At 58.2% G+C, this 43,325-nt stretch carries 30 protein-coding genes, 1 tRNA gene, 1 pseudogene and 1 riboswitch; of the genes and pseudogenes, 24 read left to right on the forward strand and 8 right to left on the reverse strand.

What is annotated here, in order from left to right:
- From VEH04_06975 to VEH04_06985, 3 genes are all read left to right on the forward strand, one after another.
- On the forward strand, window positions 1-636 hold a 636-nt coding region (locus tag VEH04_06975), incomplete at its 5' end, for a hypothetical protein (protein ID HYG22510.1).
- Window positions 637-658: 22 nt separating this feature from the next.
- Complete coding sequence (locus VEH04_06980; protein HYG22511.1) at window positions 659-2,746, forward strand: HAMP domain-containing sensor histidine kinase; 2,088 nt, start codon at window positions 659-661, stop codon at window positions 2,744-2,746.
- Window positions 2,721-3,416 carry a response regulator transcription factor gene (locus tag VEH04_06985; GenBank protein HYG22512.1) on the forward strand — a complete coding sequence of 232 codons (696 nt, stop codon included), beginning with the start codon at window positions 2,721-2,723 and terminating at the stop codon, window positions 3,414-3,416. Before VEH04_06980 ends, VEH04_06985 begins: the two co-directional genes overlap by 26 nt.
- Before the next feature lie 51 nt (window positions 3,417-3,467).
- On the opposite strand, the gene VEH04_06990 is transcribed toward VEH04_06985, so the two are convergent.
- Window positions 3,468-5,252: a GAF domain-containing sensor histidine kinase gene (locus tag VEH04_06990; protein ID HYG22513.1), complete on the reverse strand. Its 1,785-nt coding sequence runs from the start codon at window positions 5,250-5,252 to the stop codon at window positions 3,468-3,470.
- Between the two features lies 1 nt (window position 5,253).
- Window positions 5,254-6,045: a CheR family methyltransferase gene (locus VEH04_06995; protein ID HYG22514.1), complete on the reverse strand. Its 792-nt coding sequence runs from the start codon at window positions 6,043-6,045 to the stop codon at window positions 5,254-5,256.
- Between the two features lie 203 nt (window positions 6,046-6,248).
- On the opposite strand from VEH04_06995, the gene VEH04_07000 reads away from it, so the two are divergent.
- On the forward strand, window positions 6,249-7,808 hold the full coding sequence (locus tag VEH04_07000; GenBank protein ID HYG22515.1) for an MFS transporter: 1,560 nt from the start codon (window positions 6,249-6,251) through the stop codon (window positions 7,806-7,808).
- On the opposite strand, the gene VEH04_07005 is transcribed toward VEH04_07000, so the two are convergent.
- The 3 genes from VEH04_07005 to VEH04_07015 all read right to left on the reverse strand — a co-directional run bounded on the left by VEH04_07005 (window position 7,799) and on the right by VEH04_07015 (window position 10,000).
- Window positions 7,799-8,395 carry an HAD-IIB family hydrolase gene (locus VEH04_07005; GenBank protein HYG22516.1) on the reverse strand — a complete coding sequence of 199 codons (597 nt, stop codon included), beginning with the start codon at window positions 8,393-8,395 and terminating at the stop codon, window positions 7,799-7,801. The two genes, VEH04_07000 and VEH04_07005, sit on opposite strands and share 10 nt — an antisense overlap.
- A gap of 139 nt (window positions 8,396-8,534) precedes the next feature.
- On the reverse strand, window positions 8,535-9,512 hold the full coding sequence (locus tag VEH04_07010) for an ROK family protein (protein ID HYG22517.1): 978 nt from the start codon (window positions 9,510-9,512) through the stop codon (window positions 8,535-8,537).
- Between the two features lie 62 nt (window positions 9,513-9,574).
- Complete coding sequence (locus tag VEH04_07015; protein ID HYG22518.1) at window positions 9,575-10,000, reverse strand: DUF5069 domain-containing protein; 426 nt, start codon at window positions 9,998-10,000, stop codon at window positions 9,575-9,577.
- A gap of 294 nt (window positions 10,001-10,294) precedes the next feature.
- Here VEH04_07015 and VEH04_07020 point away from each other — a divergent pair, with 294 nt between their 5' ends.
- From VEH04_07020 to VEH04_07035, 4 genes are all read left to right on the forward strand, one after another.
- The gene (locus tag VEH04_07020; GenBank protein ID HYG22519.1) at window positions 10,295-13,420 is read left to right on the forward strand and encodes a hypothetical protein; all 3,126 of its coding nucleotides are present in this window, start codon (window positions 10,295-10,297) and stop codon (window positions 13,418-13,420) included.
- Window positions 13,421-13,752: 332 nt separating this feature from the next.
- Window positions 13,753-13,869, forward strand: a riboswitch (SAM riboswitch).
- Window positions 13,870-13,958: 89 nt separating this feature from the next.
- Entirely contained in the window at window positions 13,959-15,215 is a 1,257-nt protein-coding gene (thrC, locus tag VEH04_07025; protein HYG22520.1) for a threonine synthase, read from the forward strand.
- A gap of 4 nt (window positions 15,216-15,219) precedes the next feature.
- Complete coding sequence (locus VEH04_07030; protein ID HYG22521.1) at window positions 15,220-15,495, forward strand: ubiquitin-like small modifier protein 1; 276 nt, start codon at window positions 15,220-15,222, stop codon at window positions 15,493-15,495.
- Between the two features lie 13 nt (window positions 15,496-15,508).
- A complete protein-coding gene (locus VEH04_07035) occupies window positions 15,509-15,802 on the forward strand; it encodes an NIL domain-containing protein (protein ID HYG22522.1) in 294 nt (97 codons plus the stop codon).
- A 15-nt stretch (window positions 15,803-15,817) separates the two neighbouring features.
- Here VEH04_07035 and ilvA read toward each other — a convergent pair whose 3' ends face one another.
- On the reverse strand, window positions 15,818-17,044 hold the full coding sequence (ilvA, locus tag VEH04_07040; GenBank protein HYG22523.1) for a threonine ammonia-lyase: 1,227 nt from the start codon (window positions 17,042-17,044) through the stop codon (window positions 15,818-15,820).
- Window positions 17,045-17,272: 228 nt separating this feature from the next.
- Here ilvA and rsgA point away from each other — a divergent pair, with 228 nt between their 5' ends.
- Window positions 17,273-18,349 (forward strand): ribosome small subunit-dependent GTPase A, encoded by a 1,077-nt coding sequence (gene rsgA / locus VEH04_07045; protein ID HYG22524.1) that lies wholly within the window; start codon window positions 17,273-17,275, stop codon window positions 18,347-18,349.
- Between the two features lie 13 nt (window positions 18,350-18,362).
- Here the strand turns inward: rsgA and VEH04_07050 are convergent, their stop codons facing one another.
- Complete coding sequence (locus VEH04_07050) at window positions 18,363-19,073, reverse strand: metal-dependent hydrolase (GenBank protein HYG22525.1); 711 nt, start codon at window positions 19,071-19,073, stop codon at window positions 18,363-18,365.
- A gap of 415 nt (window positions 19,074-19,488) precedes the next feature.
- Window positions 19,489-21,447, reverse strand: a complete 1,959-nt coding sequence (gene rpoD, locus VEH04_07055) for an RNA polymerase sigma factor RpoD (GenBank protein ID HYG22526.1) — start codon at window positions 21,445-21,447, stop codon at window positions 19,489-19,491.
- 382 nt (window positions 21,448-21,829) lie between these two features.
- Between rpoD and VEH04_07060 the strand changes: the two genes are divergently transcribed.
- From VEH04_07060 to VEH04_07130, 15 genes and pseudogenes are all read left to right on the forward strand, one after another.
- Window positions 21,830-22,132, forward strand: a complete 303-nt coding sequence (locus VEH04_07060) for a DUF5069 domain-containing protein (GenBank protein HYG22527.1) — start codon at window positions 21,830-21,832, stop codon at window positions 22,130-22,132.
- A 23-nt stretch (window positions 22,133-22,155) separates the two neighbouring features.
- Window positions 22,156-22,653: a hypothetical protein gene (locus tag VEH04_07065; GenBank protein ID HYG22528.1), complete on the forward strand. Its 498-nt coding sequence runs from the start codon at window positions 22,156-22,158 to the stop codon at window positions 22,651-22,653.
- Window positions 22,654-22,947: 294 nt separating this feature from the next.
- Window positions 22,948-26,160: an excinuclease ABC subunit UvrA gene (locus VEH04_07070; GenBank protein ID HYG22529.1), complete on the forward strand. Its 3,213-nt coding sequence runs from the start codon at window positions 22,948-22,950 to the stop codon at window positions 26,158-26,160.
- Window positions 26,161-26,195: 35 nt separating this feature from the next.
- Window positions 26,196-28,931 carry an excinuclease ABC subunit A gene (locus VEH04_07075; GenBank protein HYG22530.1) on the forward strand — a complete coding sequence of 912 codons (2,736 nt, stop codon included), beginning with the start codon at window positions 26,196-26,198 and terminating at the stop codon, window positions 28,929-28,931.
- A 180-nt stretch (window positions 28,932-29,111) separates the two neighbouring features.
- Window positions 29,112-31,841 carry a LamG-like jellyroll fold domain-containing protein gene (locus VEH04_07080; protein ID HYG22531.1) on the forward strand — a complete coding sequence of 910 codons (2,730 nt, stop codon included), beginning with the start codon at window positions 29,112-29,114 and terminating at the stop codon, window positions 31,839-31,841.
- Window positions 31,842-32,021: 180 nt separating this feature from the next.
- A tRNA-Ser gene (locus VEH04_07085) sits at window positions 32,022-32,111 on the forward strand.
- Window positions 32,112-32,792: 681 nt separating this feature from the next.
- A complete protein-coding gene (locus tag VEH04_07090) occupies window positions 32,793-33,410 on the forward strand; it encodes a transposase (protein ID HYG22532.1) in 618 nt (205 codons plus the stop codon).
- Window positions 33,411-34,615: 1,205 nt separating this feature from the next.
- Complete coding sequence (locus VEH04_07095) at window positions 34,616-36,364, forward strand: class I SAM-dependent DNA methyltransferase (protein HYG22533.1); 1,749 nt, start codon at window positions 34,616-34,618, stop codon at window positions 36,362-36,364.
- Window positions 36,361-36,771, forward strand: coding sequence for a hypothetical protein (locus VEH04_07100; protein HYG22534.1), 411 nt, complete (start codon window positions 36,361-36,363; stop codon window positions 36,769-36,771). Before VEH04_07095 ends, VEH04_07100 begins: the two co-directional genes overlap by 4 nt.
- 86 nt (window positions 36,772-36,857) lie before the next feature.
- Complete coding sequence (locus tag VEH04_07105) at window positions 36,858-38,036, forward strand: restriction endonuclease subunit S (protein ID HYG22535.1); 1,179 nt, start codon at window positions 36,858-36,860, stop codon at window positions 38,034-38,036.
- Between the two features lie 3 nt (window positions 38,037-38,039).
- The gene (locus tag VEH04_07110; GenBank protein ID HYG22536.1) at window positions 38,040-40,577 is read left to right on the forward strand and encodes an AAA family ATPase; all 2,538 of its coding nucleotides are present in this window, start codon (window positions 38,040-38,042) and stop codon (window positions 40,575-40,577) included.
- Window positions 40,578-40,597: 20 nt separating this feature from the next.
- Window positions 40,598-41,410 carry a hypothetical protein gene (locus VEH04_07115; protein ID HYG22537.1) on the forward strand — a complete coding sequence of 271 codons (813 nt, stop codon included), beginning with the start codon at window positions 40,598-40,600 and terminating at the stop codon, window positions 41,408-41,410.
- Between the two features lie 126 nt (window positions 41,411-41,536).
- Window positions 41,537-41,689 (forward strand): annotated as a pseudogene (locus tag VEH04_07120) (four helix bundle protein).
- 138 nt (window positions 41,690-41,827) lie between these two features.
- Window positions 41,828-42,196, forward strand: a complete 369-nt coding sequence (locus VEH04_07125) for a four helix bundle protein (GenBank protein HYG22538.1) — start codon at window positions 41,828-41,830, stop codon at window positions 42,194-42,196.
- A gap of 25 nt (window positions 42,197-42,221) precedes the next feature.
- The coding region (locus VEH04_07130; protein HYG22539.1) for a type I restriction endonuclease at window positions 42,222-43,325 on the forward strand (1,104 nt) is incomplete at its 3' end.

The raw sequence follows: 43,325 nt of genomic DNA on the forward strand, positions 1-43,325 counted from the left end.
ACCGAGAGCCTGCCGCAGATTTTCGCCAAGGAGCTGGGGGAACTGCTGACGATCGCTGCGCGTGATGTGCAGCTGGAGATCATCTGCCCCCGCGGCGTCAAACCGCTGGGATTCATCGGACGCACTGAGACGTTCGAGAACCAGCGGTCCGTTGTGAAGCTGAGCCACCTCACGAGCGGCCAGACGCGGACACTCTTCCTGCGCTGCCGCGTGGTCGAAGAAACCCCCGAGATCGCCCAGGTCAACGTGGCCTATGCGGATGAAATCGAAGGCGGATCTCAAAACTCGCAGGCAACGCTGCGCGTGCGCTTCACTGAAGATCGCGAGGTGGCGAGCCGCTCTGTGAACAAGGCCGTGATTGCCGAAAAGGAACTGTTCTACACCGGCGTTCTGAAAGATGAAGCCCTTGCAGATGCGGATGCAGGCAACCTGGCGGCGGCCGCAAGCAAACTGAAGAAGCAGTCGATCATTCTGCAGAACAACGTGCAATACGCCCCCGCGCCGGCGCAGGCCGCGATGGAACGCGAACTCAAGAATCTGGAGGACCGCAGCCAGCAACTCGAATCCGGCCGCTACGATGCGCCCACCCGCAAAGCGTTATCGTCCGAATCGTTCTCCACGCGCAACTCGAAATGAGATCCGCCGCGCCGTAGCGCAGATGTCCAAACCTGCTGTGTCGCCGCGTCCAGGCCTGGCTGGCTATCACCGCCTGGCGGGTTGGATACCGCGATACAGCAGACTGAAACTTCTGCAGCTACGGGTTTGCCTTCTGCGCAGCGCCACGCTTGCCCCGCCCATGCGCCTTGCAAATCCTGAACCTTCCTTGAATGCTGCTCCGATGCGGAAAGTCGCGGTTCTGTTCGTGCTCGCGGTATTCATTCCCAGCCTCGTGCTGGCATGGCTCGCATTGCGCTCGCTCCGTGACCAGCAGATCGTCATTGAACGCCAGCAGTCAGTACTCTACCAGGGCGTGACTGATCGAGCGGCAAAACGCGTGCAGGACCTGATGGCGCAACACCAACAGGATTTCAGCCGAAGGATCGAGGCGATGCTCGCGCGAAATTCCGCCCGCGAGATCGCCGCCTCGTTTGATGAACGCCTGAAAACAAACTGGCCGCCTGCCAAGGTCGGATTTGTGGTGACGACGGGCGGCGACATTCTTTCGCCCGGAACCAACAGCCGCAAGGATGCGCAACTGTTCCGCGAGTTGAACGAATCATTCCTGGAGAACCGGGAACCGGCTGAGGTGTACGTTAACAATTCCCTTTCTGATCAGCCCCTCGCCCAGAACACCAGCTCGGCTGGCATCCAGAGTTCCGAACGCACCCAACTCGCCGCTCCCCGCCAGACCGCATCCCGCGCCGCGCCGCCGCCTTCGTCCTCTCAAAACATGGTGCAACTGAAGTCGGCGCCAACTCGCGCCATACAGCCGCAGAAAAAACTCGAGCCGCTTCGGAAGGAACAACCCTTGCAGGATGCCATGCACGAGCAGGAACTCTCGAAAATCGCCCCGGCCGAAGCCGAATTCAAGCAGCTGATCGGCAACGCCAGCCAGGGCACGCTCGCGCGCTTCGTCGACAATCAACTCAGCATCCTGTTCTGGTATCGCCCGGCCGAACAGCCCCGCTACATCTTCGGAGCGCAACTGGATCTCGCTTCCCTCGTTCATGAACTCGCGCCGATCGTGGCGGCAGTGGATCGCCAGCTCCGCACAGAATTATGCATTGCCTTGCTCAATGACGCTGCCAAGCCCGTGGCTCTTTCAGACAAATCGTTCCAGGGCGATTGGAAACGTCCGTTTGTGGCGACTGAGATAGGCGAAACGCTGCCGCATTGGGAGGTGGCGGCTTACCTCTTGAATCCTGGCCAGCTTACGGCGTCTGCGCGAACCGTTCGATTCACCGTCAGCCTGCTGGTCGCGTTGCTGATCGTTGCAATTGGAACTGGCAGCTGGTTGATCGTTCGTGATCTCAACCGGCACCTGCAGCTCGCGCGTCAAAAAACAGATTTTGTCAGCAACGTGTCGCACGAGCTCAAGACGCCGCTCACCGCCATTCGCATGTTTTCGGAAATGCTCGCGGAAGGCCGGGTGACGGATCCAGGGAGGCAGCGCTCCTACTTGAACATCATCACGGCGGAAACGTCGCGCCTCACCCGCCTCATCAACAACGTCCTCGATTTCTCGCGCATGGATCGAGGCGAGAAGAAATATGATTTTCGAGATTGTGATCTCAACCAACTGGTCCGCGAGACCACGGAGTCGTATCGACCGCACCTGGAAAACCATCAATTCACGTTAAACACCGAGTTCGAGGCAGATGCGATCAAGATCCATGCGGATTGCGATGCCATTTCCCAAGTGATCCTCAACTTGCTTTCCAACGCGGAAAAATATTCGGGTGAGCAGAAGGATGTATGCGTAACGGTCTCGCATTCGAAGGGCTCCCCACCCTTTGCTGAAGTGCGGATAGCAGATCGCGGCCTCGGCGTTCCCGCTGGCGCCGAGGAGCGCATCTTCGAACAATTTTATCGCGCCCATGATTCCCTCAGCAGCGGCATCCAGGGATCCGGACTGGGACTCACGCTCGCGCGGCAGATCGCCCGGGCACACGGGGGCGATGTTACCTGCGAGCGGCGCGAAGGCGGCGGCAGTGTGTTCTGCCTGAGGCTTCCTTGGAGCGCAGACACAAGCCGCCAGCGCGCAACTCTGAATTCGCATTATGAAAACGAGAATCCTGGTGGTTGAGGATGATCCGCACATTCTGCTCGGACTCGAGGAGTTGCTGCGCACCGAAGGATTCGAAGTCGCTTCCTGCGCGCGCGGCGATCAGGCCCTAGCCGCGGTGGAACAGCATCGGCCCGGTTTGATTCTTCTCGACGTCATGCTGCCGGGCGCGAGCGGTTATGACATTTGCAAGCGGCTGCGCGCCAGGAATGTCGCCACGCCCATCCTGATGCTGACGGCTAAAGGCCAGGAGATCGACAAGGTGGTCGGACTGGAACTCGGGGCCGATGATTACGTGACGAAACCCTTTGGCGTTCGCGAACTGCTGGCCCGAATTCATGCCTTGCTGCGGCGAGCCTCTCCCGCCGTCGCCGAAAACGAAAACGGAAGCGAGGTGTTCTGGATTGGTGATGCAGAGGTGAACGCCCGCACGTTTCAACTGCGGCGCAACGGCGTGGTCGAGGAATTGACCGCGCGCGAACTCAAGCTGCTGCAACTGTTTCAGGCGCGAAAAGGCGAGGTGCTATCGCGCGATGAGCTGCTGAATCAGGTCTGGGGGGTGAATTATTATGGAACGACGCGGACACTCGACCAGGTGATTGTGCAGCTGCGGCGCAAGCTCGGCGACCAGGGAAGCGAACCCAGACATTTGCTCACGGTTCACGGAGTTGGATATCGGTTGCGCGGTTGACGGCGGATCTTCACCGCGGCAACAAGGGCACATCACATGACGGCAGCGAACTCAGCGGCTGTCGACGATTTCGTTGCAGGCTTTCAGTTCCACCCAGAAGCGGCTGCCCTTTCCAGGCTCGGATTCGACCCCGACTTTACCACCCATTCTTTCCGTGACCTTGCGAACGAGCGCCAGCCCAATTCCATTGCCCTCGTATTGACGGCTCCCGCGCTGGAACATGCCGAACATGCGCGGCGCCAACTCCCGCGGAATCCCAATTCCATTATCCTCAAACCAGATACGCGCCACGCCATCCAGGTATTCACCGCGCACTCTCACGTGCGGTTGCTGGCGCTGTTCCACGAACTTCACCGCGTTGTTCAAGAGGTTCGAGAAGCACTGCGTCAATCCTGCTTCATTTGCAAACACCGTCGGCAAATCGTCCGCGACTTCGATGCGCGCGCCGGGCGGCTGAAACTCCGGGTACGATTCGATCATTCCCTTGAGGAGCTTTCGCGTGTCGACGGGTCGCAAGGGCAGTTCCTGCCGCACGCTTCGGCTGTAGCTGAGGGCGTCCGTGATCAGGCGATCCATGCGCCCCGCGGCGGTGATGATGCGATTGAGAAAATCCCGGCGCGACGCTTCATCCAGCTGGTTCGCCACGAGCAGCTCGCAAAAGCCCTGCATCGCCCGCAACGGCGCGCGCATGTCGTGCGTGATGCTGTAGGAAAAATGTTCCAGTTCATCCACCATCTCGCGCAATTGCGCCGTCCGGTCTTCAACCAGCCTTTCTAGATTATTGTTTGTTTCCGCCAGGGCTTCGTGCAGGCGGCGCACCTCGAGAATGAGCGAGCATTGCGCGGCAACCCATTCGATGATGCGGAAATCCGCGGTCGTCCAGAGGCGGGGACGGTTTGAATACACTTCCACGGCGCCAACGGGTTCGTCATCCAGCCGAACAGGCGATGACAATACGGATCGAAACGGAAACGAACCATCGGACGCGAGAACCGCAAGATCGCGGCGCGCATCGAGATCCTCGACGAAGGCCGTGCGATTTTGCCGCATGACAATCCCGGCAAAGGAACCGTTCAGCGGGAGCAGCCGTTGCGAACGCCCAATGCTGCCGATGGATGCCGTCACTGCGACCTGCTCGTCCAAAGCTTGCACCACGGCAGCGGCGCTCCCCGAGCCGCCGAGCAGTTCGAGCGCGCAGCGGCAGATATCTTGAAGCACGGAATCATCGGAAGTGGTGACCCGCAGGGATTGCAACAGCGTCTGCAGCATTTTTTCCCGCTGAGTCAATTCATCATTGGTCGCGTGGAGTTCTTCGGACTGAGCCTGCAACTCTTCCGCCTGTTGCTGCAGTTCCTCGGATTGCTGCTGCAATTCTTCATTCTGCTGCGCCATTTCCTCAGCCTGCGCCTGCAGTTCCTCGTTCTGATGGCTTATCTCCTCATCGCGGGCGGCGAGTTCGTCGTTGGTCTGCTGCAACTGCTGATTTTGAATCTCAAGCCGGCCCAGGAGGCGCACAATCATGTCGACCGCCAGCGCCACGACAACCGTGTTCACAACCTGCATCTGCCAATGCAACGTTGTCCAAAGATCCCGCGGCGCAAGAAGATAAAGCGCTTTGTAAGCCGACATCGCGATGAAGACACCTGTCATCGCCCAGAGCAGTTTGCGGTCGCGATGCCACAGGCAAAGCAATAACGGCAGGCCGTAGGTCAGCGTGATGAACCGATCGGGGAACAAGTAGAGGCGCACGTATGCCATCAGGCCGACAGAAACGGCAAAAATAGCGACCGATACGGCGGCAGAATAGGTTCGTCCGACTGCACCTCCGGAATTCATTTCAAGCCGCCTCCTTTCTAAAGATGCACGGCGCGATTCGCGTCATCGGCAGCTGACCAGGCGGTCGTTCAGCTTTTCCGGTGACCAGCAATCCGCCCACCGAGAGTCGCGAGACAATGGTCTCCCAGATCAACACGGACTGCGCTGGCTCCAGGTAAATCGCCACGTTGCGGAACAGGATAACGTCCCACTCGTTGATAGATCGATAGGTAAGAACATTTTCCACGGACCAATGAAGATGGCGCGAAATCTCGGGTCGCAGAACAAACATCCCTCCCTCCCGTTCAAACCAACGCTCGCGCCAATCCAATTCCAGCGTGGATACCGCTCCGGCACTGTAGCATCCTGATCGGGCGCGATGAATGGCCTCAGGCCGGCAGTCCGCTCCCAGCAGATAACTGCCCGCCAGCGCGCCGGCTTCCGCCAGCAGCATTGCCATCGAACAAAGTTCCTGCCCATCCGACACCCCCGCGCTGTACACGCGCAAACGGCCGCGTCCGGCAAGCAGCTCGGGAATCGAAACGCGGCGCAGATGTTCGAACACGGCGCGATCACGAAAGAATTCAGTGACGCCAATGAGGAGCACGTTAAGCGTTCGCGGAACAAGGTGAGGCTGCCGTTCCAGCAGCTCACGCGCGGCTTTTCCGGAATCGACACGCAGAAGGCGAAAACACGCCGCGACACGGCGCTGCACCGCGATCGCCCGGTACGCTGCGGGATCGAGACCCGCCTGCTGCAGCAGCCATACGGCGAACGGTTCCGGATGAATCGCGGAGGGTGGATTTCTCCGCACCGCCCGGGCTCTTGAGGGCGCCGCAGAACGCGGCCGCGAGCATGGCCCCGGAAGCTCCCGAACCAGATGTTTCGGCGCTGCGCCCTCGAAATGGATGTAGGCCAACGAGTTCAAAATGGACTCGAGTGTTTGACCATAATCGCGCCGATTTTCAAAGTGTTTTTTTGCTTTCCGGCCGCCCTTCATTACTCTGCGCGCGTTCTGTGAATTTAAAGAGTCTCGTCGACAGGCATTCCGTGGCGTTCTGGTTTGGAACGCTCTACATCCTCATCGGATTTACACTGCACCTTCCCGACTACATTGCGCAGCGTGACTCGGCCTTCATCATGCATGGAAACCCCATGTCGCACCTGATGCATTTCGGGATGGTGTTGATCATCATTGGCATCGCCCTCACCGCCTACGGCCTCTTTCCTGTCCACACTGGCGCTCCTGATGCCAGCCGCGATTTCCAGCTGCATGCGATGGATGACGTGCGGCTGAATCGCAAGCATTGGCAACTCATCAGCGTGCTTGGAATTGCGCTGGTTGTGGACGTCATGAAACCCGCCACACTCGGCTTTGTGGTTCCCGGCATTCGCCATGAATATGCCATTTCCGCGCGGCAGGCATCGCTGCTCCCGTTCTTCGCGATGATCGGCACAACGCTGGGCTCGATCATCTGGGGCGTGCTTGCCGACCGCATGGGACGCCGCGGATCCATCCTGCTGGCTTCGCTCGTGTTTGTTGCAACAGGGATTTGCGGATGCATGCCCGAGTTCAAATGGAATCTGTTGATGTGCCTGCTCATGGGAATGTCGGCGGGAGGCATGTTGCCGATCGTGTTCGCCTTGCTGGCCGAAATCATTCCGTCCCGGCATCGCGGCTGGTTGTCGGTGCTCGTGGGCGGGCTGGGCACCGCGGGCGGTTACCTTGCGGCGAGCGGCGCCGCGGCGTGGCTGGAACCGATCTTCAGCTGGCGCATGCTGTGGCTCCTCAACGTGCCCACCGGATTCCTGGTGATTCTTCTCAGCCGCTTCATTCCGGAGTCGCCACGATTCCTCCTGCACGAAGGACGTGTGGAGGAAGCCCGGCGAACCCTTGCGAAATTCGACATCGATCTGGTGCCCGTTACAGGAACCGCGGCCGCACCGCCAGCGCGGCCTTCTGCGGCACAACTCTTTCGAAAACCCTACGCCGTCCTGACCTTCACCGTGTGCCTTTATGGTGTTGCGTGGGGCCTCGTGAACTGGGGATTTCTGACCTGGCTGCCAACGATCTTGCAGGATTACCTGAAGCTGGATGGGAAGATTGCGAATCGACTGCTGGCGAAGTCTGCGTTGTTCGCCGTCCCCGGCTGTGCGCTCGTGGCGCTGCTGTACGGTTTCTGGAGCAGCCGCAAAACGATGATCCTGTTTGCCCTCGCAACGGCGACGACCCTTGTGGGATTCGCATTATTCAAGCCTGGCGACAGCACAGCCTGGTTCACGGCACTTACGGTTTCTTTGCTGATCGGATTGAGCGGCATGATTGCAATGCTCTCGCCCTACAGCGTCGAGCTCTATCCCACGCGCTTGCGTGCGACAGGCGGAGGTGTCACTGCCGGCAGCAGCAAGGTGGGCGGCGTGGTTGGGCCCGCAGGCGTGGCATTCATCCTTTCGGCCTTTCCTGGCCTTGCGGTTCCAGCCTTGTCGTTATGTGTGCCGCTGCTGGCCGCCGCAACTGCATTGGCCTGGAAAGGACGCGAGACTTCGGGCGTTAAGCTCGAGGATATTCACCGTTGAGAAGAGAATCCGGGCTGCGCGAATTCCTGTTGCACGACATGCTCGGAACAATCGGGCGCACACGACTCCAGCAGCTTGTCGATTAATTCCTCCACGCCAGCGCCGTGGCTGGCCGTGGTCACGTAGTGCACCTGTTTCTTCAGGAAATCCAGCGCATTGGCGACAGCCGCCGAGTAACCGCAGAACGCGAGGAACGCATGATCGTTCTCGGCATCGCCAACGGCCACGGTGTCCGCTGCCGAGATGTTCAATTCCTTCAGCGCCGCAGTCAGCCCGGTAGTCTTGTCCACATCGTGCGGCAGTACCATCAGCGCCCCCTTGTTGAGGACCACCTTCCACTTGATCCCGAGCTTCTCGATGGCTTCCAATACAACGGTGTGAAATATCTCCTGCGTTGCCACGATCGTGCCTCCAACTGAGAGCGGGCTGACAGCCTTCAAGCGGAGGTAATCGACAAAGTCCTTGGGCGGTTCGGGGGCGAGAAGGCGTTTTTCACGCGTCACGGGGTTGTAAAGGAGCGCTCCGTTCTCCACGACCAGCAGGTCGAAAATCCCCGTGAACGGACAAACGTTGAAGAGATCCGGCAATTCACGGCCTGTGACAGCAACAGTTTGCGGCCCGAATCCTTCCAGCGGCTCAGCGCGCGGAAGGTTGAAGGCGCCACTTCACCATGACGCGCAATCGTGCCGTCGTAATCCGTTGCCAATGCCGCAAACTTTGCCGGGTTCATAAATCCACCGTCTTTAATGCCTTGTGCGCGGCGCCCAATGCCACGGCCAGGCCCTTCAGTTTTGCCGGCTTGACCTTCAAGGCGGCGCCGACCTCGGGCACCAGGTACTCTCGCAATCCTTTTTCCAGCTCAGGCACAATCACCTTGGGCATCTCATCAATCAAGCCCCCGCCTAACACCACCATCTCTGGATTCAAAAAATTGACCACGTTGGAGAGCGCGATGCCAACCACGCGCATCCGCGCCCCAAGCATTTCCTCGATGCGACTGTCGCCATGCTCAATCGCGCGCCGCAGCACCCCCCATCCCACCTTTGACATGTCGCTGCCGACCTTCTTGCGAAGAAAAGGCGCCCACTCTTTGGAAGCCATCGCCAGGGCTTCACTCGCGATGGCTGCCTTGCTGGCGATGCGATCGATGATCCCATGGCTCAGCGCCGCTTCGCGCCCTCCCACGGGTTGCGCCAGCAGGCAGCCGATCTGGCCGCCCAGGCCGCTTGCCCCCAGATGCAGGCGATCCCCGATAATGGCGGCACCCCCGACCCCTGTTCCAAAGAAAACTCCGATCACATGAGCGCATCCGACTGCCGCGCCGAGGCGATGTTCACCATACACGCCCAACTGCACATCGTTGCCGATGATGATCTTCGCCCCGGGAATCGCTTCCTTCAGGTGTTTGCCGACGGGGTAATTCTCAAGGCAAACGAGATTCGGCGACTGCTTCACCTTCAGCTTTTCCTCATCGACAAGTCCCGCGAAACCGACGCCGATGGCAGCGATTTCGCGCTTGTGCTTTCCGGCCGCGCGCTCCAGCCGTTTCACTGATTTCAGCAACGTTTCAGTGAATTGATCACGGCCTTCATCCGGGGACGTCTTGAATTTGATCTCTTCAAGAACGCCGCATTTTTCATCGACGAGAATGCATAGCGTCTTGGTGCCTCCGACGTCGATTCCGACCGCAGCGGGTTTCTTCATTAAGGTGTGCGCGCAACCTAACGCAGGGTTGCACACCGGAAATGGGGCGAGTTGCCCAAACCTCAACCGCGCTTTTCGTCGGCGTCAATGTAATCGACGAAACAGCGGATATCCTCGCGATGCGACAACCCGCTCTGTTCCTTGCGCTGCTTCAAGCGGTCCTGTCCCGTGACGTCGTCAGCCGTGGGATAATCCATCATGCGGCGGCGATGCTCGTCCTTCACTGAGTCGGGTTTCTTCACGTTTTTCAAAACCCAGTCGCAGACCTCTCCGTCAGTGATGCTGCGCCGCACAACTTCCTTGAACTGTTCGGCATCGACGCCTGCAAGCTCGAGCCACAAGCCGTCGAATCCCTTGCAAAGGTTCGGCTGGTAATCTGGGTGCAGCCTCCCGGCGAAGTGCAGGCGCAATTTGTCGATGAAGCGCGGCAGATGCATCCAGCCACACATCGTTTCACGCGGGCTGCGGGGATAAATGATTTCGTTCATAGTCATTCTACAGATTCCAACACGCCTGCGAACGCGGCGATGCCCATCATATGAAGGCGCGTTGAACCCGTGTCAATGTCACCCAATTTGGAATCTCAGCATCTTGAGGCGCAATCCTAGGACGACGGCTCGGAATTGTAGATTGCCGAACCGAACACGAGACAAATTATCGACACGAGACAAATTCGTGGTGCGCCCACGGAGAGTTCGTCTCTTGACGCCACCTCGCCGAGTTCTCCATAATCCGATTGCTTGAATATTGCCTCGATCGGTTTTAGAGGAGGTCGGATCGTCATGGGTCGGAACCTCCTGGTATGCGTTGTTGCGGTTCTTTCCGGATTCCCCCTTAAAGCCGCGCCTCTCCTTATCTCGGAACGGAACGCTTCGTTCCCAGGGGGCGAAACGGGCGATTCTGATTCCGCAGCGCCAATTATTAGTCACGACGGGCGATATGTCCTTTTTGCCAGCGCGGCATCTGATCTTCTTGCCACTCGTCTGACGGACCTCAAACCCGACGTCAATGTGTTCCTGAAAGATCGGGTTGAGAATTCGATCAGCCTCATCAGCGTGAGCGCTTCGGGTGGCGGCGGGAATGGCTGCTCGTATCCCTGTGGTATTTCCGAGGATGGCCGATACGTCGTATTCGGAAGCGAGGCCGATAACCTTGTGCCGGGTGACACCAACCGGGCCGGCGATGTTTTCATGCGCGATCGACTTGCAAATGCAACGCACTTAATCAGCTGCAACGGCGCGGTTCAGGGAAACTTTGAATCCCGCGATCCTGTGATGTCGCGCGACGCGCATTATGTTGCGTTTTGCAGCGATGCGGACAATCTCGCGCCGGGTGACACCAACCGGGAGCCGGATATTTTTCTGGCCGATACGCAGTCGGGAACCCTTTCATTGGTCAGTACAGGACAGATCTACCAGCCGTTTTTAATGTTTCCCCGCGGAAGCGCCACGCCGGCGATCTCGCCTGATGGCCGCTACGTGGCATTTTTCAGCGGGTCTACGAACCTGGTCCCTGCCGCGCGTCACGCAGGGGAACTCTACATTCGAGACCGAATTGCAAATCAAACGTTATGGGCCAGCACGAATGCTCGCGCGCTGTATCAAGAATGTTTTGGGGGATCCAATGGCCTTTCGGGCAATCCGTCATTCAGTGGCGATGGAACGCATGTTGTCTTCCAAACCTATCCACACCGATCGCAACCGGGACCCGGCCTCGTTCTGCGCTTCGACATTATCACAGGATCGACAACCATTATTGCGACAAACGCGCTGGTGGATTCCTTTCACATGTCTGGTATCGACATGAATCCAGTGAGCAGCAACGCTCAGTTTGTTGCGTATTTGCAGCAGGATGCTGTTGGAGCGAGTTCGCTGTGGATTTGGGATGAGCAAACGGGGAGCGCAAGATTGGCGACGCCGGAATTTGGCGGGGAAGATTCAGCCTCGGGAGATGTGCGCCAGCCCATCCTGAGCGCGTCGGGAAGCCACGTCGCATTTATCAGCACTTCGACGAATCTTACGGCTGAGGCTTTGCAGCCCGGAACGCGCCTGTATGTGAGAAACCTTGTGAACAACACGACCCGCAGGGTTGATCAAGGCGATTCCATAACGCAACAGCCTGCGCTGGTCGAAACGTGGTCGATGGATTCAGAAGGCCGTGTGCTTGTTTTCGATTCCACGAAGGATGATTTGGCAGCACAGGATTTCAACGATAGCACCGATATTTTCATCGCCGACCTGCAAAGCGAAACGATTGGGTTGATCTCATCAAGGTCAACCCCGGCGCCTAGCATGGGTGGGAATGGCCACAGTTGGATCTCGACGGGCGCGGCGAACCACGATGGATCCCGGATTGTTTTCTGCAGCAACGCTGACGACCTCGTCCCTGGGGATACGAACGGTGTGCAGGACGTGTTTGTTCGTGACATGGATTCCGGCACTACGAGTCTGATCAGCGTATCGATCACAGGCGGCGCCGCGTTGGGAGCATCTTCGGAACCGGCGATCAGCGGCGATGGCCGTTATGTGGTATTCAGCAGCGCTGCCGACAATCTTGTTCCAGCGGATTTCAACCGGGCGCAGGACATTTTTCTGCGAGACCTTGTGTTGAACACGACATCGCTGGTGAGCGTTGGAAGCAATGGAGTCAGTTTCGGTTCTCATTATTCTTTCGACCCAAGAATCAGCAGCGACGGCCGTTTTGTTCTTTTTGCCAGCTACGCCACGAATTTGGCACGCGGCTCGGACCCGGCGGTATATCGATCGGAACGCCTTTATGTGCGCGACCTGTCCACGGGAGTCACCCGTGCCCTGCTGGAGCACCCATGGAATACCGGGTTCGGGACGATGACCCCGGATGGACGCCATATTGCATTTTTTGCGTATCCTTCCGGGTTTGGGGCTGCGCGCGTTCATATCTGGGACACGCAAGCGGGGGCGCGCGTCTACACGAATATTTCGAACGTTCGTGAACTATCGATCAGTCCTGACGGCAGCAAGCTTGCCATGCTGGTGGGATTCCGGCTCAACGTTGAGCACTTGAATTCCCACACCCTTACGGTTGTGGCGACGAATGCGGGGCGGGTCGGAAGCTTTAGCGAAGAGGGCGACGTGCTGGCTTATCTGTCCTCTCCCCCATTTCGCGGCGACGTTTATCAGTTCGATGAAGCATCGGGATTGAGCCGGCTGGTCTCGCGCCGTCATGGCGCGCCCGAAGTGGGAACTGCCGGAGCTCGAAGTGTGATCGTAAGCCCCCATGGGCGATTCATCGTGTACCGGACCATTTCGGCGCTCGACGTTCCGAACGATGCGAATGGAAGAGCGGATCTTGTCCTGTTTGATCGGCACACGGATACAACCTTCCTGGTGAGCGCGAGTGTTGTGGAGGATCGCGCCGCAGGCGGCAGCTCACAAATGCCTGTGTTTAGCGGCGATGGCCAATACCTGTTTTTCCAAAGTACCGCGAGGGATTTGTCGACTTCCCATCCAGGTTCATTCCTGAATGTCTACAGGCTTCGCCTTCCGTCGGCTCAGGAGATTGTCGATCTGGACGGGGACAAGATGGATGACCAATGGGAAACGATGTTTTTCGACACAGCGGATCGAGATGGAACGGATGACTTCGATCTGGATGGCTCTGCGGACTTCGATGAATTCAAGGCAGGAACGAATCCGACCAACGCTCTTTCGGTATTGAGGCTAACCATCGCCATCACGAACGCAGCGATCTCCGTCCGATGGCCCGCCACCTCGAGCCGCACGTATCTGGTGCAGCAGCGGGACGAAGCAAGCTCGCACGCGTGGGAGGCAACCGCGTCAGGGAAGAGCATCGTCGGCCAGTCGGGCTTCATGACGGAGGCGGTTTCGACAAACGGCCAGCGGATGTATCGAGTCCTTCTGCAGGACTAGCGAGAGCTGGATCGGCACATCCCCTTCTTTGGCATTTATTGCAACAGCTTGTGGGCGCGAAACACGGATGAAAAATCGATCCATGGATGCAGTCGAGGCTCAATCTGTTGCAACCAACGCGCCTGCAACAGCTTGATGTGGCGACATCAGAAAAATTACATAGAATTCGTGCCAATCAGTGTAATCCGTGTCCTGCAGCCCGCAACCCGCGCCTGATTAACGGAGATTCGCGCCCCATTTCCAATCACAGCCTTCGGCTGACCAAAAAACAAAAATGCGTTTGACACTGCGGCAGGTTCCAATCAATTTATCCGCATTCGTTGATAGCAACGAACTCATAAAGAGTGGTCGAGGGACTGGCCCGAAGACGCCACGGCAACCGGTTGCAGCGCGATTTGCAATGTCCAGGTGCCAATTCCAGCTCCGAAAAAACCGGAGGAAAATGAGAAGAGCGCGCGCACTTTGAAACCTCTTCTCACGCGAGAAGGGGTTTTTTTATTACCCTCCTCGAGTTTGGCAGGCGCCAGAGAACGATTTTATGGACAAGACTGACAGCTTCATGAGAGCGCTGAAATGCCGCGAGTGCGGCCGCGAATACCCGCTCACCGCAACGCACGTTTGCGAATTCGACTTCGGACCGCTCGAGGTCGTGTATGACTACGATCACATCAAAAAGTCACTGACGCGCGAAAGCATCGCGTCCCGTCCCAAGAGCATGTGGCGCTACCGCGAATTGCTTCCCGTTGCATCCAGCCCCACGGTCGGACTGCAGGTGGGATTCACCCCCCTCGTGAAAGCCGATCGCCTCGCCAAACGCCTCGGCATCCGCGAACTCTGGATCAAGAACGACACCGTCAATTATCCCACGCTCTCCTTCAAGGACCGCGTTGTGAGCGTCGCACTCAGCCGCGCCCGCGAACTCGGGTTCACCACGGTCGCCTGTGCTTCCACGGGCAACCTCGCCAACTCCGTCGCTGCCAATGCCGCATCCGCAGGCCTCAAGGCGTACGTGTTTATTCCACACGACCTGGAGCAGGGAAAGATCCTCAACTCGCTCATCTATGGCGCCAACGTGATCGGCATCAAAGGCCATTACGACGAAGTCAACCGGCTTTGTGCCGAGATCGCAGGCAAGTTCGGCTGGGCGTTTGTGAACGTGAACATGCGACCTTATTACGCTGAAGGTTCCAAAAGCATGGCCTACGAAATCGTCGAGCAACTCGGATGGCAGATTCCACAACACACCGTCGTCCCCATGGCTTCGGGCTCATTGCTCACGAAGATTCACAAGGGTTACCAGGAGCTCATCAAGCTCGGCCTTGCGAAGGAATCTGAAACCCATGTTCACGGCGCGCAGGCGACGGGTTGTTCCCCGATTTCCGCTGCGCAAAAGAACGGCCTCGATTTCTTCAAACCGGTCAAGCCGAACACGATCGCGAAGTCGCTGGCCATTGGCACGCCCGCCGACGGCTTTTACGCGTTGAAAGTCATGAAGGAAACCGACGCCGCGGCAGACGATGTCACGGACGATGAGATTCGCGACGCGATTCGCTTGCTGGCCGAGACCGAAGGCATTTTCGCGGAAACCGCGGGAGGTGTTACAGTGGGTGTCGCGAAGAAGCTGATTGCCGCGGGAAAAATTCCCGCGAACGATTCCGCCGTCCTCTGCATCACAGGAAATGGCCTCAAGACGCTCGACGCGGTCGATGGTCATTGCGGCAAGCCGCGCGAGATCAAGCCGAGCCTTCGCGAGTTTGAAGCGCTTGTCGAAAATGAAGTGAAGTTAACCGCATAGATTTATGGCAAAGAAAGTCCGCATCCCCACCCCGCTCCGCAAACTGACCAACAACGAGGAACTCGTTGAGGTCGAGGCGGCAACCATTGGCGACGCAATCAATGAATTGCAAACCCGCTATCCTGGAATCCAGGAACGGCTGATCGATGAAAAAGGCGAGGTGCGCCGCTTCGTCAACGTGTACGTCAACGAGGAGGACATCCGCTTCCTCAAGAACCAGCACACGCCCCTGAAGGATGGCGACGAAATCAGCATCATCCCCGCGATTGCAGGCGGTTAGTCCACTCAAGATCATGGCCACCAAGACCAAAAAAGCGGGCGTGCAAAAGACGACCCTCAAGACGCCGACGCAGCGGCGGCTCTGGCTGATGTATCCGCCTCGGCTGATCAAGAAGCCTCTCATTTGGGAACTCGGCCAGAAATTCAAGGTGGTTACCAACCTGCGCCAGGTGAATGTCAGCGACGAGATTGGAATTGTCTGCCTGGAATTGGATGGCGCTCGTGACCAGGTGAAAGCTGCGATCACCTGGCTTGAGCAGCTCGGCGTCAAAGTCGAGCCTGTTGAGATTAACGTGATCGAAAGCTGAGGCTTTGCGCGGACTTCATGCCGTTCGCTGCAGCTCCTGAAATCCGTTCGACTCAAAGCCTTCGCGATTCAGCCGCACGCGGAGCCGTTCGATGTGCGAGGCGTCTTCAGTCTCCACGATACAATGAACGCTGACCGTGCTGAGATCCTGTCCGCCAAATGCTCGGTCATGGTTGATGTCCACAAAGCTCGCACCTTCTTCGGCGACAATGGAAGCGAAGCGCGCGAGCCCGCCGGGTCGATCGCTGATTGTCACGGTAAACCTGCAAAGGCGGCCATCCGACGCCAGACCACGATCGAGAACGCGGCCAAGCATTGTGAGATCAATATTGCCGCCGCATAGCGGGAGCGCGACCCTCTTCCCTTTCAGCTCAGGCACTTTTCCAGCAAGACAGGCAGCCAGTCCCGCCGCGCCCGCGCCTTCCACCACGCCTTTTTCCAATTCAGCCAGCCGCAGCACGGCCAAGGCGAGATCGCGTTCGCAAACGGTCACCATGCGATCAATCCGATCGCGCGCCACGGCGAACGCGTTGCCGCCCACCTGGGCGACGGCTAATCCATCGGCGAGCGTGGGCTGAAGTTCCACGGGCACGGGCTGTCCCGCCTTCAGCGCCGCGGTAAAACTTGCAGCGCGCTCAGGTTCCACGCCGATGACTTTGATGTCCGGCTTGAGGTGCTTCACGACAAGCGCGATGCCCGCAATCAATCCACCGCCACCCACGGGAACAATAATCGCGTCGAGATCGGGAACCTGCCGGATGACTTCCAATCCAATGGTCCCCTGGCCCGCGATGATTGGAGGATCATCGTAGCCATTGATGTAGGTGAGTTCCTCCCGTTGTTGAACTTCGTCGGCATGCTGGCGAGCTTCGCCAAGGTTTGCGCCGTGAAGGAGGACGCGGGCTCCGAATCGGCGGCAATTCACGACCTTGGTCAGCGGCGCGAATCGCGGCATCACGACTGTGGCGGGGATTCCCAGCAACTGTGAATGGTAAGCAAGGCCGAGCGCGTGGTTTCCGGCGGAAGCGGCGACGATACCGCGTTTCCGCTGCTCGACCGGAAGGAGCAGCAGCGCATTCCGCGCGCCGCGCTCCTTGAAGCTTCCCGTGCGTTGGAGATATTCGAGTTTGCAGAACACCTGCATTCCCGTTGCTTCGGAAAGCGGAATGGAAGAAGGGCAAGGCGATTCATACACGTGCCCGCGGATGCGTTCCGCCGCGGCCCGAACATCATTGAATTGCACGACCATCCGTTCACTAACCGCCGAAATCTTTCGCGTGTCAATCGCCGCAAAACAATGCGCCCGCCTCGGAGCGCAGGAATGTTCGCGATGCGAAGGCTTTGGCAAATCACAAAGTGTTGGGCAGTTCGCACATTGCTGCGGCCGGACGGGCGCACGCCTCTGTCTCTTTGCCCTTTGCCGCCTCGAGCAATTCAAGCTAGCGTCTAGGCATCAATGGCGGCGAAACGGATGACCATACAATCGCTCGGGTGGAACGCCGAACTGCAACAGAGCTTCGATGCGATCGCAAAGCCAAGCCTGCTCCCTGGCCGCGTCGCGGTCGAAGACAAGCATCACTTTGTGATCTTCGCTGATGCAGGCACGTTCATTGGAAAAGTCACTGGCAAGTTCCTGCACGAGCACCGCAATCGCGCCTTGCTCCCGAAGGTGGGCGATTGGGTCGTATTCTCCCTGGTTAAAGGCGAAGCGGAACGAGCCCAGATCCATTTTGTCCTGCCACGTCGGACCAAGCTGTCCCGCAAGGTGGCTGGCCGGGAAACCGAGGAACAGGTGATGGTCACGAACGTGGACATCGCTTTCATCGTCCAGGCCCTCGACGCCTCTTTCAACCCGGGCCTCCTTCAGCGGCATCTCGCCATGGTCGTGGAAGGCGGGGTGCGGCCAGTGATCGTTCTCAACAAGGCCGATCTTTGTGATGATATTGAGGCGAAGAATGCGACGGTGGAACGCATTGTGGGCGAAGCCCCAACAATCGCCGTCAGTGCCAAGACCGGCCGCGCCATGGCCCGCCTCAAAAAACTCGTCCGTCCTGGCGAGACCGTCGTGTTCATCGGGGCGTCAGGTGTGGGAAAGTCGACACTCATCAATCACATCTATGGCGAGGACATCCTGCCGACCACTGAGGTTCGGGAAAGCGACGCCAAGGGCAGGCACACGACCACCTGGCGCGAACTCATCGTGCTCGATAACGGCGGGCTCGTGATCGACACGCCTGGAATGCGCGAGTTCCAGATGTGGATGTCGGGCGAGACCAGCAGGGAAGCCTTTGCGGACATTGAGGAAATCGCATTGCGCTGCCATTTCCGGGATTGCAGCCATACATCGGAAAAACGCTGCGCCGTGCTTGAATCTGTCGAAAAGGGAGAACTGCCGCGCGAACGCTATGAGTCCTTTGTGAAGCTCACGCGCGAACTGAAGTTTTTGAACGAGGCGGCGCGACAGCGCGAATTCGTGGAACGCAAGCGAGCGCGAGGTGCCGAGCGAAGCCGCGCAGCCGCACAACCGATCAAGACCAGCGAGGATTAATCCTTCCGAAAAATCAGTCAGCCGGCGGCTTGCCGGAGTTTTCGCTGAACTCCATCGATTCCCCGGGTTGAAGCAGATGCAAACGCTTGCTCACCTTCTGGAACTTTGCCACAGCCTCACGATGATCGATGCGGATCGGCGGGAAAGTGTCGTAATGCACGCCAACAATGTGATTACAACGCACGAAGTCGGCTGCCTTCAGGGCGTCATCGGGACCCATCGTGAAATTGTCGCCAATGCAGAGGATCGCGAACTTCAATTGCGTGGATTCGCCGATGAGTTTCATGTCCATCGTCAGCGCGGTATCACCTGAGTAATAGAAATTGCCTTCGGGCGTCTCGACCACGAACCCACCTGGATTCCCGCCGTAACTTCCGTCCGGCATGCTGCTCGAATGAATGGCGTTGACGTATTTGACCGCGCCGAAATCGAATCGGAAGGCGCCGCCATGGTTCATCGCATGCGTCTTTTTGATCCCCTGCGCCTCGAACCAGTTGCAGACTTCGAAATTGCTGATGAGCGTTGCGCCGGTTCTCTTCCCGATTGCGACGGCATCAGCGACATGGTCCGCGTGGCCATGCGAAATCAAGATGAAATCGGCCTCAATTCCATTGATGTTGATATTCTTGGCGAGTTCGTTGGGTGTGATGAACGGATCGAAGAGGAGGCGATGCTTGGCAGTTTCAACCAGGAACGCGGAATGTCCGAAATAGGTCAGTTTCATAATCCTCTGATGAATGCCGCAACTATTCATGGTCGCAGCGCATGGGTCAAGGGAGGCACATCCCCGCGCCCGTGAGGGCTGATTAAAGTGGGTGATCAAACTGGTTGATTAAACTCCCCCTCTGCCGAGCGAAGCGGGAGGAGGGGGCCCGGGGGGAGGAGGCACCCACATAAACGGCAGGGCTCTTTTCTTCGTCTCTGCCATCTCTGCGGCCTCCTGTTAAACGCCTTTGCGGAGGCTAAACTGCACCCAAATGTTTTTAACAGAAGCTCGCAGAGGAAGCACAGGTCCAGATTCAGGGCCGATTTCACTCCCTCTCCCCGCTCCTGCCACACGCGGAGAGCCAAGCGCGCAGCGCACAAAAAAAGCGGCCCGATTGCTCGAGCCGCTTGTGAAATTGGTTTGGAATCCTGGCCTACGCCGCTGCTTCTTCCTCAGCTTCCAAAAAGCCCTGAAGGTGGCGCACACGCGTCGGATGACGCAGCTTGCGGAGGGCCTTCGCTTCAATCTGGCGGATGCGTTCGCGGGTGACATTGTACATCTTGCCGATTTCCTCGAGCGTCCGCTCGTATCCATCGATCAACCCAAAGCGCATCTCCAGGATCTTGCGTTCGCGTTCGGTCAGCGTTGTCAGCACATCACCGAGCTTTTCCTTCAGCAGGCTGTAGCTGGTGACATCCGACGGATTTTCGGCCGACTTGTCTTCGATGAAGTCGCCGACGCTCACGTCGCCTTCGTCGCCTACGGGCGCGTGGAGGGAGATCGGCTGTTGCGCCATTTTGAGCAGCGAATTGATTCGGCTCACGGGCATGTGCATCTCATCCGCCAGCTCTTCCGGCGTAGGCTCACGTCCCAGCTCCTGGGTGAGCTGCTTCTGCGCGCGCCAGAGCTTGTTCATGATTTCAATCATGTGCACTGGGATGCGAATCGTGCGCGCCTGGTCGGCAATCGATCGGGTGATCGCCTGGCGAATCCACCAGATGGCGTAGGTCGAGAACTTGTATCCGCGGCGATACTCAAACTTTTCGACGCCCTTCATCAGCCCAATGTTGCCTTCCTGGATCAGGTCGAGGAACGACTGGCCGCGGTTCGTATATTTCTTCGCAACCGAAACCACCAGGCGCAGGTTGGCTTCCGCCATGTGCGTCTTGGCCTGCTGGGCGCGATCTGCCGACAGTTTCAGGTCGTCAAATGCCTTGTAGAATTCATCGCGCGATTTGCGAACGAACAATTCCAGCGTGGCGATCTTGGCCTTTTCCGATTCAATCTCGGCCGTGCGGAACTGCGCCTTGGGCATGCCCTCCAGCTCCTGGATACGGCGCAGGCTCGCCTGGAACTTCTCGTGCACGTTGCCCGCAACGACGATCATTTCTTCAATGACCTTCTGCTTGTAATAAAACTTGGGGAACATGGCCTGGAGCTTCTTATCCAGCTTCTGCAGGTCCTTGAGCATGGCCTCCCGGCGGCTCTTTTGGGCAACCTTGCGCCAGCCCAGGAATCTGTTGTCGACGTCCGTGTCCATCGACCGGACCTTCTTGATCAACACGCGAAGGTTCTTCAGGTGGCGGTCGCGATTTGCGACCTGCTTGTCCACGATCACCCGGTCAAAGCGTTCTTTCGGCGGCTCGGACAAAAGCTTCTCTGCAATGGCAATGTGCTCTTTCGCGGCGAAACCCAGGCTGTAAACCAGGCGCTTCATGTCGAGCTCGGCGTCCTCGATCTTTTTGCAGATCTCGACTTCCTGTTCGCGGGTGAGCAACGGAACCTTGCCCATCTGGTTCATGTACATCCGAACCGGGTCGTCCAGGATCTCGAGCCGCGAATCCTCGTCGGCCTCCTCAGCCTGTGCCGGCTTGGCGCGTTCGACTTCGGCCTGGTCCACGATCTCCACTTCAAGCGTGCGGAGCTTCGTATACAGTTCGTCGAGATCGTCAGGATTCAGGTTGTCCGGCAGGACATCGTTGATGTCATCGTACGTGACGTATCCGTTCTCCTGCGAGAGGTGCAGGAGGGTTTTGATGGTTTCGGTGAGGTCAATGGAGGCTCCGGGAACGCCCGGAACCGGCGGATTGGCTGGTGGCGTGAGTGGCGGTTGAATCGGCATTTTAGACGGCGAAGACGCTTTGACGTGGCCATGATCGCTTTTCTGGCCATGCGAACCGTGAGAATTCTTGATTTCGGGCTTTTTAAGCTCGGTTTTCGGGCGCAAGGGCTGGGCGGACTTGCCTGGCAAAGCCTGCGCTGATTTGCTGGAAATGATAAATCGACGGCGAACCGGCTTCGCGACGGGCTTGGGAGCAACCACTCGCTCTTTGCCTCGCGAGTGCCGTTTTGACTGACCGCTCGACGATTTCACCGATTTCTTGTTCAGCATAAATACTCAGACGCCCTCGACAGTGTTTAGTTCATACATTCCGCGTCCATTCAGGACGTAGAACCAGCCGGGGCTCGATTTCGCTAAGCTCGCCCGCCAGAGGCGTTTGAAGACAGCAAACACCGGAGACTGAAGCTCACGGACAATACACTAGCAGCGTCTGAACGCAAATAGACGCAGCGTGAAACGTAAGCTCAGTTTACCGTTCGCCAAGGTCCCCCCGGGCGAGCGACGACTCCACCACACAACGCCGTGCCCTTGCAAGCAGGAAATGACAAATCGGCACAAATCCGGAACCCCGGGACCATGGGGTTGCTTGCCTACTGGAAGAAGCACGCGTTTCAAACGACGGTTCGGAAATTCGCTAATTCGTACTAATCTCGTGAAAACCAGCAAAATTGATGATCTGAAGCGGTGGGCCAAGGACTTGCGCCAGGAAGAGCCCCGGGCCCCGGGTGAAAGTCTCGGAGGCCTCGACGGGGGAGCTCGCGTCTTCGATAAGTGCCGCGCTTCCCTCGTAGGATGGCAGGGCGATTATCAATTTGGCTGCCCCTTTGACCAGGCATTCGCCCGAAGAGCCGGAATTCGCCTGGAAGACTTTAAGGACATCGTTGCCTCAGGCGCCTCGGACGCAGAAGTGGCAGAATGGCTCACTCTCAATGCCGGCAAAGGAAAACACGGTTGAGTTCACATCAAACAGGAACCCATATGAACAACGACAACACAGATAACCCGGGATACACGCCGAAACGCCTTCAATGGAATGCATTCCTGATCGCCAGCTTGATTGCCGGATTTGTCCTTATGGTCGTGCCCCGTGCCAGCCCGTGGTCGGGACTGACGTTCTTTGCGCCCGTGGTCATGGGTCGGGTGCTTCCTGAAGATGTCGCGATGCCGATCATGACTTCGAAGACCCTGCATCTGGGGTTGTCGCTTTTGTATGGGCTTCTGATCTCGCTGGCGGTTTCCCGCATTGCTCAATTGTGGGCGGTGTTGACAGGTGCGCTGGTTGGACTGGGCCTCTACGCCGCGAATCTCGCTGTCGTCAGCGCGGCATTTCCGGAACTGAGGGGCGACGAGACTGTTGTGGCGTTTGCTCATCTGTTCTTCGGGGGAATTGTGGGCGGTGCCTACCGCGGTCTTCTGAGACGCCGCGTGAACGACCTTCCCAGTGCACCCGAGGAAGGACACGTCGAAGCGCGATAGCGGACGGCAGACCGTACAGCGGCTCGCCTGGACCGCAGGCTTCAGCCTGCTTCAGCATTAAAGATGCGAGAGTGGCTTGGCTTGGCACGAACCGCAGTACCAACGCTGCACTGCGCAACACCCCTGGAGTCCTGGAGCAAAACAACCGCGGGTCCGACTGTCACATTATTTGTCCACGAGTTGAGGCGCGTGAACGCCGCGCCTGGGGCAACTGTTCCATCTGCGGGATAATTTTGTCGCCCCCGGGGTGCGCCACTTGCATCGCCCGGGAAGCGACTCTATTTTGCGCGTGCAATGCCCAAACCACCCGCGCGGTCTGCCATTCGTCTCAAAGGCGTCCGTCATCACAATCTAAAAAATTTCAACCTCGACCTGCCGCTCAATCGACTGATCGTCATCACAGGCTTGAGTGGTTCGGGCAAAAGTTCCCTCGCATTCGACACACTGTTTGCTGAGGGCCAGCGACGCTATATCGAAACGTTTTCGCCTTACGCGCGGCAGTTCTTCGACCGCATGGACAAGCCGCAGGTCGACAGCATCGAGGGCATTCCCCCCGCAATCGCCATCGAACAGCGAAACGCCGTCAAGACAACCCGCTCGACAGTCGGAACGATGACCGAGATCTGCGATCACATGAAGGTCGTGTGGTCGCACCTGGCCGAACTCCGCTGCCGGCAGTGCGGACGCCGCGTGTGCAAGGATTCACCCCAACGCATCTGGGACCAGGTGCGCGACACGGCTTCAGCTTCGGCCGGCCGCGATGCGGCGGAAGTGCTCATCACGTTCGACATACCGCTGAGCGACAAGCTGCCGCTCACGGAATCGCTGGCACTCATCGCGAAACAGGGATATCAACGCGTTCTCCTGAAGGGGGAGATTTTGCGGCTGGCCGAAATTCCGCCGGAATCGCCCGATCGGCTTGCGTTGTGTGTGATCACGGTTTTGCAGGATCGTGTGAAAATCGCGCCGGCCAATCGCTCCCGCTTCACGGAGGCGTGCGAACAGGCGTATCATTTTGGCAAAGGCAAACTGGCCATTCACTTTCTTGGGGCTCAAACCAATCCAGCAGGTCCCCTGCTCTTCTCGAATCGGTTTCATTGCGCCGAGTGTGATATCGATTTCCGCGAACCTTCCCCTGCCCTCTTCAGCTTCAATCATCCGATTGGTGCCTGCCCCGCCTGCAAGGGTTTTGGACGGGTCATCTCCATCGATTACGACCTCGCGGTTCCAGATCGAACACGAACGATCGCGCAGGGCGTCGTGCGTCCCTGGCTGACCGGCACGGGAGCCGAAAGCCAGGCCGACCTGCTTCGCGCCTGCCGCAAGCTGAAAGTCCCCACGGACGTCCCGTTCGAGCAACTTCCAAAGAAATGGCAGGACTTCGTCATTAATGGCGAACCCGACTACGGCACGGATCCGGAACACGAATGGCCGCGCGCGTGGTATGGCGTGAAGGGATATTTCCGCTGGCTGGAATCGAAGGCTTACAAAATGCACGTGCGGGTGCTGTTGTCCCGCTACCGTGCGTACACGCTTTGCCCAAGTTGCGGCGGCGCGCGGCTGCAGCCCGAAGCCTTGCTGTATCGCCTTCCCTCAGCTGACAAATCCGCGAGCGGCCTCACCCTGTCCGATTTCTATCAGTTGTCGACCCGCGATGCGCTCGCAGTGATTGAATGCATTGTTGCCGGCCGGACGGGCGCGAAAGCCAACGAGCCCATTTCACTCGTGCTTTCGGAAGTGCGATCCCGCCTTCGCTTCTTGAACGACATCGGGCTCGGTTACCTCACCTTGGATCGGCCCACGCGGTCGCTTTCAGGCGGCGAAACGGAACGCGTCAATCTCACGACATGCCTTGGCACGCGGCTCGTGAACACATTGTTCGTTCTCGATGAACCCAGCGTCGGCTTGCATCCGCGCGACACCGACCGCCTCATTCGCATCCTTGAACAATTGCGCGATGCGGGAAACACCGTTGTCGTGGTGGAACACGAAGCCAGCGTCATGCGCGCCGCCGATCAACTTGTGGACATCGGCCCGGGGCACGGCGCGACGGGCGGCAATCTGGTTTTTCAGGGGACCTTTGCCGAAATCCTGAACTCCGGGGAATCCCTGACGGGCAAATACCTCGGCGGCAGAACGGGCATCGAAATTCCCGAACGACGCCCCGTTTCTTTTTACAATTCGGAGAACAGCTCCAGTGAAGTGTTGGCGCTGAACGAAGCCGCTGTTCCATTCGGCAAATCCGCGGAAGGAACCCGTTCGCTGACGATTCGCAATGCTTCGCGCCACAACCTGCAGAATGTGTCCGCCGACATTCCACTGTCGCGCTTCGTTGCAGTCACGGGCGTGAGCGGCTCAGGGAAAACGACGCTTATTCGTGAAGTTCTTCTGCCCGTTCTGGAAGCGAAACTACGATCGCAAAACCTTGCCGCCGCGAACGGCAGCAAGGCCTCGCAAGGTCTCGACGAAGCGGAAACCTCGGACGAGAGTGCGGACGCAGAGAATGTTCCGGCGAGCGGAAGTTCGCAGTCTGCAACGTTGAGCGGCGTCGAGCATCTCGACTCTGTTGTGCTTGTGGATCAATCCTCGCTCGGCAAGACACCCCGTTCCAATCCCGCGGTTTACACAGGCGCCTTCGATGACATCCGCGAAGTCTTCGCACAATCGGAAATTGCGAAGCAGCGCGGACTGAATGCCAGCGCGTTCAGCTTCAACTCAGGCCAGGGCCAATGCGAACGCTGCCGCGGCGCAGGGTTTGAAAAGATCGAGATGCAGTTCCTCAGCGATGTCTTCATCCGCTGTCCGGATTGCAACGGCCGCCGTTATCGGCAGCACATTCTCACCGTAAAGATCAACGGCACGGCTGCCATTGCCGATCGTCAACATTCGACGCGCAAAGCGGATGGCTGGTCGATTGCCGACACGCTCGATGCAACAGTGGATGAAGTCGTGGAATTTCTGGCAGGCTTCCCCGAATCGAAGCCTGCCCGGCGCGCGACGAGCAGTTTGCAACTGCTCCAGGAAGTGGGTTTGGGTTATCTGAAGCTCGGCCAGCCGATCAACACGCTTTCAGGCGGAGAAAGCCAGCGCTTGAAACTCGTGCGGCATCTCACTGAATCGTCCGCGGCAGCCTCTTCCTCGGACAAGCCGAAATCCACGGCGCTCTTCCTCTTTGACGAACCCACGACGGGCCTGCACTTCGACGACGTCCGTGTGCTGCTCAAGGTCTTCCAACGGCTTGTGGACGCAGGGCATTCCGTGCTCGTGATCGAGCACAACATCGACGTGATCAAGTGCGCGGATTGGGTGATTGATCTTGGTCCGGACGCGGGCGACGCAGGTGGCCGCGTTGTGGTTTGCGGAACCCCGGAGGAAGTCGCCGCTTGTGAGGAAAGTCATACGGGTGCGGCCTTGCGCTCGGTTCTCAACGTTGAATCGCTCCCTCCTCGCGCGAACCCGCACGGCCGGTTTGACTCGTTCAAACGGAACGAACGAGTTTTGTCGTGAAGTTTGAACCCGCTCCACCACCCATCCCTCTTACTGTGTACAAAGACACCGAACTTCCATCCTCCGACAGCATTGCCATTCACGGCGCGCGGGAGCATAACCTGAAAAACCTTTCCCTCAGCCTGCCGCGCGACAAGTTCGTCGTCATCACAGGCGTCAGTGGATCGGGCAAGAGCACGCTCGCGTTCGACCTCATCTTCGCTGAAGGCCAGCGGCGGTTTCTCGATTCCATGAACGTGTACGCCCGGCAGTTCGTGGAACAGATGTCGCGGCCCGACGTGGATCTGATCACAGGCATTCCGCCCACGGTGAGCATCGAACAACGCAACTCGCGCGGTGGCGGCAAGAGCACGGTGGCAACGGTTACTGAGATGTTTCACTTCGTTCGCCTGCTGTTTGCAAGGCTCGGCACGCAGCATTGCCCCGATTGCCAGCTGCCCGTCGAAGCGCAAACACGTGATGAACTGGGGAGGCGGCTGCGTGACGAGATGAAGCAGCGCGGCGATCTCCTCTTGCTCGCGCCGATTGTGCGCAATCGCAAAGGATTTCACAGCGACGTCGCTGAATGGGCCGCGAAGCATGGGTATCGCGAAATTCGCGCCGACGGAAAAATTCATCGCACGAGCCAGCCGTTCCGGCTCGATCGATTCAAGGAGCACGATGTTGAAGTTGTTGTGGGAGTGATTGCTTCCAATCGCAAGGGTGCGGCAGGTTCGAAGGCTGCCGAGGCTGAGATGCAGGAGAAGATCGACGAAGCGTTGAAGCTCGGCCATGGAACACTGTTCGCGCTCGACAATCACAAGCACGTGACGGTGCATTCAACCGAACGTTCCTGCCCGAAATGCGGACGTTCATTCGAGCCGCTCGATCCCAAAAACTTCAGTTACAATTCCGCCCAAGGCTGGTGCCCGAAATGTCGCGGCTTTGGAGAATTGTTCTACATGCCCGAGGACGTCGATCGTGGCGCGCGCGAGGATGCGATCGCGGAAAGCTGGTTTGAATGGCAGGAAGGCCAGCGGGAACCTTGCCCGGAATGTCACGGAGCGCGGCTGAACCCGATCGCACGTGCTGTGCGGCTCAGGGTGCAGGGATCGCTGCTGAAGCTCGCCTCCGCGCAGGACCTCACCGTTGAGGCGCTGGGCGGCATGAGCGTCGAGCAGGCGGAACAGCTTTTTCGCAAGGTGAAGTTCTCGGGCCGCGCGGCGGAAATCGCTCGCGACATTCTGCCCGAGATTCGCGAGCGGCTGAAGTTCCTCAATGAAGTCGGACTCGGGTACCTGCAGCTGGGACGCTCCGTTCCAACCTTGTCGGGCGGCGAAGCGCAGCGCATTCGTCTCGCGGCGCAACTCGGCTCGAACCTGAGCGGCGTCCTCTATGTCCTCGATGAACCCACAATCGGCCTGCACGCGCGCGACAACGAGCAACTGCTCGCCACCCTGCAGAAACTGCAGTCGCGTGGGAATTCGGTCATAGTTGTGGAACACGACGAGGAAACGATGCGGCGCGCCGATTACATCATTGACCTGGGCCCCGGCGCGGGAGTTCACGGCGGGCAAGTCGTCGCAGCAGGGACGCTTGCCGAACTCCTGGAACACGAGAATTCGATCACAGGACGCTGCCTTCGCAACCATAAGACCTATCCGACGCGCGGGAAGCGGCGGCCGATTGAACTGCCGCAGTTGCAAAATGAAACCGAAGCTCGAGCTCGAAAATCTGAGAAAATTTCAGGCACTCCCGCGCTAATGTTGAAGGAAGCTGCGGTGAACAACCTGAAGAACGTCACGATCCAGTTTCCGCTTGGACGTTTTGTTGTTGTGACCGGCGTGAGCGGCTCGGGCAAGAGCACGCTGGTTCGCGAATGCCTGCTGCCCGCCGTGACGCAGGCGTTGAGCCGGAAGGGTCGCGGGCCGAAGCCGCCCAACCTTTCCGGATACGATTGCTTGAAGGCGGTTTATGAAGTCGATCAATCGCCGATTGGCCGGACTCCGCGCTCCATTCCCGCGACGTATGTCGGCTTCTTCGATGAGATGCGCCAGTTGTTTGCGCAGCTTCCCGAAGCACGCCTGCGGGGATACACGCCCAGCCGTTTTTCGTTCAACAGCGCGCAGGGACGCTGCCCGGAATGCGAGGGAGCGGGCCAGATCAAGGTCGAGATGAACTTTCTTCCACCTGCGTTTGTGCGCTGTGAAACTTGCGAAGGCTGCCGCTTCAATCGCGAAACGCTCGATGTCGAATACGGCGGCAAGAACATCGCCCAGGTGCTTGAGCTTTCGGTTGAAGAAGCGCTCGAGTTCTTTTCGGGTGTTCCTAAAATCAAACGCGCCTTGCAGGCGTTGTGCGACACGGGGCTCGGTTATCTCAAGCTCGGCCAGCAAAGTCCCACGCTCAGTGGCGGCGAAGCCCAGCGCGTCAAGCTCGTCACCCATCTTCTCACTGGCTTGAAGGACCCCGAGCTGTTCGATGCGTCGCAAAAACGCAATCTGTTCATCCTCGAAGAACCCACGATTGGATTGCACATGGCGGACGTCCAGCGATTGGTTGACGTGATTCAACGCCTTGTCGACGCAGGTCATTCGGTAATCGTGATCGAACATAATCTTGACCTCATTGCCGAAGCGGACTGGGTGATCGACCTCGGACCCGAAGGCGGAACAGGCGGCGGCGAACTCGTCGCGGAAGGAACACCCGAAACGATCTCGCGGATTCGTTCCTCGCACACGGGCCGATTCCTAAAACCGCTGCTGCAGACGCCGCAATCGCGATCGCACTGAACTGCAAGAAACTCGCAGCGCAGACCTCCGAGTCTGCGCTGCGACGGATGCGTTTTTTCGAAGACTCGACCGGCGCCATGTTTGCTGCACCGACAGGCAGTTATGCCCTGTGCCCGAGCACGTGTTGGATCATGATCTAACCCGATGCACCTCAGCCCTCGGTCCTTTAGAGCCACACCTGTGAGATTTCAATGCCACGGTTGCAAGACAGCGATACGTTCGCTTCTCGCAGCGCTGTTGATTTGCTTCAGCATCTCGCTGGCACCCGCAGCGGTGTCAGGCACAAAGTCTGCATTGATCATGCTCGTGAGCCTCAACGATGCGCCGATCGATTGCACGGTTGCGGAGGTGAACGGCATGGTGTTCACGAATTCGCCGTTGAACGTCGATTCGTTTTACAACGCCGCCACCTGGGGAAGCATCCGCTGGACGGGCAGCGTGATCAACGTGAGCATCAACGACAGCATCACGCCGTGCGACACCGATAATTGGGCGAACCAGGCGGACACGGCGGCGCGAGCGCTCGGTTACGAACCGAACAATTACACGACGCGTGTCTACACCTTTCGTTCGTCTCAAACGACGTGCGGTTATGCATTTGCGTACGGCAACCGCGTGATCAACTTCCACGGCACGGACCTCTTCGCTTACGCGCACGAGATGGGACACACGATTGGGTTCCATCACTCCGTGACGGACCATAACAACGATGGCGTGTTTGAGGATGCGTACGGCGGCAAGGACGATTGCATGGGTGGCGAATCCTACACGTTCAACGCGCCACATGCCATCTGGGGCGGCTGGCTTCCGCATCGGCCCGAAGGCAGTGGCGGCTGGCGTCAGATTACGAGTGACGGCACATACCAGATCAGCCCGCTGGAAATCGATCCAACGAATGCGCTGCCAAACTCGCAGGCTTTGAAGATCGTTCCGCCGGTTGGAAATCCGTATTTCCTTTCGTTTCGTCAACCGCTCGGTTTCAACCGCGGTTGGACCGCATCACAGGTGGGCAAGGACGGCCGGACGGGAACCGGCAACGACCCTGTTCCGCCGATCTCCGCGAACTACCCGCCTTACTATTACAAGTATGCCTACGGCGTCGGTGTGCATCGACATAGCGGCGGGACGGGCGCGGAAACGTATGAGATCGCGGTGCTCGAAAACCATCAGCAGTTGACGCTTCCAGGAACTGGAATCGTCATTCGCCAAACCGCACGTGACACCAACAAGGTCACCCTGAGCATCACGGGATTCAACGGCAGCACTGCTCCCAACGGCGTGACGCTGTTCGAGCACGTGAACTACGGCGGCGCGCAAAGCCAGGTACTGACGCCGGGCAACTACAACCTGTCCCAACTCGGCGGTAAAGGCGTGCCGAACGACTGGGCGTCATCGTGTCGGATTCCTCCCGGGATCACCTTGGTCCTGTATCAACACGACAACTTCGGGGGAACGGCCTGGACGAATACCAGCAGCGTGACCAACCTCGCGCTGCTCAATCCCGGTGGTGCTGACAACCAGCTCTCCTCCTGCCGTGTGTTCTTCACGTCAGGACAGGCGCCTCCCGTCCCCGCAGATCTGTCGGCCATCGTCAGTCATTCGCAAGTGCGGCTTTCCTGGTCGCCCACACCTTCCGCAACCAACTACGTCATCAAGCGCGGACCAGCTGTTGGCGGACCGTTCGCGGTCATCGCGACCGCGCCGATCTCATCGTTCACGGATACAGGCCTCACCAACGGCATCGCAGCGTATTACACCATTGCAGCAGCGAACGCTTTCGGTTCAAGCCCTGACTCCTCGCCGCTCGTCGCAGTTCCGACAAGCGATCTGATCGCGCGTTGGAAGTTCGATGAAAATGGCGGCTCGCTTGCCGCGGATGCGTCGGGCAACAACAACAACGGCATTCTCGTAAACGGACCCACGTGGTTCGCGCCCGGAAAATTCGGAACCGCCGCATTAACCTTCAACTCGGCAAACCTGCGTTCGGTGACGATTCCCCATTCCAGCAGTCTCAACAATCCCACGAAAGCCATCACGTTGTCAGCCTGGGTCTACGCGTTCGATTGGAATGGAAACCGCCGCATTTTACAGAAGGGAAATGCCGACAACCAGTATCGGCTGCTGGCTGAGAACTCAGTGCTGAAGTTCCATTTGAATGGCGTCGATCAATTGACCGCTCCACTTCCGCCCATCAATGCGTGGGTGCACATTGCGGCCACATGGGACGGCCTGACCATGCTCCTCTACACAAATGGCATTGTGATGGCCACGCGCGAGGCGGGGGGCACTATTTCAACGACAGCCGATGTTCTCGCCATCGCGCGCAAGAACACGAGCGGTGTCGCGGGCGATTACTTTAACGGCCGGCTTGATGACGTCCGCATTTACAACCGGGCGCTCGCGCCTGGGGAGATCGCGTCGATGATGACAAACTCGGCGCCGCAATTCGCATCGGATGTAATCGCCTTGGACGCTGTGACTGCAGGCGAAGCTTTCCATGGAACATTGGCGCTGCAGGCCCAGGACGCTGACAACGACACGCTTTCGTTTTCGAAATTAAACGGCCCGGCATGGTTGTCGGTATCGGCGAACGGAAATCTGTCCGGAACTCCGCTTTCTTCCGACGCCGGTACGAATACGTTCAACGTCCGGGTCACGGACGGACACCTGATGGACACAGCGCTTATGCACATTCACGTGCTGTCCGCCGCGAACATCACGGCCACAATAGTGACTGAAAGTTCCGATCTGCAGCTCCGTTGGACTGGCGGCATCCCGCCTTACCAACTGCAAATGCGGACGAACCTGGAGGCCGGTGACTGGACGACGATTGGAGAAGCGATCTTCGGCAATGAGTTGACTGTGACGCCGACGAACGCCGCGGCGTGGTATCGGATCCTCGGCAACTGAACAGGCCACAGTGCGTGCACACGCCCGCAGCGTGGCAGGTGGGGCGCGGCGTTCACGCACCTCCAGCGTTCGCGAGCGCAGCACGGCATCAATCTCCCACACGGGCGCGCCCGTGCGACGCGGTGCATTATTCTTGGGCTTGTTTTTTGGTTGAAGCCAATCAATCTTAGCGCGGCAATTGGAGAGATGGCAGAGTGGTTTAACGCGCACGCCTGGAAAGCGTGAATACCTTCACGGGTATCGGGGGTTCGAATCCCCCTCTCTCCGCCACTGTCTCCGCAATTTCACATGGATCCCCGAGGCAGAATCGCGTTTACGTGAATTGCGCGAATCTTCTCGAATCAAATAGGGGTTGTTGATTTACCACGAAATACACGAACCATACGAAACTCGCGCAGGCGGCCTTCGCGTGAGCCTTCGGTTTTTGCGGGGCACGATTTCACCGAATAAGAAGAAGGAGAACCACGAATCACACGAACTACACGAAAAAGAGGATGCCAAACCGCACTGCTCCACCCACTACTCCCCAGTTGGCCGGAAACGAAGGTCGCCTGGAAGGAACGGGCGGAGCAAAATACGACTGGGCGCAACAAGCGATGGAATACTGGACCCGACCGGGTGAAGGCCGCGTGCAAGACCAACAAGTCCTCCGCCATCGCGCACGGCCTGGCGTGAGTGCTGGGTGTCCACCCTTCAGGGTGTTCGGGTAACCGGCTGAAGCCGGGACACCCTACAGTTCGGTGTCCACCCTTCAGGGTGTTTCGAAAGTTGATTCGCGGGCGGATTTGAGCAGCGGAAATGCGAGAACCGGAACACACGCTAAAGCGTGCACACCATGCGCTGGGTGTCCACCCTTTAGGGTGTTCTGGGGATCAGCCTGAAGGCTGGACACCAAACGGGCCGGACACCGAACCGCTGGGCACCACACTTTAGCGTGCATCTGAAACGATCATGGGCAAGCCCGAATATCTGTGGCGGAAGCTGACACCAAACCAACGCATTGAATTGCTTGATTGGCGGAAGCGGCAGGGCCTGCCTTGGCATCGCCCGCCGCATCGGGCCAGCGAGAAGACGCGTTACCATGTCACGGCGGCGTGTTTCGAACACCGCTCAATAATTGGTCACAATGCGGAACGGATGGCGTCCTTCTCCCATACGCTGCTTGATGTGTTGCGCCAACGTGAAACGCAGATTCACGCCTGGTGCGTGCTGCCAAATCATTATCATGCGCTGATCGAAACTCCGGGCATCCTCGAAGTGCTGGCGGATCTGGGCCGAATGCATGGCCGCCTTTCGTTTCAGTGGAATGGCGAGGAGCAAACACGAGGACGTCAGGTATGGTGCGGGGCGGTTGAACGGTTCATGCGCAACGATGCGCATTTCTGGGCAACGATGAACTATGTTCATCACAATCCGGTGCATCACGGGTACGTCGGTCATTGGCAGGACTGGCCTTTTTCCAGCGCGGCGGACTATTTGAGCGGGATGGGACGCGAGGAAGCGTCGCGGATTTGGAAAGAGTTTCCCGTGTTGAAATATGGAAAGGGTTGGGATGATCCTGAGATGTGAGAATGGGATGCCACGCTAAAGCGTGCACACCGTGCGCTGGGTGTCCACCCTTTAGGGTGTCCGGGAAACCCGGTTGAACCGGAACACCCTACAGCTCGGTGTCCACCCTTTAGGGTGTCAGGTAAGCCGGCTAAAGCCGGGACACCGAACGTTAGAACGGCTGTCTGCCTCACTACGACTGTCTGTCTTGTGTCGCAGAGACAACGATTTGGAGCGGAATGAGATGCGCACAATTCCGTTTCAATCTACGGCCTTACAGGCGTTTTCTCGTCCCGCTTTTGCGTTGTACGGGATGCAGTCATCTTTCAGCATCCACCCGGTTTCCGTCTCTCAACGTCCAAGCCCGTCGCGTCGGAATCCGCGGTTCGAAAATCCCTCCCGTTTCACGAAATCGAGTCCCTCGTCCCATGCGCAACGCTCCGCTTCCGCGCGTCCGTTAAAGCCAAAAAACCACCCTAAAAACGAGCTGTAAGGCCAATAAATTCATCTCGATTCGCGCCATCCACTTCCACCATCGTCACTTGCCTCCGCGACACAGAGCAAATTGCAGATGAAGGGTGGACACCCAGCGCATGGTGTTCACGCTTCAGCGTGCCAAATGGGGCAAGTCTGGTGAGGAATTTCTCGGTGGCGCATCATAAACGTCAGACAAATTTGCTCTGACCAATCTGCATTCCCGCGCCGCCTCCTGTCATCAAGAGGTGCTCGGCGTGACGCTTGCGGAGAACAACATCAACATCAGCATCGGACACAAAGCTCCGGGCGTGTATTTCCCGGAACTGAGCGCTCAATGCAACGCCCCTGACCACTTTTCTACTCCAGGAACGTTCAGCCGTTTCGGCCATTGGAATTCGCACTTCTTTCGGCCTTCGAGGACTCGGACTTCGGATTTCAAGCTAAAAGGCGAGATGACCAAACATTAATGGGAGCGTTTCACATTGAGCCCAGCTTTGCCCGCTCATCGTGAGCGCCAGGCTCGCGGAAGAACCCCCCGGTGTCTTTTTTCCATGAGTCAACGACCCTTTCGGCCCCCCCCCAGTTCTTCCCCTCCGGGGTCTTTTAATTTGAGTCAACTCGCGCAATGACGGGCCCTCAGATTCTGTTTGCGCGACAACAGGCTTGAAATACTATCCCGCCCGGAGTCTGGCATGGCGACAACCACTTTTATTTCAAAGTTCTCTTTCCCGTATTCTGCTTAACGTTCTATGCACTGGGTCGCTCCATCTGAGAAAAGCATCCACACGGAGACCTTGGAAAAACGCCTCTGGGATTCCGCCGACCAGTTTCGCGCCAATTCCGGCCTCAAGGCCCAGGAATACTCCGGCCCGATCCTCGGCATCATCTTCCTACGATTCGCGGAAGTCCGCTTTGCACTGCAACGCGCCAAGCTGGAGAAAGCCTCTGCCTCGTCCAGGCGCGGCTCGCGCGTGGATGAACCCGCCGCCTATCACGCCGAGGGCATCCTCTACCTCGCGCCCAACGCCCGGTTCGATTTCCTCCTGAATCTGCCCGAAGCAAAGGACATTGGCGCGAAGGTGAACGACGCCATGCGGGACATCGAGAAGCACAACCCGCAGCTCGCCGGCGTCCTGCCCAAGACCTACAACCTCTTCACCAGCACCCTCCTCAAGGAGCTGCTCAAGAAAGTCTCCGAGATTCCCGCCACCGTGGACTACGACGCCTTCGGGCGCATCTACGAATACTTCCTCGGCGAGTTCGCCCGCACCGAAGGCCAGAAAGGCGGCGAGTTCTACACTCCCTCCTGCATCGTCCGCCTCCTCACCGAAATCATCGAGCCCTACCGCGGGCGCATCCTCGATCCCGCGTGCGGCTCGGGCGGCATGTTCGTCTCCTCCGCGCGATTCGTGGCGGAACATAAAAAGAATCCCAGCGCGGAACTCTCCATCCACGGCGTCGAGAAGACCGACGAAACCGGACGCCTCTGCCGCCTGAACCTCGCCGTGCATGGCCTCGAAGGCGACATCCGCCACGGCGGCCAGGTGAACAGCTATTACGACGATCCGCACAAGGCAACGGGCCAGTTTGATTTCGTCCTCGCCAATCCACCGTTCAATGTGAACGCAGTGGACAAGGAACGGTTGAAAGACTCCGTCGGGCCCGGCCGCCGCTTCCCGTTCGGCCTGCCGCGCACCGACAACGCTAATTACCTCTGGATTCAACTCTTCCACTCCGCGCTAAAGAATGGGGATGCCCGAACTTCGGGCGGCAGGGCCGGATTCGTCATGGCCAACTCCGCCTCCGACGCCCGCGCCTCCGAACAGGAAATCCGGCAGAAACTCATCGAAAGCCGCGCGCTGGACGTGATGGTCGCCGTCGGCCCGAATATGTTTTATACGGTGACGCTCCCTTGCACGTTATGGTTTTTGGATAAGTCGAAAGCGACACCCTCTCCCACTGGGAGAGGGAGGAGCGGAGCGGAGGGTGAGGGAAAACAGAACCGAGCGGATACAGTTCTGTTTATAGATGCCCGCCACATTTACCGGCAGGTGGACCGCGCACACCGCGACTGGACGTCCGCGCAGATTGGGTTCCTCGCCAATATTGTGCGGCTTTACCGGGGCGAGCCGCCGGATTACACGCTGGGTGGAGCTGAGGCCAAGGCCAAGGTCGAGGAGCTGTTTGCCGCACAACCCTCAACCCGGCCTGGCGGCCACCCTTCTCCCAGTGGGAGAAGGGCCGGGGATGAGGGTATCGCCCGGTATCGCGACATCCCGGGTTTATGCAAAGCCGCGACCCTGAAAGAAATTGAGACTGAGGGATGGAGTCTGAATCCAGGGCGATATGTGGGCGTCGCGCCGGGCGAAGCCGTGAGCGACGGGGACTTCAAGGAACAACTCGAAACCCTGAACGAGGAACTAGAAACGTTGAACGCCCAAGCCCGCGAGTTGGAAACCACAATTGCGAAGAACGTCGCGGAAATCCTGGAAGCATGAGCGACGCATCCCAATCACAACTGATTCTCTACCAAACGGCCGATGGTCAGACCCGCATCCAATGCCGGTTTGAGAATCAGAATGTGTGGCTGACGCAGGCGCTGATGGCGGAGTTGTTCCAGACTACCGTTCCGAACATCAACCTCCACATCAAGAACATCCTCGACGAGGGCGAATTGACCGAGGGGGCAACTATTAAGGATTACTTAATAGTCCGGTTGAAAGGCGGGCGGCAAGTGCGACGCCCAAGGCCAAGCGGACATCATGAATCTGCTCGAAGCCGAAGTGAAGAAACTCCCGAAGCGGAAAAAGGGAGGGAAGAAATGAAACTCGAAACCTTGAACGCCCAGGCCCGCGACCTCGAACAAACCATTGCCCGCAACGTGGCGGAGATTCTGGAGGGGTGACGATGGACTGCGTTCTCAAAGACCTCATCGCGGTTTCAAAGGACGGAGAGTGGGGCAAGGGCGAGCCGTTCGATGAATCCGTTGAGATGCTCGCGATTCGCGGGACGGACTTTGAAGACGTGCGCTTTGGAAACACGGCGACAACGCCGCGCCGACATATTCCGCAGCACATTGCCGAACGGAAAAGGCTTCAGCCTTGGGATGTCGTCATCGAAGCTGCCGGCGGAACGAAGAATCAGATTACTGGCCGAACTGTTCTCCTTCGCCCGCAGTTGTTTTCCCGCTCAGAATTCCCACTGACATGCGCGAGCTTCAGCCGGTTCATCCGGTTCAACACCGAGCTTTGCGAGCCGGAGTTCATGTTCTGGTATCTCCAGCACCTTTACGCATCCGGCTCGATGCACGCCTATCACACACAGCACACCGGCGTTGCTCGCTTCCAGTGGACAACATTTTCAGAGCGTGAGCCGCTTTCCCTCCCCCCGCTGCCGGTGCAACGGCGGATTGCGGGCATCCTGTCGGCCTACGACGAGCTGATGGAGAACAGTCAGCGGCGCATCCGGATTTTGGAGGTGATGGCCCGCGCCCTCTACCGCGAGTGGTTCGTCCACTTCCGCTTCCCTGGCCACGAAAAGCACCCGCGCGTGGCCTCCCCCCTCGGCGACATCCCCCAAGGCTGGGAGTGGCGTGAGCTGAATGAACTTGGTTTTCTCGGGCGAGGCAAATCGCGGCACCGGCCGCGAAATGAGGCTTCACTCTACGGTGGACCTTACCCGTTCTTCCAAACCGGGGACATCAAGGAAGCTCGAATCTTCCTCCGAAGCCACACCCAGACTTACGGCGAGGCAGGTCTTGCCCAAAGCAAGCTTTGGCAACCCGGCACGCTTTGCATAACCATAGCGGCCAACATCGGTGAGACTGCGATTCTGGCCAAGACGGGCTGCATTCCTGACAGCGTCGTCGGCTTCGTACCGGACCTTGAGAAGTCCGATGCGTTCTACGTGAAGATGTATCTGGAGTCGATTAAGCAGCAAATGCAGAACGTCTCGCGCGGCACGACTCAGGACAACCTGAGTGTAGAGAAGCTGCTCGGCTTTCGGGTGCTGACGCCGCCGCCGTCCATCATCCGCGCGTTTCGCGAGAAAGTCTTGCCGATGCTGGACTTTCTGAACGTGCTCCTGCAAAAGGAAGAAAACCTCCGCCGAACGCGCGACCTGCTGCTGCCGCGCCTGCTGTCGGGGCAGGTGGAACTCGAAACCAGTTGAACCATGCCCAAGCACCCAGATGCAGTTGGCTATGTGAACGACCTCGCCAAGGAGGTAAACGAACAATGGTTCAGAATGGTCTGCGACCTCGCGGCTGTGAGTGGTGTTTCAGCACTCGACCAACAGATGATCGACACGCTTTTCGCTCTCTATACGGTCAAGGCGAGCTACATCGGCATCAAGCCCGCCGCAGCCGTTGCTGCTGCCGCAGTCGCCGCAGTTCCAGCAGACTCCCTTGAGCAACTCGCAGGATTCACAAACTTCAAACTCCTCGGCGATGCGCTCGACGTTAGTTTAAAGAAGCGCGTCACTTTAATCTTTGGCGCGAACGGCAGCGGCAAATCCAGCCTGTGCGAATCCTTGAAAGTTCTCGCAACACCGGGGGTGCCAAGCCGACCGCTTGAAAACGTCCGTGTGGCTGGCGCGGTCACACCGACATTCCGCTTCAAGTTCAAGAGCGACGCCATCCCGCAGACTTGGACACCTGCCGCGGGGTATGGACCGCGACGAGCGACGGTTAAATACTTCGACACGGCGATTGCGCTCCAGAACGTGACCAACGCGGTCGAGCCCGGACGTGTGATAATTGTCGCACCGTTCAAGCTGCATATTTTCGAGTGGGCCAAAGCGTTGACGACCAAGTTCCGCGAGGCACTGCAACGGTCACAACTCGACAACGCAGCGAAGCTCACTCAGGCGTTGCAAGCGATTCGGACCGACTTCGTAAAGTTCAAGGCTCGCCCCTTGGCGCTCATTGATGACAAGACCGTTTCCACGCTCGCGGCACAAATCAAACTTGGCGAGGAGTTCAACGACCAAGAATTATTGCGCGAGAAACGAGCTGCCGCCGCCGAGTTGGAGAAGGCAACATCCGAAGAAGGATTGAAGCTTCTTCGCGCGGAGCACCGTGAGCTGGAAACCTTGCTGACGGCGTTGGACTCCCTGCTGACCTCCGCGGCGGCACTTTGGGGACTAGACCCGGCGAACAAGGCGAAGACCCTCGCGAACAAGCAGGCCGCTCAGGAGGTGCTTGCGAAGGCACTCATCCCGGAAGGCAGCACGCTCGATAGCCTGCTGACTTTGCTTCGCGCTGCGTCTCCAATGTGCAAGATGGACGAGGCAACGGACCATGCGTGTCCGCTTTGCAAACGCGGTCTGGGTGCTTCCGAAGTTGAGTTGTTCAAGCAGTATCATGGATTGCTCGTTGGCGAACTTGAGAAAGACATCTCTGCCATCAAGGTCGACCTCATCAAGGCTCGCGACCTCTCAGCCGCAGTCGGACAGATTGACCGGAAAGCGTGGGACAAATGCAAAACCATAGCCGATGAGATTCTCACGGCGGCCAAGACCGGAGCGGAGTTGATCGTGGCGAGTTGCGACATCTCAAAAGAACCGACCGCAGACGCCAAAGCTGCGTTGGAGTCGCTCAAGACTTCGGCGGTTACGTGGGCGGCGCAGATGGAATCGAAGAAGACCGCCATTGACGCCGCTGCAAAGGGACGGGAGGAACTGGTGAAGCAGTTGGCAAAACTGCGCATTGAGCTTGAACCGTTGGAGTATGCCCAGGCCATTGCTGATGCGATGGAGAAGTTGCGCGAAACCCAGCGCATGGTGAACAGCGCGCAGTTCTGGAAAGAAAAGCTCCCGGCATTTACGCAAGTGCTGAAACGGATAACCGAGACAGCGAAGGACGCTCACGAGGATTTGGTGGTCACGGACTTTGAGGCGCGGTTGGACGCGGAATACCGGGCACTCGCGGAAAAGGGCATGGCAGCATTCGGCGTGAAGCTCGCGAGGAAAGGCGCGGACGCTTCCGTGACGGTGTTGCCACAGGTCGGCGGCAAGGGAATTGACGGCGTGTTGAGCGAGGGTGAGCAGCGGCTTCATGCGCTGGCGTTGTTCTTTGCCGAACTTGAAACCTGTCCGCAATCGGTCTTGGTGTTCGATGACCCGATCTCCAGCTTTGACTACAACTACATCGCGAACTACTGCGCCAGGCTCAGGGATTTCACGGTGAAGCATCCAGCGAGGCAGATTGTCGTTCTCACGCACAACTGGGAGTTCTTTGTCCAACTCCAAGCGACGATGAACCAAGCCGGCCTCGACGGTCACCTTTCAGTGCATGTTCTGGAGAACTGCACAGTCGTCGCCGACTACAGCGAGAAGATTGATGAACTGAAGAACGACATCAGCACGGTCTTGGCAACGGCGGGAGAGCCAAGCAAGCCCAAGAAAGAGGAGCTTGCCGGGAAGATGCGGCGGCTGATTGAGGCCGTTGTGAACACACACGTCTTCAACCACCAGCGGCATCAATACAAACAGAAGAGCCAAGCAATCACTGCCTTCCAGAGTTTCACAAAAGTCGTGCCATTACTCCCAGCCGAGGCCACCACCCTGCGTGACCTCTACGCGAAATTGAGCATCACGGAGCACGATGACCCACGGAACGCTTACGTGAACACCGACAAGGCGATGTTCCAGACTCGCTACAACCAGATTCTCGGCATCGAAGCCGCAATCATTGGCCGCATTCCACCGTAATCCATGCCTCAGCTACACAAATGAGCAATAACCAGAAACTAAAACCTTGGGCGGCCGGTCCATTCGAGTTGATTCGGCATGGTGATGGACACCTCAAAGGTGGGACGGATTTCGACAAACGGATGGCTCTTGTCAGCTTCGACAACGCAGTCGAGGTGTCCATCACGACGCACCTTCAGCTTCACCCGTCACAGAGGGGCGGCAAGACTTACGAGGGGAAGAAAGTTCAACATTGGCTTTCCAATTTTCACGCGAAGCTGGAGTTCCTCGAAGAGTTCTTGGTAGAGCGGAAGATTCCGATCGAAGTCTCGATTGATGAGATTGTGTGGTATCACCAGCTACGCAACGAGCTTTATCATTCTGGAAATGGGATGACACCGGAGGTGCATTGCCTCGTCGAGGCACAACATGCCGCTGTTTGGGTTTTCTCCGTCCTCTTCGGCGTTGACCCGAAGGGATTGCTTCAGGAAGCAAAGCCAGTCGAGACTCCGCGCAGAATCATTGATGCCAGTCAACTGACAGGGAAATCGCTGTTCCTTGAGATATTCATTGACCTTGAAAGAGCGATTCTCGGGACTTTGCGCGGCGCGGGTGTCTTGCCGGACCAGGCACACCACGTTCCTGCTCGGAAAGGATGGATGGACCTAAAAAAATTGTATCCAGACCTTCCACACCAGTTTGATGAACTCGTAGCCAAGGCGACGCAGGTCAGGAATGCATTGGTGCATGGCGCGCCGGTTGAATTGACCGAGCATGAGCTTCTTGGACTCGCAGACAAGGTGGAACAAGTCACTACGACAGTTCGCGAAAAGATGGCCCGGCAAAAACGCTGACTCCCAAAATTTCTCCCATGCCCCACGCCTACACCGAAGACCAGCTTGTCGAGCAGCCGCCGGAAGGGGAAAGGCTTAAGGCTTAATGCTGAAGGCTGAAATTGCACGAGGGAAAAACCTCAGGATCTGAAACCGAGAACCAGGGCGTTCGCGCTGCGCATCATCCACATGTATTCCGAGCTGCCGAAGAACGACACGGTCGCACAGGTGCTGGGCAAGCAAGTTCTGCGTTCCGGAACATCGGTGGGCGCGAACTATTGCGAGGCGTCTCGTGGGCGGAAGGGAAAGGCTGAAGGCTTAATGCTGAAGGCCGAAATTGCATGAGGGAATAGCCACACCTTCAGCGTTAAGCCTTTAGCCTTTAGCATTTCTCCAAAAGGGGAAGGCTGAAGGCGAAATGCGGAAGGCTGAAGTGTTATGAGCGAAAAGCCGCAGGACTTGAAACCTAGGACGAAGGCGTTTGCCCTTAGGATCATTCGCATGTATTCCGACCTGGCCAAGAACGACACGGTCGCACAGGTGCTGGGCAAGCAAGTTCTGCGTTCCGGAACATCGGTGGGCGCGAACTATTGCGAGGCGTCTCGCGGGCGGTCCAAAGCCGAGTTCATTTCCAAGATTGGCGATTGCCTCAAGGAAATCGAAGAAACCGAGTATTGGCTCGAATTGATCGTGGACAGCGGTCGTGTGTCTGCCGCGAAGATGGCCGATCTGATCGACGAAACCCGCCAACTGGTGGCAATTGTGACGACCATTGATAAACGTTCGAAAGCAAACCTTCAGCATTAAGCCTTTAGCCTTTAGCCTTTCTCCCATGCCCCACGCCTACACCGAAGACCAGCTTGTCGAGCAGCCCGCCATCGGGTTGTTCGCGGAGCTTGGTTGGCAGGTGGCCGGGCCGCCGCTCACGGCAGGCGTTGCCGGTGAGCCTCGTGACGCGGGGTTGCTCGGTCGCGAGACTAAGGGCGAGGTGGTGCTGGTTCCGCGGTTGCGCGCGGCGTTGGAGAAGTTGAATCCCGCGCTGCCGCCCGAGGCCATCACCGCCGCCGTGGATGAATTGACCCGCGACCGTTCCGCGATGTTGCTCGAACAGGCGAACCGCGAGGTTTATCGGTTGTTGAAAGAGGGAATCCCGGTGAGCGTCGCAGATACCGGAGATTCGACACCTCACCCCGGCCCTCTCCCCGGTCGAGGCGGAGAGGGTGGTGCAAGCCGCACGGGCAATCCTCAGCGCGGAGAAGGCAAGGGAGGACAGACGACTGTCCGCGTCCGCGTGATTGATTGGGAGCAGCCAGCGAACAATGATTTCCTGCTGGTCAGCCAGTTCAGCGTCACGGGAGCGCTCTACACCTGCCGCCCGGATTTGGTGGGCTTCGTCAACGGCCTGCCGCTGGTGGTCATCGAGTTGAAGAAGCCCGGCGTGCCCGCGCGCGCGGCGTTCGACGAGAACCTGACGCACTACAAGGCGGAGATTCCGCAGCTCTTCTGGTTCAACGCGCTGCTCATCGCCTCGAACGGCACGGACAGCCGCGTCGGTTCGATCACGGCGGATTGGGAGCGGTTCTTCGAATGGAAACGCATCGAGCGCGAGGACGAGCCGCGCCGGGTGTCGCTGGAAGTGATGATTCGCGGCACATGCGATCGGTCGCGTCTGCTCGACCTGGTGGAGAATTTCACCCTGTTCTCGGAGCATAAGGCGGGATTGGCCAAGATTGTTGGTCAGAATCATCAAGTGCTCGGGGTCAATGCGGCAATTGCGTCGTTGTTGCGGCGGCGTGGCGGAGATAGGGGTAGGAGCGAGGGATTAACCTCGCCCCTCCCTCCAAACCGGACGGGCGGATTTCCCGCATCCGGCTTTCCGTTTAGTGGTTCCTGTCCGGAGTTGGCTCGCTTCGGCTCGGGCTGTGGCCAGGGAGAT

Source organism: Verrucomicrobiia bacterium (assembly GCA_035629175.1).
Taxonomy (GTDB): domain Bacteria; phylum Verrucomicrobiota; class Verrucomicrobiia; order Limisphaerales; family DASXHY01; genus DASXHY01.

Bases quoted from the DNA above. Each gene is read 5' to 3' on its own strand.
- VEH04_06980 (HYG22511.1), top strand. From the start codon at position 659: ATGTCCAAACCTGCTGTGTCGCCGCGTCCAGGCCTGGCTGGCTATCAC.
- VEH04_07070 (HYG22529.1), top strand. From the start codon at position 22,948: ATGCCCAAACCACCCGCGCGGTCTGCCATTCGTCTCAAAGGCGTCCGT.
- VEH04_06990 (HYG22513.1), bottom strand. From the start codon at position 5,252: ATGAATTCCGGAGGTGCAGTCGGACGAACCTATTCTGCCGCCGTATCG.
- VEH04_07110 (HYG22536.1), top strand. From the start codon at position 38,040: ATGCCCAAGCACCCAGATGCAGTTGGCTATGTGAACGACCTCGCCAAG.
- VEH04_07090 (HYG22532.1), top strand. From the start codon at position 32,793: ATGGGCAAGCCCGAATATCTGTGGCGGAAGCTGACACCAAACCAACGC.
- VEH04_07035 (HYG22522.1), top strand. From the start codon at position 15,509: ATGGCCACCAAGACCAAAAAAGCGGGCGTGCAAAAGACGACCCTCAAG.
- VEH04_07015 (HYG22518.1), bottom strand. From the start codon at position 10,000: ATGAACGAAATCATTTATCCCCGCAGCCCGCGTGAAACGATGTGTGGC.
- VEH04_07065 (HYG22528.1), top strand. From the start codon at position 22,156: ATGAACAACGACAACACAGATAACCCGGGATACACGCCGAAACGCCTT.
- VEH04_07095 (HYG22533.1), top strand. From the start codon at position 34,616: ATGCACTGGGTCGCTCCATCTGAGAAAAGCATCCACACGGAGACCTTG.
- VEH04_07100 (HYG22534.1), top strand. From the start codon at position 36,361: ATGAGCGACGCATCCCAATCACAACTGATTCTCTACCAAACGGCCGAT.
- VEH04_07020 (HYG22519.1), top strand. From the start codon at position 10,295: ATGGGTCGGAACCTCCTGGTATGCGTTGTTGCGGTTCTTTCCGGATTC.
- VEH04_07125 (HYG22538.1), top strand. From the start codon at position 41,828: ATGAGCGAAAAGCCGCAGGACTTGAAACCTAGGACGAAGGCGTTTGCC.
- rpoD (HYG22526.1), bottom strand. From the start codon at position 21,447: ATGCTGAACAAGAAATCGGTGAAATCGTCGAGCGGTCAGTCAAAACGG.
- VEH04_06985 (HYG22512.1), top strand. From the start codon at position 2,721: ATGAAAACGAGAATCCTGGTGGTTGAGGATGATCCGCACATTCTGCTC.
- VEH04_07115 (HYG22537.1), top strand. From the start codon at position 40,598: ATGAGCAATAACCAGAAACTAAAACCTTGGGCGGCCGGTCCATTCGAG.
- VEH04_07050 (HYG22525.1), bottom strand. From the start codon at position 19,073: ATGAAACTGACCTATTTCGGACATTCCGCGTTCCTGGTTGAAACTGCC.
- VEH04_07030 (HYG22521.1), top strand. From the start codon at position 15,220: ATGGCAAAGAAAGTCCGCATCCCCACCCCGCTCCGCAAACTGACCAAC.
- thrC (HYG22520.1), top strand. From the start codon at position 13,959: ATGGACAAGACTGACAGCTTCATGAGAGCGCTGAAATGCCGCGAGTGC.
- VEH04_07010 (HYG22517.1), bottom strand. From the start codon at position 9,512: ATGAAGAAACCCGCTGCGGTCGGAATCGACGTCGGAGGCACCAAGACG.
- VEH04_07105 (HYG22535.1), top strand. From the start codon at position 36,858: ATGCTCGCGATTCGCGGGACGGACTTTGAAGACGTGCGCTTTGGAAAC.
- rsgA (HYG22524.1), top strand. From the start codon at position 17,273: ATGACCATACAATCGCTCGGGTGGAACGCCGAACTGCAACAGAGCTTC.